Genomic DNA, 55,734 nt, shown 5'->3' with positions numbered 1-55,734 from the left:
AGGCCGAACGCGGCGCGGTAGTCCAGCCCCTCCTGCTCCAGCCGCTCCCGCGCCCCGCTCGCCCGGTCGACGATGACGGCGACGGCCACGACCTCGGCCCCGGCCTGGCGGCAGGCCTCGACCGCCGCGAGGGGGGACCCGCCGGTGGTGGACGTGTCCTCCACGACCAGCACCCGCCGGCCGCGCACCGAGGGACCCTCGATGCGCTGCTGCAGGCCGTGGGCCTTCTCGCTCTTGCGCACGACGAAGGCGTCCAGCCGCCGCCCGCGGGCCGCGCCGGCGTGCAGCATCGCGGTGGCCACCGGGTCCGCACCCATGGTCAGCCCGCCGACGGCGTCCAGCTCCAGGTCCTCGACCAGGTCGAGCATGACCTCGCCGACCAGGGGTGCGGCCTCCCCGTGCAGGGTGACGCGGCGCAGGTCCACGTAGTAGTCGGCCTCCCGGCCCGAGGACAGGGTCACCCGGCCGTGCACCACGGCCAGGTCGGACACGAGCTGCAGCAGGCGGTCACGGGGCGTCATGCCCGCACCCTACCGACGCTCGACGGCCAGCAGGACCAGCGCCGCGGTCCACGCCAGGGGGGCGACGGCGGCCGGTGAGCCGTCGTGCAGCACCTTCTCCGGCAGGGCGCCCGTCGCCGTCCGGTGCCGGTCCAGCCAGTCCAGCCACCGGTCGGCCTCCTCGTGCCGACCCGCGCCCCGGGCGGCGAGCGCCTGCAAGGCGGTCTGAGGGGTCCAGGAGATCCCGTCCCGGCGCCACCCCGCCCCCGGCGCCATACCTCCCGCCGGACGGGCCTGCTGCCGCTGCGCCCGCTGCCGAGCCGTCTCGGCGCCGGCCACCGGCCCCTCGACGAACGGTGGGAGGAGGAAGGTCACGGCCGCGTCCGGACGACCACCGACGTGCCGCGGGTAGTGCGGGCCGAACGCCTCGACGATCCGGGCCCGCAGCTCCGCAGCCGCCGGCCCGAGCGCCTGCGGGTCGACCCGCGCCGCCGCCCAGGCCTCCGGCGGCACCCGCCCGTCCTCCGCGAGGGCCGCGGCCGCCTCCAGTCCCATGAGCGCGGTCGCGGCCACCCCGAGGGTGAGCCGCTCCTCGGGACGCTCCCAGTAGTCGGGCGAGGGACGGGGCAGCCCGGTCCGCGGGTCGACCCGGTCCAGCAGCCGGGCCGCGGACCGGGTGACCAGGTCGGCGAGCAGGACCGAGGGGTCGCCGCCCGGGTCCTCCCCGGCCTCCTCCGCGAGCACGCGGACGGCCCACAGCGCCCAGCCGGGCCCGTCCTCCTGGGGGAGCCTGCCGTCGGGGACCTCGCCCGAGCCGTCCGGCCGGTAGCGCGCCTGGAACGACCCGTCCGGCGCCTGGAGGTCCTGCAGGTGCAGGAGCACCTCCAGCGCGTCCTCCTCGTGGCCGGTGCGGGCCAGGGCTGCGGCGACGAAGGAGGCGTCGCGCGGCCAGACGAACCGCCAGGCCGGGGAGGCTCCGGCGAGGACGGCCCCGGGGGTGGTGCCCTCCGGGCCGGTGAGGGTATGCAGATCCCGCAGCGCCGCGCGCGCCATCGCCCCGTGCGGATGGTCGGGGGACGGCTGCCAGCCACCCGCGCTCCGGACCTGGTCCCGGGCCGCCCGCGCCGCCAGGAGCGACACCTCGAGCCAGCGGTCCTCGGGGGGACCGGTCAGCGCGAGGTGGGTCGGTCCGCCCGGGCCGGTCGCCCCGGTGGGGACGGCGACGAGGGCGCCACGGACGTCGCGGACCACGCCCTCCTGGTGCAGCGGCACCTGACGGTGGGCCTCCTGCCAGACGAGGGCGCCGCCGGCGGGCAGGACGAGCGCCAGCAGGCCGGCCAGCGCCCGGCCCCCGCGGGTCACCCCGCCGGGCCCTCCGTCGTGCCACCCGTCGCGCCACCGCTGGTGCGGCGCCGGGCCGCGAGCGCACCGGCCGCCCTCCGGGTCAGACCGCGCGGAGCCACCCGGAGCACCCCCACGATCGCCTGGTAGGTCAGGGACGGCACCGAGACGACCCGACCCCTCGCCACGTCCTCCAGCGCGGTGCGCACCACGTCCGGGGCCTGGAGCCACAGGGCGTCGGGCAACCGGGACATGTTCATCTCCGCGCGCTGGTGGAACTCGGTGTGCACGAACCCCGGGCACAGTGCGGTCACCGTGACCCCGTGGGGCGCCAGCTCGGTGGCGAGCGCCTCGGAGAGGACGGTCACGTAGGACTTGATGGCCGAGTAGTGACCCATCACCGCGAACGAGGCCACCGAGGAGACGTTGAGCACGGCTCCGTGGCCGCGGCTGCGCATCGCCCCGCCCGCGGCGTGCGACAGGACCATGACCGCGCGGACCATGACGTCCAGGGCCCGCTCCTCCTCGGCCAGGTCCCCACGGACGAAACCTCGGCGCGAGCCGAAGCCGGCGTTGTTGACCAGCAGGTCGACCGGCCGGTCCGGATCGGCCACCCGGGCGGCCACCCCGTGCAGCTGCTCCCGGTCCGCCAGGTCGGCGACGAGCACCTCGATCCCGACTCCGTGGGCGGAGGCCAGCTCCTCGGCGGCCGTCTCCAGGCGGCCCCTGTCCCGGGCCACGAGCACCAGGTCGTGGCCCCGCCCTGCCAGCTGCCGTGCGAACTCCAGCCCCAGCCCGGACGAGGCTCCCGTCACCAGTGCGGTTCCCATGGGCGACAGCGTAGGCGAGGGCACGCCGCGTCCCGTCCCTCTCCGCACGTCAGGCACCCCCCGGCCCGTCCCTCCCCGCACGTCAGGCACCCCCCGGCCCGTCCCTCCCCGCACGTCAGGCACCCCCCGGCCCGTCCCTCCCCGCTAGGCTCCACCCGTGGCCCGCCCCTTCTTTCGAGCTCGACCTGCTCGTCCCCGGCTCCCCGGAGGAGGTCTGGACGCGGTTGTGGGACCTGGACCGCCACACCCGGGCCGTCCCGCTCACCGCGGTGCAGGGGCCGCCACCGCGACCGGGCTCGACCTTCGTCGCCCGGACGGCCGTGGGTCCCGTGGGCTTCGACGACGTCATGGAGGTCCGGGAGTGGGACCCGCCGCACCGGGCCGTCGTCGTCAAGGTGGGCCGTGTCGTGCGCGGGCGGATCGAGGCCCGGCTCACCCCGGACGGGGCCGGCCGCACGCGCGTGCGGTGGCGCCAGGAGGTGGGCGCCGCCGGGGTGCCACGGCCCCTGGCCCGGCTGGCCGTCCCGGCCGTGGCCGCCGGCTACCGGCGGTCGCTGCGGCGGATCCTCGAGGTTCCGTAGGCCGTCGGTGGGCCGCCGGTGGGCCGCCGGTGGGCGCCGCCCCGCCGACTAGGGTGGCCCCGTGCGTATCGCAACCTGGAACTGCAACTCGATCCGCTCCCGCGTCGACCGGGCGGTGGCTTTCCTGGAGCGTCACGACGTCGACGTGCTCGCCCTGCAGGAGACCAAGTGCAAGGACGAGCAGTTCCCCCACCTGCCGTTCGAGGCCGCCGGCTACGAGGTCGCGCACGTCGGGTACCACCAGTGGAACGGCGTGGCCGTCGTCTCCCGGGTGGGCCTGGAGGACGTCCAGGTCGGGTTCGAGGGCATGCCGACCTGGGGCGAGGGCCAGGAGGCGACCACCGAGGCCCGGGCGATCTCCGCGGTGGCCGGCGGGGTCCGGGTGTGGTCCCTCTACGTGCCCAACGGTCGCAGCCTGGACGACCCCCACCTGCTCTACAAGCTGGACTGGCTGGCCGCCCTGCGCGAGGCGGGCGAGGCCTGGCTCGCCGAGGAGCCGGGGGCCCAGATCGCCCTCACGGGGGACTGGAACATCGCCCCGACGGACGAGGACGTGTGGTCCGTCGAGCACTACCTGGGCCGCACCCACACCGGCGGCGGAGCGGGCCGCCTTCTCCGCCGTCGTGGACGCCGGCTACACGGACGTCGTCCGGCCCCACGCCCCCGGACCGGGCACCTACACCTACTGGGACTACACCCAGCTGGCCTTCCCCAAGCGCCGCGGGATGCGGATCGACTTCTGCCTCGCGTCCCCGGCCCTGTCCGCCCGGGTGGACGGGGCGTTCATCGACCGCGAGGAGCGCAAGGGCAAGGGCGCCAGCGACCACGCCCCGGTGGTCGTCGACCTGACAGACGCGTGAGGACACGGAGCGCAGCGCAGCGAGCACCGGCCCGGACCGCGTCGCGGAAGGTCGACGGAGAGCACGACCTGACAGACGCGTGAGGACACGGAGCGCAGCGCAGCGAGCACCGGCCCGGACCGCGTCGCGGAAGGTCGACAGTGAGCACGACCTGACCGACGCGTGAGGGTCAGCGTCGGCGGGTGCCCAGCAGCGCCAGCGGCAGCGTCAGCAGACAGATGGCCGCGGTGAGCCCCATCCCGGTGCCGAAGCCGGCCCCGACGGCGACCCACCCCACCAGGAGTGCGCCGCTGGCCGTCCCGGTGTCGAAGCCGGCGTTCCACACGGCGCTGGCCGCACCCACCCGGCGCGGGCCGGCGGCGGCGAAGGCCTGCAGCATGGTGAGGTTCTGCAGCGCCCCGTAGCTGACCCCCACCAGGCCGGTGGCCACCACCCAGGGCAGCACCTGGGCGGCCTGGACCGGCTCGCGCACCAGCAGGGCGACGCCGGCCAGCGAGGCAGCCGCCAGGAGCACGAAGGGCCACACCAGCCGGTCGATCGGCACCCGGTCGCTGAGGCCGCCGATCCGCCACCGGGTGACCGAGGTCGCCAGCCCCATGGCGAACAGCCCCAGCGCGCCCAGCCACGGCACGGCGACCAGCTGCGGGGCGAAGGTGATGATGGCCCCGCCGGCCAGCGTCACCGCAAGCAGCACGAACGTCGGCGGCAGCAGGGCCAGGTAGGTCCTCGCCCCGGGGGAGCACCGGTCACCTCGGGGTGGCGCGGGTCGTGCGTCGAGCGGTCCGGCAGGTGCCGGGCCAGGACGACGGCGGCCGGCACCCCGGCCAGCGGCAGCGCCCCGATCCAGAAGGCCGGCGCGAAGCCCACCGCCTGGGACACCCAGCCGCCCAGGGGCATGAGCAGCACGTTGGGCACCGACAACGAGAGCGAGTAGGCCCCGACCGCCGCGCCCCGGCGGGCGCCGTCCACGAGGAGCACGGCCGCCGCGCTGCCCGCCACCGTCAGCACGCCGAAGCCGGCGCCGCGCACGGCGGAGAGCAGCAGCGTGACGAGCAGGTCGCCGCTGAGCAGGTGCAGCACCGAGGGCAGCCCCATCAGCAGCAGCCCGCCACCGAGGACCTTGCCCCACCCCCACCGGCCGATCGCCCCGGGCACGGCGAACTGGGTGGCCACGGTGGACCCCAGGAGCACGAAGTTGACCAGCCCCGCACCGGCGCTGTCCGAGCCGGCCTCGACCACCCACAGCGGCGCCACGGGGAGGAGCACCGCATACCCGGAGAACCCGGTGAAGGCGACGACGGCCAGGGCGAGCATGCCCGGCACCGCCCAGATGCCGCCGCGGGTGCCGGAGCGGTCGGGCAGGGGCTCGGCGGGGCCCGGGCGGGGGCCCGTCACCCGCGCCCGGCCCGGGCGGCCGCCTTCTTCTCCTTCTTCCAGGAGCGCACCTTCTGCAGGGACCCCTCGTCGGTGACGTCGGCGATCGACATGTGCACGCCCTCGCGCCCGTAGTCCCCCGCCGCCTCGCGCCAGCCCTCGGCGGTCAGGCCGCGCTGCTTGCCGAGCAGGGCCAGGAAGATCCGCGCCTTCTGGTCGCCGAAGCCGGGCAGCGCCTTCAGCCGCCGCAGGACCTCCCGGCCGTGAGGGTCGCCACGCGTCCAGATCGCCTCCGCGTCCCCGTCGTGGTCCCGCACCACCGCGGCGGCCAGGTCGTGCACCCGCTGCCCCATCGACCGGGGGAAGCGGTGGACGGCCGGCGGGGTCGAGCACAGGGCGACGAACTCCTCCGGGTCGGTGGACGCGATCGTGGCCGGGTCGACCGAGCCCAGCCGCTCGGCGATCTTGCGTGGTCCGTCGAAGGCCACCTCCATGGGGATCTGCTGGTCCAGCAGCATCCCGGTGAGCAGGGCGAACGGGTGCTCGGTGAGGATCCGGTCGGCCTCGGGGTCGCCGACGAGGTGGAGGGGCTGACTCATGGTCTCGATGGTATGCCGTGCTCCCGGCCCCCGCGGAGCGGCGGCGCGGACCCTGGGGATCCGTGCGACGCGGGGGGCGCGGACTCCGGAGCGGCCGGACCGTCCTCTCCGGCGTCCCCGACGGGCCGCATCCCCAGGGTGAGGGCGACCACGGCACCCAGCGCCGCGGCCAGCCCGGCACCGGTGAGGACGGTCTGGACCTGCACGACGGCGGCGTCGAGCAGCGCGTCGGCGTCGCTCGGGTCGCTCAGCCCGGCCACCTCCTGGTGGAAGCGGCGCAGCCCCCAGGTGGTGAGGAGCGCCAGGCCGAGCACCATCCCCACCATCCGGGCGACGACAACGAGGGAGCTGACGGTCCCGTGTCCGTCGGCCCGGGCGTCCGCCAGCGCGGCGTCGTTGACGGGGGCGATCGCCAGGCCCACGCCCAGGCCGGCCCCCACGAGCGGCAGCGTCGTGGCCACCACGTCCTCCAGGCTCCCCCGGTCCCACCGGGCCATCGCCAGCACCGAGACGGCAGCCAGGGCCAGCGCCGGGGCGGCCACGACCGCGGGGCCGACGCGCCGCAGCAGCCAGCCGCCCAGGACCGCCCCCACCGGTACCGCGACAAGGAAGCGCACGAGCACCAGCGCGGCGTCCGTCTCGTCGGTGCCCTGGGTCAGGCGGGACAGGAGCGGCACGTCGACGACGACCGCGACGATCGCGGCCCCGACGAGCAGGCTGGACAGCAGCGCGGGCCAGACCCGGCGCCGCACCACGCCGCGGGGGACCAGCGGGGACGCGGCGGTGCGCTGCCGCAGCACGGACCCGGCGACGGCCAGCGCCCCGACCGGGAGCAGCCACCGGCCCCACGGGCCGAGGACCTCGCTGCCGGGGTCGGCGGTGGAGAAGGTCAGCACGAGCGACCCGAGGGCGACCGCCACGAGCGCTGCCCCAGGCAGGTCGGCCCGCAGCAGCAGCGGGAGCCACCGGCGGGCGGTGAGGGCGCCCAGCACCACCCAGGCGGTGGCCGCCGACGCCCCGACGGGCGTGAGCACCCGCGAGCCCGAGGCGGGGTCGAAGGGCACGAACGGGCCGCCCAGGGCGACCGAGCTCGTCAGGGCCTCCGGAGCCCACAGCGCCAGCGCGGACAGCACGGCGGCGACCAGGGTCAGCAGGCCGACGACGGCGCGCCGGAGACGGCGTCCGTCGGCAGGACGGCTCCGGCCGGGCGGACCGAGCCGCCACACCCCGACGAGGCACACCGTGCCCAGGACGACGTTGAGCCAGAAGATCGCCCGCCAGTCGGCGACCACGAGCACGAGCGCACCCAGCAGCGGACCGAGCACCGCCCCCAGCTCCTGGACGCCGCCGACGACGCCGAGCGGCACCCCCCGGCGGCCGGGCGGCCACAGGTCGGCCACGAGGGCCAGGGTAGCCGGCACCAGACCACCTCCGCCCAGCCCCTGCAGGAACCGTCCACCCACCATCACGGGCAGCTCGACGGAGACGGCGGTCACGGCCGAGCCCACGACGAGCACGACGAGGCACCACAGCAGGATCCGCCGGCGGTCGACCAGGTCGGAGAGCCGGCCGATGAGGGGCAGCACGGCGACGTAGCCGAGGAGGAAACCCGAGATGATCGGCGTCCCCCGCTGCAACGACTCGATCCCCACCCCGACACCGGCCATCATGTCGGTCAGCGCCAGGACGACGACGTAGGTGTCGGCCGCCGCGAGCGCCACCGCGGCGGCCGCGACGCCCAGCAGCAGGCGGGGCCTGCCGGTCGGGCCCCCGGGAGGGGTGGTCGCCGGCCGCCCGTCGACCGAGCTCCACCTCAGGGCCTGGTGACGGTGACCGGCTCGCCGTAGCCGTCGAGCGTGAGGGCGTAGGTCGAGGTGGCCGGGGGGTAGAACGGTCCGCTGATCTCGACCGTGCGCAGCTCCCACGACTCCTCGACCAGCCCGTAGACGACGTCGAAGACGCCCTCCTCGTCACCGGCGCCCAGCAGGCCGACCACCTCCTCGCCCGGCAGCGTCCCCTCCACGAGCTGCAGGAGCTCCTCCCCGGCCCGGGTCCGCTCCCCCAGCGCCGGGTCCTCGGTCTGCTCGAGCAGCCCGGCCAGGCCCGTCCCCGGGTCCAGGAGCGTCGCCGGGTCCGGCACTCCGAGCTCCTCGGGGTCGCTGAGCACGTAGCTCGGGGCGAACGGCAGCTGGACCCACAGCTCACCGTCGGTGGCGATCGTGGGCACCTCGGCCTGCACGCCGGACATCCGCACGGTGATGGTGCCGTCGAAGGCGGGCGGCTCGGTCGTCCCGGCGCCCTGGGCCGAGACGACGTAGCTGGGCTCGTCCTCGGGCAGGTCGGTGCCGGTCAGCCCCAGCTGCACGCTCCCCGCCCCGGCGAGGGCGTCCCGCGCCTGGGCGAGCCGGTCCTGCGCCGTGGGGGGCGCCGCCGAGGTCGCTCCCGCCCCGTCCGAGGACCCGTCGCACCCCGTGAGCAGCACGAGGGCACCCAGGACCAGGGGGAGCACCACCGGGGTATGCCGTGTGCCGCCGTGCCTCATCCGTCGCCTCCCGCTCGCGCCGTCCGACCGTTCCGGCCGTTCGCGCCAGTATCCACCCTGCGGGAGGACCCGTCAGCCGAAGCGGCCCGAGATGTAGTCCTCGGTCGCCTTCTTGCTGGGGTTGTTGAAGATCGTCTGCGTGCTGTCGTACTCGACGAGCTCGCCGGGCTGCCCGGTGGCCTTGAGGTTGAAGAAACCGGTCTTGTCCGAGACCCGCGCCGCCTGCTGCATGTTGTGGGTCACGATGACGACCGTGTAGTCGGTCTTCAGGTCGCTGATGAGGTCCTCGATGGCCAGGGTCGAGATCGGGTCCAGGGCCGAGCAGGGCTCGTCCATGAGGATGACCTCGGGCTGGATGGCGATGGCCCGGGCGATGCACAGCCGCTGCTGCTGGCCGCCGGACAGACCGGCGCCGGGCTTGTCGAGGCGGTCCTTGACCTCGTTCCACAGGTTGGCGCCGCGCAGGGCCCCCTCGGCGAGCTCGTCCGCCGCCCGGCCCGACATCCGCCGGGAGTTCAACCGCAGCCCGGCCAGGACGTTCTCCTTGATGGACATCGTGGGGAAGGGGTTCGGCCGCTGGAACACCATGCCGACCTGCCGGCGCACGTCCACCGGGTCGACCCCCTTGGCGTACAGGTTCTGCCCGTCGATGAGGACCTCCCCGTCCACCCGGGCACCGGGGATGACCTCGTGCATCCGGTTGAGGGTGCGCAGGAAGGTCGACTTCCCGCAGCCGGACGGGCCGATGAAGGCGGTCACCGAGCGTGGCTCGATGGTCATCGTCACGTCCTTGACGGCGTGGAAGTCCCCGTAGTAGATGTCGAGGTCGTTGACGTCGATGCGCTTGGACACGAAGGTTCTCTCTTCCGACGTAGGTCAGCGGTGCTGACGGGTCAGCGGCCGTTCCGGGGCGCGAACAGGGTGGCGATGAGCCGGGCGAGCAGGTTGAGGGCCACCACCACGAGCACCAGCAGCAGCGCGGCGGCCCACGCCCGCTCCAGGCTGGGCTCGCGCACGGCCGGGCTCAGCGGCTTGGTGAACATGAAGAAGGCGTAGACCGCCAGGGTGTTCATCGGGCCCTCGAGCGGGTTCCAGTTGAGCGCTCGCGCGTAGCCGATCGCGACGAGGAGCGGTGCGGTCTCCCCGATGACGCGGGCGATGGCCAGGGTGATGCCCGACGCCAGGCCGGAGGCGGCGGTGGGCAGCACGACCTTGGTGATCGTGCGCCACTGGGGCACCCCCAGCGCCAGGCTGGCCTCGCGCAGCTCGCGGGGCACGATGCGCAGCATCTCCTCGCTGTTGCGCACGACGGTGGGGATCATCAGCACCGAGAGCGCCACGGCGCCCGCCAGGCCCATCTTCGCGTCCCGCAGCCCGAAGATCTGGGCGAACAACGCGAAGGCGAACAGGCCGGCCACGATCGAGGGGATCCCGGTCATCACGTCCACGAAGAAGCGGATCGCGCTCGACAGCCGGTTGCCGCCGCCGTACTCGACGAGGTAGATCGCGGTGAACAGGCCGATGGGCACGGAGATGAGGGTCGCCAGGCCGGTGACGACGAGCGTGCCGACGACCGCGTGGAAGGCTCCTCCGACGAAGTCGGCCCGACCCTCGGCGTAGGCCTGGTCGTGCACCCCGGTGACGCCGTTCATCGTCTGCCACAGGAACTGCAGGTCGAACCCGCGGCCGGCGCCCAGGGTGAGCACCGTCCACAGGATGGACAGCAGCGGCAGCAGCGCCAGGGCGAAGGCCAGGTGGACGAGGGCACCCATCACGTGGTCGACGGCGACCCGGTGCCCTCCCAGGACGCGGTATGCCGCATACACCCCCAGGAGGTGGGTCGCCGCCCCCAGGGCGACGGCCGCGCCCGGGTGGAGCCCGGTCAGCCAGGTGAGCGCGCCGACCAGGACCGCGACGACCCCGACGACGAGCGCCGGGACCCGGGTCGTGGGGCGCAGGGGCGACATCACCAGGCCCTCGACCTCGTCGAGGCGTCGGCCCGGTGGGGGGTCGGCGGGCTGCAGGAGGTCGTCGCGGACCACCCGCAGGCCGGGCACGTCCGGTCCGTGCTGCTCCGGACGGGGGGTGGGGCGGGTCGGCGTCGGCATGTCAGCTGGCTCCCGAGAAGGCCGCCCGGCGGGCCACGATCCAGCGGGCGACCAGGTTGACCGCGAGGGTGATCACGAAGAGGACGAGGCCGGCGGCGATGAGCTCGGACAGGCGCAGCCCGGCCGCCTCCGGGAAGTTGAGGGCGATCTCGGAGGGGATCGTCTTGTTGCCGCTGCCCAGCATGTTCAGGGAGAAGGCCCCCGGCGCCAGGATGATGGCCACCGCCATGGTCTCCCCCAGCGCGCGACCCAGGCCCAGCATCGTGCCTCCGACGATGCCCGGCATGCCGAAGGGCAGGACCGCGGTGCGGATCATCTCCCACTTGGTCGCGCCCAGGGCCAGCGCGGCCTCCTCGTGCAGCCTGGGCGTCTGCAGGAAGACCTCCCGCGACACCGAGGTGATGATCGGCAGGATCATCACCGCCAGGACGAGCGAGGCCGTGAGCAGGGTCCGTCCGGTCGCCGAGGCCTCGCCGAAGATCGGCAGGAACCCCAGGTTGCGCTCCAGCCAGCCGAAGAGCGGCCCCAGGCGTGGCGCGAAGACCGCCAGGCCCCACATCCCGAAGACCACCGAGGGCACCGCGGCCAGCAGGTCGACCACGAAGCCCACCGCCGCACCGATCCGGCGCGGGGCGTAGTGGGAGATGAACAGCGCGATCCCGACCGCGACCGGCGTGGCCACCAGCATCGCCACGACCGAGCTGACGACCGTGCCGAAGACGAGCGGGAGCACGTAGGCCCCGAACCCCGCGCCTCCCGTGACCTCCTCCGGGTCGGCCGTGAGGGCGGGCACGGCCTCCTTGGCGAGGAAGAAGGCGACCCCGGCCAGGGTGAGCAGGATGAGGACCGCGGAGCCGAGCGAGGCGCCGGAGAAGATCACGTCACCGGGACGGCGGGGAGCCCGGGGCGTGCTCGGCGGGGACGTGGTGCGTCCCGGAGCGGATGGGGTCATGGGTGTCCTTGCGGTGCTCGCACGGCCGGTCAGCCGCCCTCGATGGTCTCGATCAGCGCGTCCGCGCGCTCGCGGAGGGAGTCCGAGATCGGCGAGGACCCCGCGGCGCGCGCCGCCGCCTGCTGGCCCTCCTCGGACACGACGTAGTGCAGGAAGTCCCGGACCAGCTCGGCCCGTCTCTCCCGCTCGTAGTGCGTGCAGGCCACGTGGTAGGAGACCAGCACGATCGGGTAGGCGCCCGAGGCGGAGGTGTCCCGGGCGAGGTCGAGCGCGAGGTCGCCCTCCAGCCCGGTGTCGACCGGCTCGGAGGCGTCGACGACGCGGGCCGCAGCCTCGGGCGAGAACTCCACGAACTCCTCCCCCACCCCGATCGCGACCGAGCTGCCGGTGACCACGGACGCGTCGGCATACCCGATGGCGCCCTCGGTCGCCTCGACGACCTGGATGACCCCCGTGTTCTGGGGCGCCGCCTCGGCCGGCACGGGCCAGGCCTTGTCGACCTCGTGCGGCCAGGCGTCGGGGGCGGCGGCGGCGAGGTACTCGAGGAAGTTCTCGGTGGTGCCCGAGTCGTCCGACCGGTGCACGACGGTGATGTCGGTGGAGGGCAGGTCGACCCCGGGGTTGTCCTCGGCGATCGCCGGGTCGTCCCAGCCGGTGATCTCCTGGTCGAGGATCCGCGCGAGGGTCTCGGGGCGCAGCTGCAGGTCCTCGACGCCGGGGAGGTTGTAGGGCAGGGCGATCGGCGAGATGTAGACCGGCACGTGCAGGGCCCCGCGGGGCCCGCAGACCTCCTTCACCGCCTCGCGCTCCTCCTCGTCGAGAAAGGCGTCGGTGCCGCCGAAGTCGGTGGCCCCGGCGACGAGGTTCTCGCGGCCGCCGCCCGAGCCGATCGCGTCGTACTGGACGAGCACGCCGGGCTGCTCCCCCTGGTAACCGGCGATCCAGGCGGTCATGGCCGCCTCCTGGGCCGAGGAGCCGGACGCCTTCAGGTCACCGGTCAGGGTGCCGCCGTCGGCGGCGGCGATCATCCCGGTGGGGTCGTCGTTGCCGCAGGCGGCGAGCAGGGGGAGGGTGGTGGCCAGGACGACGGCCAGGACACGGCGCGGGACCAGCACGCAGAACCTCTCTGGGGTGGGGGAACGACGGGCGTGACCGTCGCGCGCCGGGTGCCCGGTCACGCGATCGGGCACCACGAGCCGACGCCACCGTAGGACACCCAGGTGAACAACAGGTGAAGAACCGCCCCCGCCGTTCACCCGGGCGTCATCAGCCGCCGGGCGGGGTCACCGCAGCGCGAGGGCGTCCCCGTCGGCCGCGACCTCCACGACGACCTCCTGGCCGTCCCGGACCTCGCCGGAGAGCAGGCCGCGGGCCAGCCGGTCGCCGATCTCGGTCTGCACCAGGCGCCGCAGCGGACGCGCCCCGTAGGCGGGGTCCCAACCCCGCTCCGCCAGCCACCGCGCCGCCTCGTCGGTGACGTCGAGGGTGATCCGACGGTCCGACAGCCGTCGGGCCAGCTGCTCGACCTGAAGCCCCACGATCGTGGCCAGCTCCTCGCGGCTGAGCGCGTCGAAGAGCACCACCTCGTCGAGCCGGTTGAGGAACTCCGGCTTGAACGCGGCCCGGACCATCGCCATGACCTGCTCCCGCCTGGTCTGCTCGTCCGTGGTCTGGTCCACGAGGAACTGGCTGCCGAGGTTGGAGGTCATCACGAGGATGACGTTGCGAAAGTCCACGGTGCGTCCCTGCCCGTCGGTCAGGCGTCCGTCGTCGAGGACCTGGAGCAGGATGTCGAAGGTCTCCGGGTGGGCCTTTTCCACCTCGTCCAGCAGCACGACCGAGTAGGGCCGGCGGCGCACAGCCTCGGTGAGCTGCCCGCCCTCCTCGTAGCCGACGTACCCGGGAGGCGAGCCCACGAGCCGGGCCACGGCGTGCCGCTCGGAGTACTCCGACATGTCGATGCGGACCATCGCCCGCTCGTCGTCGAAGAGGAAGTCGGCCAGGGCCTTGGCCAGCTCGGTCTTGCCGACGCCGGTGGGACCGAGGAAGAGGAAGGACCCGGTCGGGCGGTCGGGGTCGGAGATCCCGGCCCGGGCCCGCCGCACGGCGTCGGAGACGGCGCGCACCGCGGCCCGCTGGCCGATCAGCCGGCGGCCGATGACGTCCTCCATCCGGAGCAGCTTCTCGGTCTCACCCTCCAGGAGGCGGCCGGCGGGGATGCCGGTCCACATCGAGATGACGTCGGCGATGTCGTCGGCGCCCACCTCGTCCTTGACCATCGGTGCCTCGGTCGGGGTCGAACCACGGGCCTCCTCCTCCTGCGCCGCGACGAGCTCGGCCTCGGCGGCCGGGATGTCGCCGTACAGCAGCCGGGACGCGGCGGCGTAGTCACCCTCGCGCTGGAGCCGGTCGGCCTGGGTGCGCAGCTCGTCGAGCCGCGCCTTGAGCTCGCCGACCCGGTTGAGACCGGACTTCTCCGCCTCCCACCGCGCGGTGAGGGCCGCCAGCTGCTCCTTCTTGTCGGCCAGGTCGGCGCGGAGCCGCTGCAGCCGCTCGACCGAGCCCGCGTCGTCGGTCTCCTCGGCCGCCTTCTTGACGTGCATCTCCTCCATCGTCAGGCGGTCCACCTGGCGCTGGAGCTCGTCGATCTCCACCGGGGAGGAGTCGATCTCCATCCGCAGACGGCTGGCCGCCTCGTCGACGAGGTCGATCGCCTTGTCGGGCAGCTGACGACCGGAGATGTAGCGGTCGCTCAGCGACGCGGCCGCGACGAGGGCGGTGTCGGAGATGGCCACCTTGTGGTGCGCCTCGTAGCGCTCCTTGAGCCCGCGCAGGATCGCGATGGTGTCCTCCACGCTCGGCTCTCCCACGAAGACCTGCTGGAAGCGGCGCTCGAGGGCGGGGTCCTTCTCGATGTTCTCCCGGTACTCGTCGAGCGTGGTCGCGCCGACCATGCGCAGCTCACCCCGGGCCAGGAGCGGCTTGAGCATGTTGCCGGCGTCCATCGAGGAGTCTCCGGAGGCGCCGGCGCCGACGACGGTGTGCAGCTCGTCGATGAAGGTGACGACCCGCCCCTCGCTGGCCTTGATCTCTCCCAGGACGGCCTTGAGCCGCTCCTCGAACTCGCCGCGGTACTTCGCACCGGCGACCATCGCGCTCAGGTCCAGCGAGATGAGCGTCTTGCCGCGCAGCGACTCGGGCACGTCGCCGGCCACGATGCGCTGGGCCAGGCCCTCGACGACCGCGGTCTTGCCGACGCCCGGGTCGCCGATGAGGACGGGGTTGTTCTTGGTCCGTCGCGAGAGCACCTGGACCACCCGGCGGATCTCCGCGTCGCGCCCGATGACCGGGTCGAGCTTGCCCTCGCGGGCCATCGCGGTCAGGTCGGTGCCGTACTTGCCCAGGGCGTCGAAGGTCGCCTCGGGGTCGGCCGAGTCGACCTTCTTGCCGCCCCGCAGCGTCGGGATGCGCTCCTCGATGGCGGCCTCGTCCAGCACGGCGAACTGCCCGGAGCGCGCCAGGGCCAGCAGCAGGTGGTCGGTGGAGACGAAGTCGTCCCCCATCCGGCCCATGACCTCCTGGGCCTCCTTGACGACGCCGTGCATCGCCCGGGACAGCCCGGGGTTGCCCATCGTCGACCCCGACGCGGGGGGCAGCCCGCGCAGCACCCCCTCGGCCGCCTGGGCGGCCATGGCCGCCGAGGAGCCGGTGGCCTCCAGCAGCGGGGCGGTCGTGGTCTCGCCCTGCTGGGCCAGGGCGCGCAGCAGGTGGGCCGGCTCGACCTGGGCGTGACCGGCGGCGGCGGCGTCGCGGACGGCGGTGGACAGGGCCTCCTGGGCCTTGGTGGTCAGGGACAGATCCATGGGACTCCTACCTCACGGTGGATCGGGAAAAGGACTCTGGAGATGACAACCGGCCCGAAGTTGAGCCTATTCCGCTCAACTTCGGGCCGGTTCGCCACCCGTCCCGGCCGGCCCTACGCCCAGGGCTGGAACTCCTCGGTGACCTCGAACGTGAAGAAGCGCCTCATCGTCGACTCGGACTCGTCGGTCGGCTCCGACCAGTAGTTGAGCACGGCCCAGCGTCGGTCCTCCTCCGGGAGCTCGAAGGTCCGTTCCGTCCCCGCTCCCGTCCCGGTCGTCGCCGTCAGGGTGCTCACCGGGCGGGAGCTCGAGGCCGAACTCGATCCAGTTGTGCCCCTCCTCGAAGGCGAAGTCCTGGTCGATCAGCTGCTCGCCGTCGACCGCGACCGTGATCCCGACGACCTCCTCCGTGGGCACCTGGTTGCTGACGTGCAGGACCAGGTCGGCGTCCTCCGCCCCGACCAGGCGCGGCAGGTCAGCGGCGGCGTCCGGCTCCTCCGTCGGCACCGGCGCCTGCGTGGTCGGTCCGGCGACGTCGGCCGGTTCCGGCGCGGTCGTCGTCGGGGTGGCGACGTCGACCGCGGTCGGAGCCTCGCCCGACACGTCCGGGGACCCTGCGGGTCCGGGTGATGATGACACGCAGCCCGCCAGCAGCAGGCTGCCCAGCACGAGCACGGTCGGTGCGGTGGTTCTCATGGCTCCTCCTCGGAACGTCGTTGCTCCTGGGACGCCGCACGGGCCCGTCAGGTTGGGTCCCTCGTGCGCGGTTTCTCGGTCGGGCCCCTCGCACCTGCCACCACGGCAGGCTCCCTCCCCCAGCCACCAGCCACCAGCCACCAGCCACCGGCCACCGGCCACCAGCCACCGGCCACCGGCCACCAGCCACTGGGCCCCTCCGCCCGGTCAGCCCACGGGCGGGGCCAGCAGCTGGATGCTCAGGGCCATCACGACGGCTCCCAGGAAGAAGCCGACCAGCGACTGGCTGTAGTGCGTCTCGTAGCGCCGGGCCGCCGGCAGCAGCTCCAGGAAGCTGACCGCGAGCATCATCCCGGCCACGAGCGCCAGGGACAGGACGAGCCACTCCTCGGGGAGCACCGCCCGCAGCAGGACGTAGCCCACGACCGCCCCGACCGGTTCGGCGAGCCCGGAGAGGGTGGCCCAGAAGAGCGCCGTCGCCCGGCTGCGGGTCGCCGCGTAGATGGGTGCGGCCACCGCCAGCCCCTCCGGGACGTTGTGGATCGCGATCGCCGTGGCGAGCGCGATGCCACCGCTGGGCCGCTCGAGGGTGGAGATGAAGGTGGCCAGCCCCTCCGGCAGGTTGTGCAGAGCCACGACCGCGGCCAGCAGCATCCCGCTGCGCAGGAGCCGCCCGTCCAGCTCGCCGCTCGCGACCCGCAGGGCCTCGTCCCCGCCGGCCAGCTCGGCGGGGTTCACCTCGTGCGGGATGGCCTTGTCGATGAGCAGGACCGCGATGGTTCCCACCAGCATCGCTCCCCCGACCCAGGCGAGGTTCCAGCCGAACCCCACCACCTCCCGCAGCGCCACCGCCGCGGCAGGGGCGATCTCCACCACCGAGATCGTGATCATCAGTCCGGCGGCGAAGGCGAGCGCGGCGGCCAGCCACTGCCGGCGGAGCACCTGGTCGTGCGTGCCGAGCCATCCGCCCACGACGGTGGACAGGCCGGCGAGCACGGTGACGACGAAGGCGAGCGTCACGTCATACCTCCCCGCGTCGGTGGGTGCCGGTGCCGGGTGAGGGACGCCGCGGCGCCGGACCCGTGTGCCGATTGTGCCGCAGGGCGCCACCCGTCCCGAGCGGGGGCAGGATGGGGGTATGCGGATCACGTGCGTCCAGGGAGACCTCACCACCCAGCGTGTCGACGCGGTCGTCAACGCCGCCAACTCCGGCCTGCTCGGGGGCGGCGGGGTGGACGGGGCGATCCACCGTGCGGCCGGGCCCTCGCTGCTGGCGGAGTGCCGACAGGTCCGGGCCAGCGTGTGGCCCGACGGCCTGCCCGTGGGCGAGGCCGTGGCCACCGGGGCCGGGGACCTCGCGGCGCGCTGGGTCATCCACACCGTGGGGCCGGACCGGCACGCGGGTCAGACCGACCCCGCCCTGCTGACCTCCTGCTTCGTCCGCAGCCTGGAGGTCGCGGGCGAGGTGGGCGCCAGGACGGTGGCCTTCCCGGCGGTCAGCGCGGGGATCTACGGCTGGGACCCGGCCCAGGTCGCGGACGTCGCGGTGGCCGCGGTCAGGGACCGCGGCCCCTCGGTGCCTGGGCTGGAGGAGGTCCGCTTCGTCCTGCTCGGGGAGCCGGTGCTCGGCGAGTTCCGGCGGGCGGTGGCGAGCGCGGGTCAGCCGAAGCGGCCGGAGATGTAGTCCTCGGTCCGCTGGTCGGAGGGGTTCTCGAAAATCTTCGAGGTGCGGTCGTACTCCACGAGCAGACCGGTCCGGTTGCCGGTCGTCTCGTCGGGACGGGCGGTGAAGAAGGCGGTCCGGTCCGAGATGCGGGCCGCCTGCTGCATGTTGTGCGTGACGATGATGAGCGTGTAGTCCTGCCGCAGGTCGAGCATGAGGTCCTCGACGGCGCCCGTGGCGATGGGGTCCAGCGCAGAGCACGGCTCGTCCATGAGGATCACGTCGGGCTCGGTGGCGATGGCCCGGGCGATGCACAGGCGCTGCTGCTGACCGCCCGAGAGGGAGTAGCCGGACTCCTTGAGCTTGTCCTTGACCTCGTCCCACAGGGCAGCACCGCGCAGGCACTTCTCCACGTGGTCGTCCATGCTGTCGACCTTCATGCCGGTGACGCGCGGGCCGTAGGCGACGTTGTCGTAGATCGACTTGGGGAAGGGGTTGGCCTTCTGGAAGACCATCCCGATGTGCCTGCGGACCTCGATCGGGTCCACCTCCGGGGCGTAGACGTCCTGGTCGTGGTAGAGCACCTGGCCCTCGACCCGGGCCGAGGGCACCAGGTCGTTCATCCGGTTCAGACAGCGCAGCACGGTCGACTTGCCGCACCCCGACGGGCCGATGAGGGCGGTGATCTCGTTGCGTCCGAACGCCAGGTCGACGTCGTGGACCGCGTGGAATCCGCCGTAGAAGACGTTCAGGCCGCGGGCCTCCATCACCGGGACGGGGCGTTCGGGGATGTCGTGTCCCGGCATCGTGCGGGCGGGGGGGGTGTGGGCGACGGTGTCGGTCACGGTCGGGTCTCCTTGGGGCGGGGGTGCCGGAGGGGTGTGCGGTCGGGGGCGCGGGTGGCGGGCGGGCAGGCGGAGCATCACAGCTCGCGGGTGAAGCGGTTGCGGATCCAGATGGCCACCGAGTTCATCGCCAGCAGGACCCCGAGCAGGAGGATGATCCCGGCGGCGGCAAGGATGCGGAACTCCTCCTGCGGGCGGACGGCCCACTGGAAGATCTGCACGGGCAGGACCGTGTAGGCGCCGTCGAAGAAGCCGTCCGGGTTGTAGGTGACGAAGACGGTGGCCCCGACCAGGAGCAGGGGGGCGGTCTCACCGATGGCCCGGGAGAGCGCCAGGATCGTGCCGGTGACGATCCCCGGCACGGCGGCCGGGAGCACGTGGTGCCAGATGGTCTGCCACTGGGTGGCACCCAGGCCCATCGATCCCAGCCGCAGGCTGTTGGGGACGGCCCTGATCGCCTCGCGCGCCGCCAGGATCACGGTGGGCAGGACCAGGAGCGCCAGGGTGAGCGACCCGGCGTAGGCCACGGGTCCCAGGCTCAGCGGGCCGCGGACGATGAACGCCAGGCCCAGGATGCCGAAGACGATCGAGGGCACGGCCGCCAGGTTCTGGATGTTCAGCTCGATGAAGCGCACCCACGCCTTGGTGTGGTCGGCGAACTCCTCCAGGTAGATCGCGGCGGACACCCCGATCGGGACCACGGTGACGACCACGCCGACCATGACGTAGATCGTGCCGAAGATCGCCGACTGCATGCCGGAGGTCTCCCGGTCCAGCGTCGAGGGCATCTGCGTGATGAGGTTCAGGTCCAGCCGAGGCAGGCCGCGGGCGAAGGCCTGGACGATGACCGCCAGGAGGGTCACGAACGCGAGCACGAGGCAGAGGATCAGGAGCGCCTTGAACACGCCCCCCTTCCACTTGCCTCCGCGCTGACGCCCGTCGAGCCCCAGCTCGGTGACTCGGCGGGCCGCTGCCACGCCGGTGCGGTTGGGGCCGTTCAGACGGGCGGGGTCGAGGGTGGGCCGGCTCATTCGTAGGTCTCCCGGAACTTGCGGACCAGGGCGATGCTGATCATGTTCATGACGAAGGTCATGAGGAAGAGCAGCGCGCCGACGGCGAAGATCGTGTAGTAGGTCGTGGTGCCGTGCCCGATGTCTCCGGTCGAGGTCCGGGCGATGAACGTGGTCATCGTCAGCACCGAGTCGTTGGGCCAGAAGGTCAGGTTGGCCGAGGCTCCGGCGGCCAGCAGCACGATCATCGTCTCGCCGATGGCCCGGGAGATCCCCAGGACGAAGCTCGCGACGATGCCGGAGAGCGCGGCGGGGACGACCACCCGGGTGGCCACCTGCATCCGTGTCGACCCCAGGCCGTAGGCCGCCTGGCTCAGGCCCGAGGGGACGGCGCTCATGGCGTCCTGCGAGATGGAGGCCACCGTGGGGATGATCATGACACCCATGACGAGCCCGGCCGACGCGGCCGAGAAGATGCCCGGCGGCTCGCCGAGCTTCCCGGGCAGGAAGGTGGGCCAGAACTCCCGCAGGAGGGGCGTGACGAAGGTCATCGCGAAGAAGCCGTAGGCGACCGTGGGGACTCCCTCGAGGACCTCCAGGATGGGCTTGAGGACCTTGCGGGCGCGGGTGCCGGCGTACTCGCTGAGGTAGATCGCCGCCCCCAGACCGGCCGGGATCGCGATGAGCAGCGCCCAGAAGGTGACGTTGAGCGTGCCGACCACCAGCCGGAGCACGCCGAAGCTGGGGTTGCTGGAGTTGGTGGGGGCCCAGAAGTCGGTGGAGAAGAAGTCCGCGGGGGCTACCCGCTGGAAGAACTCGACGGTCGGGGGGATCAGGGAGAAGACGATCCCCGCCGTGACCAGGACCGAGAAGGCCGCGCAGAGGAACAGCCATCCGACGACGACCTTCTCCCCCCAGCGGGGGGAGCTCGCCCGGAGCGAGAGCGGTGCGTCCGCCCGGGCCCCGGAGGTGGTCCCCGGACGCGTGATGGTGCTCATGCTCCTCCTTCTGCGGTCCTGGTCACGGGTGGGTGGTGCCGACCGGGGTCAGCGATCCCCGCCGAGGGAGGCGATGGTGGTCGAGGGCGGTCTGCTTCTGCTCCTCGGTCAGCGCGATGAAGCCGGCCGCGTCGGCGATCTCGTCGGAGTTGTTCACGTAGAACTCCGCGAACGCCTTGACCTCGGGCTTGTCGGCGATCGACTCGCCCTTGGGGTAGATGAACAGCTGACGGCCCAGCGGGTTGTAGTCGCCCGCCTGCACGGTCTCCTCGGAGGGCGCGACGCACTCGCCGGCCTCGTTCTCCACCTCGATGGCCTTGACCTGGTCGCCGGCCTCCAGCACGAAGGACAGCGGGATGAAGGCCATGGCGCCCACGCCGCCGGAGACACCGGTGACCGCGGCGTTGTCGTCCTCGCCGATGTCGTTGTAGTCCTGCCGGATGTTCCCCTCCTCGCCGTTGATCGCCTCGGTGAAGTAGTCGAACGTGCCGGAGTCGGTGCCGGGGCCGTAGAGCGTCAGCTCCTCGTCCGGGAACTCGGGGTTGATGTCGCTCCAGGACGCGGCGGTGGAGCCGTCCATCCAGGCGGTGTTGAGCTCCTCGACGGTCAGGCAGGTCGCCCAGTCGTTCTCGGGGTTGACCACGACGGCGAGCCCGTCGTTCGCCACGCCGAGCTCCTCGTAGGTGATGCCGGCCTCCTCGCAGGCGGCGATCTCCTCGTCCTTGATCTGCCGGGAGGCCATCGAGATGTCCGTCTCGCCGTTGCAGAACTTCTCGAAACCGCCACCGGTGCCGGACGTGCCGACGGCGACGCGGACGTCGGGGTTCTCCTGCATGAAGAGCTCGGCGGCCGGCTCGGTGAGCGGGGTGACCGTGGAGGAACCGTCGATGGCGATGTCGCCGGAGAGGGCGCCGTCCTCGGACCCGCCCTCGGTGCTCTCCTCGGAGCCGGCGGCGGCCGGGGTGGTGTCGTCGGTGCTGTCCTCACCGTTGCCGCACGCGGCCAGGACCAGGACGGCGGCGGCCACGACGGAGGTGCGGGCCATGGTCTTGTGCCGAAGGGACACAGGATTTCTTTTCGTACCGGGACGCGGAGGCTCGCCTCCGCCGCTGGCGGTGCCAGCTCCTCCATGGAAGAGGCCGGACATGAACCGTCCGTGGCTCCCGTTGGCCGGGGGGTGACCGTTGGCCGTCGGTCTGTCCCCTGCGTGTCACCTGGTGTTCACCCGGTGCCGGCCGGGGCCCGCTGCGGGGCGGCCCGACCAGCAACGCAGTGCGGTCAGCACCGCGACGTGGGGCCGGTCAGCGCCGCAGGGCGCGGTCTACGGCATCGTCTCCCCGGGCCACCAGGTCCGGCACCCGCGCGCCGTCGTCACCGGCGACCACCCCCAGGCTGAAGCTCGGCACGCCGTCCGACCCGGCCACGGCCGCCAGCTCCAGGAGCCTCTCCCGGGTGACCACGACGTCCTGGAGCTCGCCGAGGGCCTCGGTCACCTCCTCCCACCGGCGGGCGGACTCCTCGGCCACCGGCCCGAGAGCCGGGACCAGGGCCTCCCACCCGTAGCGGGCAGCCTTGGCCCGCTTGCGCGTCTCGTGCCGGTCGTGGAGCGCACCGAGGGCTCCGGGGTCGCCCAGGCCGCCCGGATCCTCCGGGTCGTCGCGACCGGCCGGGTCGTCCCCACCGCTCCCGTCACCCGGGTCGTCGCGACTGGCCGGGTCGTCGCGACCGCCCGCGTCACCCGGGCCGTCGAACGGACGCGTCGCCCGCACCGAGCGGGCCACCCGCTCGACGGCCTGCTCGACGAGGGACGGCAGGACCTCGTCGGCCCGCTGCCGGGCACGAGCCCGCCACGGCGGGTCGGCGAGCAGGTCCAGGAGGGCGTCGGTCAGCTCCAGGTATCGGTCGGAGTCCATTCCGGCACGGAGCGCGTCGTGGGCACGGGCGTGCTCCTTGTCCAGACTGGCCCGGGCGGAGTCGACCACGTCGCCGACGAGCAGGTCTGCCGGCAGGGACTCCAGCCGGCCGAGGACGCGGTCGCGCACCACCTCCGCGTCGCGCGGTGCCCCCAGGAGCCCGGCCAGCCAGGCCACCTCGTCCCGCAGCGGGTCGGTGACCTCGCGGTCGAGCAGTCGGTCGAAGGTGCGCAGGGCGCTCCGCAGGCGCCGGGTGCCGACCCGGGCCTTGTGCACGGCGTCCGGGGCGTCGGCCTGCAGGTCCTCCTCCCGGCCGACGACCGCGGCGACCTGTGCTGCGAGGTAGGCGTGCAGGACCGCGGCGGCGGGGTCGCGAGGACGCAGACCCTGCCCGCGGGCTGCGCGGTCGGGGCGCTTGCCCAGGGCGCGGGCCAGCTTGGACGGGGAGTCCGCCGGGACCACCCCCTGTGCCGCGAACCGGTCGGTGACGGCGTCCAGCAGGGCGTCGTCGGTGGCGGTGGGGACCAGCTCGACCTCCAGCTCGCGCCAGCGACGCTCCTCCGGCAGGGCGGTCACCCGGTCGTCGCACAGGGTGGCCACGACGCTGCCCCGGTCGTCCATGAGCTCCGTCTGGGTCCGGTGGGTGATCAGGGTGGCCACCGGCAGGAGGGTGGCGTCCAGGCCGGTCGGCCAGTCGGTGCCGAGGGCGGCCACGACCGCGCGCAGATGACCGTCGGGCACCCGCGTCCGGCCCGGGCCCCGGGTCAGCGGCGAGTGCAGCTCCAGGCGCGAGCCGTCGGGCCGCGGAAGCTTCACGTGCCACCCCTCGTCGGGTCCCCCCTCGCGTCGGCGCAGGGTGATCCGGTGCCGGATCAGCAGCAGGTCGGTGGTGTCCAGGTACACCGCCCGCATCCGGTGCTCGACCGTCTCGCCGACCTCCAGCAGGCCCTCGAGCCGAGGAAGGGCCTCCTCCTCCGCCAGGGCGAACGTCCGCTCCCGTTCGACCTGCTCGTGGGTCACTGCTCGTCCGGTTCCGGCGGCACCGGCGGCCGGTGGTCCCCCGGCTGGTCGTACCACCCGTCGTTCTCCCGGGCGATCTGGGTGAAGCGCTCGCGCAGCCCCTCGTACGCCCCGCCCCCGGAGGCGTCCGGCAGACGGGTGTCGAGCACGTAGACGGCCCACTCGTGGTCCTCGTCGTCCTCCTCCGTCCGGGCGGCCTCCCTGATGACCCGGACCTGGGCGAAGCCCTCCTCGCGGAGCTCCTCGGCCAGCTCTTCGGCGCCCTCACGGTCGGGAAGGATGATGAGGTGCTCGCTGCCTGGGTGCGGTGTGCTCACGGCTCCCAGGGTATGGCGTGATCGGCACCCGGGGCGGACCGATGGATCCGTCGAGGTCCGCACCGGGAGCGTCCCCGCAGGCCGGGGTCTCCTGCGCCTGGCAGGCCGACGGCCAGGGTGTGTCGGACACCTCTCGTACGTTTGTCCTATGAGGGAGTCCTGGGGTGGGGAGGTGTTGCGGACCTCGGCGGGGGCGCTGGTCGGGGAGGGTTCGTGGCCGGCGGCGCGGTTGCCGGGGGAGCGGGTGGTGGGGTGTCTGCGGGAGGCGGGTCGGGAGGCCACCCTCGCCGACCTGGCGGCTCAGGACGTGGCGCTGGTGCAGGACGTCGAGCTGGACGCGGCCCTGGGTGCGGTGTCGGTGGTGGCGGGGGCGGTGGAGCGGGCTCGGGTGCGGCTGGCGGTGGAGGCCGCCGGCCGGGGGCTGCCCACCGCGGCCGGGATGACCCTGACCGACTGGTTGCGCGCCCGCTGCCCGGAGGTGCCCCGGGGTGTGCTGCACGACCTGGTGCGCCTGGCCCGGGCCGGGCAGGAGGGGGTGCACGCACCCCTGCTGGAGGGGGTGCTGTCCGGCGGCATGCCGCTGGCCCGGGCGGCCAGCCTGCACCGGGCGCTGGCCCGGATCCGGGGGGCGCTGTCCCCGCAGGACTACGAGCAGGCGGTGGGGCTGCTGGCCGACGCCGGGTGCAACCCCGTGTTCGAGGAGGCGGACGTCGCCCGGGTGAGCGGCCGGTTGCTGGCCGCGTGCCTGCCGGAGAAGGAGCACGAGGAGCGGCGCCGCGCCCAGCACCAGCTGCGCGACGTGCACGAGTCGTCCCTGGCCGACGACGGATCCGTGCAGCGGATCATCATGACCTTCGGCGAGGACGGCGACTACCAAGCCGTCCGCGCGATCCTGAGGTCACCCCTGGCCGCACCGGCCACCGCAGTGGAGGTCGAGGCCACCGGCCAGCAGGACACCCGCACCCCCGGGCAGCGCCGGTACGACGCGCTGATGACGGTGCTGCGCCGCGGTGTGGCCGGCACCAGAGGTGAGCCCACCACGCCCAAGGCCACCGTGGTGGTGACCATGGACCTGGACACCCTGCGCGCCGACCTGGCCGACACCGGTGGGCTCGTGCCCGGGTGCGGCGCCACCCTGGAGGGCGACCTGGTCGCCGCGGAGTCGGTGCGCCGGCTGGCGTGCGAGGCCGACCTGGTCCCGATGGTCCTGGGCAGCGAGGGTGAGGTGCTGGACCAGGGCCGCCGCCAGCGCCTGGTCACCCCCGGGCAGCGCCTGCGCCTGGCCGTGCGCGACCGCGGCTGCACCATCCCCGGGTGCACCGTCCCGGCGACCTGGTGCGAGGCCCACCACATCCTGCCCTGGGCCCGAGGTGGCCGCTCGGACCTGTCCAACTACGCCCTGCTCTGCCCGCGGCACCACACCTGGGTCCACGACAAAGGGCTCACCGCCACCATCACCACCCACGGCACCACCTGGCACCTGAGATGACCCCGCCCCGCACCCGGCCCACCACCGGCCGGGCCACACCCATGCCCCATCTCATCCCCGACTGCCAGGCCCGTGTGACCGGGACCCGCACAGCCGGGGCACAGACGCCTCCGGCCCTCACCCTGAACGTCCGGGGCACAGGCGCCTCCGGCCCTCACCCGGTCAGCCGGGCACAGGCGCCTCCGGCCCTCACCCGGTCAGCCGGGCACAGGCGCCTCCGGCCCTCACCCGGACGGCCGGGGCACGGGCGCGTACGACCCTGACCGGGGAACCGCGCCACAGACTCGGCGGGAGCTCACAGCGGACTGCCGCACCCGGTCACTCCACCGCCCCGACGTCGGAGCGGGCCGCGTGCTCGTGGAGGGTGAGCGGCTCGGGGGCGCGCAGCCAGGGCAGTGCCCCGAGCAGGCAGACCACCCCGGTGACCGCGAAGGCCACCGGGAAGCCCCAGGTGTCGGCGACCAGCCCGATGAGGATCGGCCCGACGATGGCGCCACCGTCCTGGGCCATCTGGAAGACGGAGAGGACCTTGCCCGCGTTGCGCTCCTGACCGACGACGTCGGCCACGGCGGCCTGCTGACCCGGGTTGACCATGCCCGCCCCCACCCCGGAGACGACGGCCAGGGCGAGGAGCACCGACAGCCCGACCGAGCTGGACCCGGGGACGGTGGCCAGCCCCATGAGCCCCATGCCTGCCCCCATGACGAGCAGCCCCACGAGGACCAGCGGCCGCCGGCCGACCCGGTCGGCGGCGCGACCGGAGAACTGCAGGGTGACGGCCGTGCCGACCGCGCTGACCGCGAGCACGACGCCGGCCGCCCACGGCTGGTCGAGCACGGCGATCGCCAGCAGGGGAAGCACCGCCATGCGGACGCCGAAGTTGGTCCACCCGTTGGCCACCCCGGAGACCAGGGCTGCCCGGTAGACCGGGGAGGCCCAGGCCTCGGCGAGTGACATCGTGGGGCGCTCGGCGGACCCCGCCGGCGGAGCGGGCAGCCGCTCCCCTCCGAGACCCACGGCCACCACGACGGCGGCGACGACCAGCACCACGGCATACACGACGAAGGGTGCCCGCAGGCCGAACCCGGCGAGCAGGCCGCCCAGGAGGGGCCCGGCCATGCCGCCGATGAGGAAGGCCGAGGCGTAGGCGGAGGAGACCCGGCCGCGCAGGTGCGGGGGTGCGAGGCGGACGAGGAGGGCCATCGCCGAGATGGTGAACATCGTCGAGCCGATGCCGCCGAGCCCCCGGAAGAGCAGGAGCTGGCCGTAGGACTGGGCGAACGCGGTCGCCAGCGAGGAGACCGCCACCACCAGGAGGCCGGCGAGGTAGACGGGCCGTTCGCCCAGCCGGGAGACCAGGGCGCCACCGGCGGGTGCGAAGACGAGCCGGAAGAAGGCGAACGCGGACACCACGACCGAGGCCGCGGCCACGCCGACGTCGAAGGAGCGGGCGTAGGCCGGCAGGACCGGGGAGACGATCCCGAAGCCGAGGGCGATGACGAACGCGGCGCCGACGAGGATCCAGATCGGGGGCGGGATGCGGGTGTCGACGGCGGCGCGGGCCGCGGTCGGGCGGCGGTCCGGGCCCCCCGGGCTCCCGGCACCGGCGGCTCCGGTGCGGGTCGGGCGGTCAGCGGGGCTGGGCACGCAGGTGCTCCCTCAGGTAGGGCAGGGTGACGTCGACGAATCCGTGGCTGGTGGGCCGGATGAGCTCGCGGTCGATGAGCCTGGCGCGGTAGACGTTCTGCTGCTGCATCGGCACCCCCATCCGCTCGGCGATCTCCCGGGTCGAGGAGGGCCCGTCGTCCACGGCCATGGCGCGCAGGTAGGAGCGCTGCCCTCGGGCAGGGGTGCCACCGCGGGTGCGTGCACGAGCCGGCCCATCCGCTCGACGACCAGGGGTCGGGTCGAGCGCACGTGCCGAACGGTGACCTCCTCCCGGGCGGGGTCCACCCGCCAGGCGTGGTAGCCGACGAGCTGGAGCAGGTAGGGGTAGCCGTGGACGATCTCCACGAGGGCGGCGACCGCGTCGTCGGCGAGCGTGCGACCGGCGTCGCTCACGGTGGCCCGGGCGGCCTCGGCGACCTCCTCGGCGGTGAGCAGGTCGAGGTGGACGCGCTCGGCCCGACGCAGGAAGGTGGTGCCGCCCTGACGCAGCAGCTGGTCCACCCCCACGGGCAGACCGGCGGCGGCGAAGGCGACCTCGCGCTCGTCGCGGACCAGGTGCTGGTAGACCGTCGCAAACCGCCCCACGACCTGCGGGTCGGCGTCCTGGACCTCGTCGAGGGTGAACATCATCCCGGTCTCGTGGACGGCCAGGACGTCGCTGAGACGCTCCAGCAGCCGGGTCAGCGAGCGGTGCACCGGATAGCGGTCCTCGACCTCGGTGGAGACGGAGCCGACGCCGCTCACGCCCGCCCCGGTGAACCGGCGCCTCACGGCCGTCGCATCGTGCTCGGCGAGGAGCGCGGGCACGGTCGAGGTCTCGAGCTCGGTGAGCATGTCCGGCCCCTCGGGCAGCCGCAGCACCAGCCACCCCCGGGTCCGGGCGATCTCCTCCAGCTCGTTGAGGACCACGGTCTTGCCCATCCCCCGTGCGCCGCTGACTAGCAGCGACCGCAGGGGCGAGCCGGGACCCTCGTCGAGGGCCACGTCGACGTCCTGCAGGAGGTCGGTGCGGCCGGCGAGCACCCGGGGGGACACGCCGAAGCTGGGTCGGAACGGGTTGGTCGTCCCCGGCACGCCTCTCACCTCCACCTCCGCTACCGCCGTCGGTCTCCGCCGGGTCCTACGCTCACCGCCGGTCTCCGCCGGGTCCTAAGCTCACCGTCGGCCTCCCCGGGTCCTACGCTCACCGTCGGCCTCCGCCGGGTCGGCGATCACCGTCGGCCTCCGTCGGAGCCGCGCTCACCGTCCAGCCTGGCCGCAGCGCTGTGTCATCTGTTACATCTCCTGGCGCCTGTTACATCTGTTGCATCCTCGCCCGGAGCGACCAGACTAACCGCGGGGTCCGACATCTCCCAGCCGGGCCACCAGCGCCGGGAGGGCCGCGGCCGCGGTGGCACGCCATACCTCGTCCGCAGCCTCGGTCACCGCGGTCGGTGCCGGGTTGACCTCGACCACCGGTACCCCGCCCACCCCCGCCAGGTGGGGGATCGTCGCGGCGGGGTGCACCAGCCCGGAGGTGCCGACGACGAGGAGCAGGTCGGCCTCCCGGGCGACGTCCACCGCCGCCAGGAAGCCGTCCTCGGGGAGCGCCTCGCCGAACCAGACGACCCCCGGTCGTACCGGGCCTCCGCAGGTGTCGCAGGGCGGCGGGTCCACCCGGGCGACCGGCTCGTCCAGCTCCGGGTACACCGCGCCACCGGGCCTGCCGCACACGCTGCAGCGCAGCGCGAACAGGCTGCCGTGCACGTGGGCCAGGACCTCCGAGCCGGCCCGCTCGTGCAGGTCGTCGACGTTCTGGGTGACGATGCCAAGGCGCACGCCCGGACGGGCCTGCCACCCGGCGAGCGCCAGGTGGCCCGGGTTCGGCTGGGCCCGGCGCACGAGGGTGGCCCGCCAGGCGTACCAGGCCCACACCTGCGCCGGGTCGGCCGCCCAGGCGCCCGGGGTGGCCAGCTCCAGGGGGTCGAAGCGCTCCCACAGCCCGACCTGGGCGTCGCGGAAGGTGGGGATCCCCGACTCCGCCGAGATCCCGGCCCCGGTGAGCACGCACACCCGTGCGGCATCCCGCGCCAGCTCCAGGATCCGCGGCGGGACCTCGACCGCGCCCGACGGGGTGCCCTCGGCCGTCCCCCCGGGTCCGACCAGGGACGTCACGGACGCCTCAGCGGGACGAACCTGTACCAGCCCGGGGCAGGCTCGATCTTCGCCTCCCCGGCCGCCCTGGTGACGGTCACGAGCCGACCCTCCAGGGGCAGCACCATCCGTCCGTCGTCGACGAGCTGGTCGACCAGCTCCTCGGGCAGCTCGCGGGCCATCGCCGAGACCAGGATGCGGTCGAACGGGGCGGCGTCGGGCGCCCCCAGCTCCCCCTCCGCGGCCACACGGACCTCGGCCCGTCCCAGGCCGTCGCGACGCAGCCGGGCGGCCGCGTCCTCGACGAGCTCGGGCACGATGTCGACCCCGACGACGCGGCCCTCGGCTCCGACGAGGCGGGCCAGGATCGCGGTGGTCCAGCCCGAGCCGCACCCGACGTCGAGGACCTGCTGGCCGGGCCGTACGTCGAGCAGGTCGAGCATGGTGCGCACCGTGGTCGGTTGGGAGCAGGTCGCCTCGTGGCCGATCGCCACCGGTGCGTCGATCCCCGCCCGCTCGCGGACGCCCTCGGGCAGGTAGCCGGCCCGGGGCGTGGCGTCCATGGCCCGGCGGACGGGGCTGTCGCGTCGTCGCCCGAACACCCCTCCACGGTATGCCGTCGCGCCCCCGCCCGCCTCCCTGACCCGTCCGCGCCACCTCCCTGGCCGGTCAGGGCCGCCTCCCTGACCCGTCCGGACGGGCCGGGCCCGCGCCTAGTCTGTCCCGGTGACGACCAGTGCTCCCGACCCCGCGCCGCCGACGACCGTGCCGGCCGGGCGCATCGAGGTCCGGGGCGCCCGGCTGCACAACCTGCGCGACGTGGACGTCGACCTGCCGCGGGACGCGTTGGTCGCGGTGACCGGGGTGAGCGGCTCGGGCAAGTCCAGCCTGGCCTTCGGCACGATCCACGGCGAGGCGCAGCGGCGCTACCTGGACTCGGTCGCCCCCTTCGCCCGGCGGCTGATCCACGCGGCGGTCGACCCGCAGGTCCGGGACGTGCACGGCCTGCCGCCCACCGTCGCGCTCGAGCAGGGGCGAGGCTCCGGCACGTCGTCCCGCTCGACCGTGGGGACGGTGACCACGGCGGGCAGCACGCTGCGGATGCTGTGGTCGCGGTGCGGCGACTACCCGGCGGACGTGGGGCCGATGGACTCCGACCACTTCTCGGCGAACACCGCCGCGGGTGCCTGCCCGGGGTGCGGCGGGCTGGGGGTCGAGCACGTGCCGACCGAGGCCTCGATGGTGCCCAACCCCTCGCTGTCCGTCGCCGAGGGCGCGGTCGCGGCCTGGCCGGGGGCGTGGCTGGGCAAGAACTACCGCGACATCGTCGCCACCCTGGGGCACGACGTGGACGTGCCGTGGCACGACCTGCCGCGAGCGACCCGGGAGTGGATCCTGTTCACCGACGAGCAGCCGGTCGTCACCGTCGTGCCCACGCGGGACCCGGAGCGCATCCAGCGGCCCTACCGGGGCACCTTCTCCTCGGCCCGTCGCTACGTGCTGCGGACGCTGGCCGAGACGCGGAGCACCACCCAGAGGCAGCGGGCGCTGCGGCACGTCGAGTCGCGGCCGTGCGAGGTCTGCTCCGGCCGGCGGCTGCGGCCCGAGGCCCTGCGCGTGCGCTGGCAGAAGATGGCGATCGACGAGGCGTCCGCACTTGCGGTCTCGACGCTGCTGCCGCTCCTGCAGCGGCGGCTGGCCGCGTCCGAGGACGGGGCCGGGGCCGGGACGCACCCGGGCTCGGCGCGGACCGAGGCCGAGCGGGTGCTGCTGGAGGACGTGTCCGGTCGGCTGGAGCTCATGGTGGAGCTCGGCCTGGGCCACCTGGCCCTCGGGCGGTCGGTGGCCACGGTGAGCTCCGGGGAGCTGCAGCGGCTGCGCCTCGCCACGGCGCTGCGGTCGGGGCTGTTCGGGGTGGTCTACGTGCTCGACGAACCGTCGGCCGGCCTGCACCCCAGGGACACCGACCGGTTGGTGCGGCTGCTGCGCGAGCTGGTGTGCGCGGGCAACACCGTCGTGGTCGTCGAGCACGACATGGCGGTGGTGCGGCGCTGCGACTGGGTCGTCGACGTGGGCCCGGGGGCGGGGACGGAGGGCGGGGAGGTGCTGTGGTCCGGACCGGTCTCCGGTCTCGCCGCGGTCACGACGTCGGTGACGGCCCGCTACCTCGACCGTCCGGTGCACCCGGAGGAGATCCACCCGACCTCAGCGCCGGGGACGACGGGCGGGCCCGCCCGACAGGACACCCGGGGCGTCCCGACGGGTCGCGCAGCACGCCGCGGAGCGGGTGGGGTGCTGGAGCTGCGCGGCCTGACCAGGCACACCGTGCGCGGGGTCGACCTCGACCTGCCGCTGGGCGCGCTCACGGTGGTCACCGGCATCTCCGGCTCGGGCAAGACCAGCCTGCTCGACGCCGTCCACGACGTGGTCGGCGAGCAGCTGGCCCGGGTCGAGGACGAGCGCGCGCCGGAGGACTCGGCGACCGACGCGGAGGACGACCTGCAGGACGGGCCGTCCGCGAACGACCTCGCGGGGCAGGCGGGACCGGAGGGTCCGGCCCGGGCCGTCGCCCGGGCGAGCGGGCACGGCATACCGACCCGGGTCGTGCGGATCACGCAGAAGCCGATCGGCCGCTCCCCCCGCTCGACGCTGGCGACCTACACCGGCCTGTGGGACCCCGTGCGCCGGCTCTTCGCGGCGACGCAGGAGGCGCGGGAACGGGGGTTCACCGCGAGCCGGTTCAGCTTCAACACCGCGGCCGGACGCTGCCCGACCTGCCAGGGCGAGGGGGCGGTGTCGGTCGAGCTGCTCTTCCTGCCCGGGACGTACTCGGCGTGCCCCGACTGCCGGGGCGACCGGTTCGGGGCGGAGACGCTGGAGGTCCGGTGGCAGGGGCGGACCGTGGCGGACCTGCTGCGGCTCACCGTGTCCCAGGCCCTGGACGCGCTCGGCGAGGTGGCGCCGGCGCGCCGGGCGCTGGCCGCGCTGCAGGCCCTGGGGCTGGGCTACCTCGCCCTGGGGCAGCCGGCCACCGAGCTGTCCGGCGGGGAGGCCCAGCGGATCAAGCTGGCGACGGAGCTGCAGAAGGAGCGGCGGGCGCCGACGCTGTACGTGATGGACGAACCCACCACCGGGCTGCACCCGGCCGACGCCCACCGCCTGCTGGCCCAGCTGCACACCCTGGCCGACAGCGGCCACACCGTGCTGCTGGCCGAGCACGACCCCGCCGCGGAGCAGACCGCGGACCACGTGGTCGAGCTCGGGCCGGGGGCCGGGGGCGACGGGGGTCGCGTGGTCCGCGCGGGGGGGCCACCCTGGTCGGCGGTCGGCCCGACAGGCTGACGTGGCGCCCACCGGGTGCCGCTCAGGACCGGCTGGTGTCCTCCCGGCAGGGACGCCGACCGCGGTGTCCGGCCGGGGTGGCTCCGAGCGACCGGGAGGAACCCGTCAGTCCTCGAACGGCCAGCCCTGCGGACGCCAGAGCGTCAGCGAGGTGCCCGGGGAGGTCGGCCGCGGGCGGGTGCCGGCGCGCAGGGCCACCACCTCGCCGTGACGGCCGGCGGCGAAGACCCGGGGCAGCTGGCCCACGGCCTCGCGCAGCGCGTGGTTCTCGGCGGTCAGCCGAGCCACCCGGGAGCGCAGGTCCTCGACCTCGTTCTCCAGGTCGAGGACCCGACGGATGCCCCCGAGGCCGACCCCCTCGGCCGAGAGCCGCTGGACCTCGCGCAGCCGGTCCACGTCCCGCGCCGAGTAGCGGCGGCCGCCGCCGCGGGTGCGGGACGGCACGACCAGGCCCAGCCGGTCGTACTGGCGCAGGGTCTGGGCGTGCATCCCGGCGAGCTCGGCCGCGACCGAGATCACGTAGACGGGAGTGTCCCGATCCATGCTCATCACCCCTGGGCGCGCCTCATCAGCTCGGCGCGCGGGTCCGTGCCGACCTCCTCGGCCTGCAGGGTCTCCACGGCCGCCCGGGCGTCGTCGGAGAGCCGCTGGGGCACGACGACCTGCACCCTGGCCCGGAGGTCACCGGCGCCCCCCTTGGCCTTGATGCCGCGTCCCTTGACCCGCAGCACCCGCCCCGAGGGCGTGCCGGGCGCGATCCGCACCTTCACCGGCGCGCCCTCCAGCGTGGGCACCTCGACGGTGGCCCCGAGGGCCGCCTCGGCGAAGGTCACCGGCAGGTCGACGGTGAGGTCGTCGCCCTCCCGGCCGAACACGGGGTGCGGCTCCACGGTGACGTGCAGGATGAGGTCGCCCGGCTCGCCGCCCGGGACCGGTGCCGGCATCCCCTTGCCTCGCAGCCGGATCCGCTGGCCGTCCTTGACGCCCGCGGGGATGCGGGTGGTGATGCGCCCGCCGTCGGGCTTGCTGAGGGAGACCGTGTCACCGGTCGTCGCGGCCCGGAAGTCGATCGTGGTGCGCGCCTCGACGTCCTGGCCACGGACCGTGCGACCACCGCCGGGGTAGCTCCCGCCGGGGAACCCTCCCCCGCCCGGGCGACCCTGCCCGCCACCGGGGAAGCCTGGCCGCCGCCCGGGAAGCCCTGCCCGCCGAACCCGCCGGCGCCGCCGAAGGCACCGAGCAGGTCCTCGAGGTCGATGCCTCCGGCACCGGGGCCGCCCGAGGTGCTGAAGCGCACGTTCTGGGCACCCCCACCGCCGCCGAACATCTGGGCGAAGACGTCCTCGAAGCCACCGGTCCCACCGGCGGCCCCGGGGCCGCCCGCGGTGAAGCGGGCCCCGCCGCCCATGGCGCGGACCGCGTCGTACTGCTTGCGCTGCTCGGCGTCGGAGAGAACCGCGTAGGCTTCACCGATGTCCTTGAACCGCTGCTCCGCCGCGGCGTCACCGGGCTTGGCGTCCGGGTGCCACTCGCGGGCGAGCTTGCGGTAGGTCTTCTTCAGCGTCTTCTCGTCGACGTCCTTGGGCACGCCGAGGATCGCGTAGAAGTCCTTGTCCATCCAGTCCTGGCTGACCACCGGTCCTCACCTCCTCCTTCGTCGTCCCGGTCGTTGCGCTGCGCTGTCGTCCTGCTGGCCCCCGCCCCGGCCGGTCCGGGGGGACCGGCCGGGAGGGGTATGACGTGGGTCGGCTCACCCGGCGTCCGCCACGGCCACCCGAGCCGCGCGGACGACGAGCTCGTTGACCTTGAACCCGGGCTGGACGACCTGGACGATCGTCATGCCGGTGGCCCCGTCGGGCAGGTCCGCCTGCTCGGCGGGCAGGTGCATGAGGGCCTCGTGGACGGTCGGGTCGAACTCCTCGCCGACCTCGCCGACCCGCTCCACGCCGAAGCGTCCCAGCGTCCCCTCCAGCTTCTCGGCGATCGCGGCGAACGGGCCCTCGACGAGGTCGCCGTGCTCGCGCGCCGAGTGGATGTCGTCCAGGACCGGGAGCATGGCCTCCACGACCGCCGCGACCGCGCGGGTACGGTCACCCTCGCGCTCCCGCTGGGTGCGGTTGCGGAAGTTGACGAACTCGGCCTGCATCCGGCGCATCTCCTCGAGCCGCTCGGCGGCCAGGGCGGTGTCCGGGTGCAGGTCGGCCGTCCCGGCGGTGTCGGCGGAGGCCTCCGTCGACGCCCCACCGGGGGCGCCGGGGCCGGCGCCGGCCGCGCCGGCGTCGGCGTCCCCCGCCCCGGCCGGGGAGGACTTGACGCCCTCCCCGACCGTGGCGCGCGGCATACCCGTCTCGGGGTCGATGCGACGCTTGTCCCGGATCACCGGACCGCGACCGTCCTGGAGCTCCTCCTCGCGGGAGGTGTCCGGGGTGTCGTGGTGGTCGGTCACTTGGTCTCCTCGTCGTCCACGACCTCGGCGTCCACGACGTCGACGTCGCCGTCGTCACCGGAGCCGGTGCGGCTGCTGTCCACGTCCGCCGCGCCGGTAGCGTCGGCGAACCCGGCCCCCGCGCCGGCACCCTCGGCACCGGGCTGCTGGGCGTACATGGCCGAACCCATCTTCTGGGACTCGGTGGACAGCGTCTCCATCTTGGCCTTGATGTCCTCGATCGAGGCGCCGGACTCGGGCTTGAGGGCCTCCTTGAGGTCCGCCAGGGCGCTGTCGACCGGGCCGCGCGCGTCCGCCGGGACCTGCTCGCCGGAGTCCGTCAGGAACTTCTCGGTCGAGTAGACCAGCTGCTCGGCGGTGTTGCGGGTCTCGGTCTCCTCGCGCCGCTGCTTGTCCTCCTCGGCGTGCGCCTCGGCGTCCTTGACCATGCGCTCGATCTCCTCCTTGGGCAGCGCACTGCCGCCGGAGATGGTCATCGACTGCTCCTTGCCCGTGCCGCGGTCCTTGGCGGAGACGTGCACGATGCCGTTGGCGTCGATGTCGAAGGTGACCTCGATCTGCGGCACGCCGCGGGGCGCCGGGGCGATGCCGGTCAGCTCGAAGTTGCCCAGCAGCTTGTTGTGCTGGGCGATCTCGCGCTCGCCCTGGTAGACCTGGATCCCCACCGACGGCTGGTTGTCGCTGGCCGTGGTGAAGACCTCGCTGCGCTTGGTCGGGATCGCGGTGTTGCGCTCGATCAGGCGGGTCATGATGCCGCCCTGGGTCTCGATGCCCAGGCTCAGCGGGGTGACGTCGATGAGCAGCACGTCCTTGCGCTCACCCTTGAGGACGCCGGCCTGCAGAGCGGCGCCGACGGCGACGACCTCGTCCGGGTTGACGCCCTTGTTCGGCTCCTGGCCCCCGGTCATCTTGGTGACCAGCTCGGCGACGGACGGCATGCGGGTGGAACCGCCGACGAGGACGACGTGGTCGATCTGGTTGAGCGAGATTCCGGCGTCCTTGATCACCTGCTCGAAGGGAGCCTTGGTGCGCTCCAGCAGGTCGGAGGTCATCTGCTCGAACTGGGCGCGGGTGAGGGTCTCGTCCAGGTGGATCGGACCGTTCTCCCCCATCGAGAGGTACTGCAGGTTCAGGGTGGTGCTCGTCGAGGAGGAGAGCTCCTTCTTGGCCTGCTCGGCGGCGTCCTTGAGCCGCTGGAGGGCGATCTTGTCCTTGGACAGGTCCACGCCGGACTGGTTCTTCACCGTGGTGACCAGGTGGTCGATGATCCGCTGGTCCCAGTCGTCACCACCGAGCTTGTTGTCGCCGTGGGTGGCCTTGACCTGGATGGTCGCGAAACCGTCCTCGGCGTCCTTGCCCACCTCGAGCAGGGACACGTCGAAGGTGCCGCCACCGAGGTCGAAGACGAGGATGAGCTCGTCCTCCTTGCCCTTGTCCAGCCCGTAGGCCAGCGCGGCGGCGGTCGGCTCGTTGACGATCCGCAGGACGTTGAGGCCGGCGACCTCCCCGGCGTCCTTGGTGGCCTGGCGCTCCGCGTCGTCGAAGTAGGCCGGCACGGTGATGACCGCGTCGGTGACCGGCTCACCCAGGTAGGACTCGGCGTCCCGCTTGAGCTTCATGAGGATGCGGGCGCTGATCTCCTGGGGGGTGTACTTCTTGTCGTCCACCGTCGTGTTCCAGTCGGTGCCCATGTGGCGCTTGACGGAGCGGATGGTGCGGTCCACGTTGGTCACGGCCTGCCGCTTGGCGACCTCACCGACGAGGACCTCGCCGTTCTTGGCGAAGCTGACCACGGACGGGGTCGTGCGACCACCCTCCGCGTTGGCGATGATCTCCGGCTCGCCACCGGTGAGGACGGCGACCGCCGAGTTGGTGGTGCCGAGGTCGATGCCGACTGCACGTCCCATGCGTTGCTCTCCTTGGTATGTCGTGCCGCCGCGCCCGGGCGGGCGCCGCGACGTGGATTGACACGTCTGCACTCAACCCTGGAGAACCGGGCGACCTGTTGTCAAACCGGGACTCATCGAAGTTGAGTTCACCTGGCTCAACCCGGGCCGCTCGTGGTTCATTCCCCGGGCGTGCGCCAGCATGGAGGCATGACGACGCTGCAGCTGACTCCGAAGCTGGTCATCGGCCGACCGGATGAGCCCGGGGGCGCCGACCGGGCTATCGCGTACTACCGACAGGTGCTCGGCGCCGAGGTGGTCTCCCGCCACACCATGGGCAGGGCGGTCGTGTTGGCCGAGCTCGCCCTGCCGGGGGGCTCCAGCCTCCAGGTCAAGGACGCCGACGAGCACGACCCCGGCTCCCCCGAGCAGGGGAGGGGCGTGATCCTCAGCCTGGTCTGCGCCGACCCCGACGCCCTCGTCTCCCGTGCCCTCGACGGTGGAGGCGAGCTGGTCTTCCCGGTCCAGGATCAGCCCTACGGTTCCCGCCAGGGTCGCTTCCGGGACCCCTTCGGCCACCAGTGGATCGTGGGCACGCCGCTGACGATGAGCGAGGCGCAGATCCAGGACGCGCTGGACGCGTGGGACGCCGCCGAGGAGGGGCCGCAGGACTCCTGACCCGGCCCCGCGACGCCCGGTCTTCCAAGCAGGGACAAGCCCGGTCCGGCAGGGAAGAAATGCGTTGGTGCGCACGGTGCGGTGTGTCAGGCTCGCGTCATGGGGCACGTCGACCTGGCCGGGATCGGCTACGTCCTGCCCGACGGCAGGCCGTTGCTGACCGACGTCGGCTTCCGGGTCGGCGAGGGGGCCACGGTCGCGCTCGTCGGCCCCAACGGCGCCGGCAAGACCACCCTGCTGCGCATCGTCGCCGGGGACCTCGCCCCGCACGAGGGGTCGGTCGGCCGGTCCGGCGGGCTCGGGGTGATGCGGCAGTTCGTGGGGTCGGTGCGGGACGGCTCGACCGTGCGCGACCTGCTCGTCTCCGTCGCGCCGGCCCGCGTCGCCGAGGCCGCCCGGGCCCTCGACGCGGCCGAGCTGGCGATCATGGAGGTCGACGACGAGCCGGCGCAGATGGCCTACGCCCAGGCGCTGGCGGACTGGGGCGACGCGGGAGGGTACGAGCAGGAGACCCGGTGGGACGAGGTCACCACCGCGGCCCTGGGACCGGCGTTCGAGCAGGCCCAGTGGCGCCGCGTCGCCACCCTCTCCGGCGGGGAGCAGAAGCGGCTCGTGCTGGAGGCCCTGCTGCGCGGACCCGACGAGGTGCTGCTGCTCGACGAGCCGGACAACTACCTCGACGTCCCCGGCAAGCGGTGGCTGGAGGAGCAGCTGCTGGCCACGCCCAAGACCGTGCTGCTCGTCAGCCACGACCGTGAGCTGCTCAGCAGGACGGCCACCCGCGTGGTGACCCTCGAGCCCGGCGCGGCCGGGGCGTCCGCGTGGACCCACCCGGGATCGTTCGCGACCTGGCACCAGGCGCGGGCCGACCGCAACGCCCGGCTGGAGGAGATGCTGCGGCGCTGGGAGGAGGAGCACGCCAAGCTGCGCAGGTTGATGCTGATGTACAAGCAGAAGGCCGGCTACAACGACCTCATGGCCGGGCGCTACCAGGCCGCCCGGACCCGGTTGCGCAGGTTCGAGGAGGCCGGCCCGCCGGAGAAGGTCGCCCGCGAGCAGCACGTGACGATGCGCCTCACCGGTGGCCGCACCGCCAAGCGCGCCGTCGTCTGCGAGCGGCTGGAGCTGCTCGGCCCGGACGGGGTCGGGGAGGCCCTCATGCGCCCCTTCGACCTGGAGCTCTGGTACGGCGAGCGGGTCGCGGTGCTCGGCTCGAACGGGTCGGGCAAGTCGCACTTCCTGCGCCTGCTGGCCGGTGGGGGCTCGGACCCCGAGCCGGAGCAGCAGCCCGTGGGCGAGGTCCGGCCGCCGCAGGTGCGGCACACCGGGGTGGCACGCCTGGGCTCACGGGTGCGACCCGGCTGGTTCGCGCAGACCCACGAGGGCCAGGGGTTCGCCGGCCGGACCCTGCTGGAGATCCTGCACCGCGGGGACGACCACCGTCGTGGGCGGACGAGGGAGGAGGCGGCGCGCGTGCTGGACCGCTACGAGCTGGCGCGCCAGGCCGAGCAGACCTTCGACACCCTCTCCGGCGGGCAGCAGGCACGGTTCCAGATCCTCGTGCTGGAGCTGTCGGGCGCGACCCTCCTGCTGCTGGACGAGCCCACGGACAACCTCGACATCGACTCGGCCGAGGCGCTCGAGGAGGGGTTGGCCGGGTTCGAGGGCACCGTGCTGGCCGTCACCCACGACCGGTGGTTCGCCCGCCGGTTCGACCGCTTCGTGGTCTTCGGGGCGGACGGCACCGTCCGCGAGGCCGACGAACCCGTGTGGGAGGAGGGACGGGTGCGCCGACCGTGACGCCGCGCGGTCCGTGACGACGGAGGAGCACCCTCGGGTGGATGAGAGGGTGGGGTCCGACCACGTGATGGACGGGGAGTGCCGGAATGAGTGAGCAGGGACGACAGGGAGGCGCCGAGGGCGGCCCACCCGTGGGCTCCCCCGCCGCGGACGGGCTCGCGCCCGGTGAGCAGGAGCAGCTGGTCTACGTGCTGGAGACCCGTTTCGCCGCCTCCCGGGACGCGGCCGCCGCGGCGCTGCGGGAGGCCGAGCGCGAGCTGGCGCAGGCCCGGGAGAGACGCGAGCGCGCCGAGCACGCCGCCGCCGCCGGGGCGGAGTACACCTCCGACCCCCTGCCCTTCATGCGGCAGTCGGTCGACGAGGAGGTCGACGCCCTGGAGCGCAAGACGACCGGGAAGAAGGTCAGGGCCTCCTACCGGTTCCTGCTCGACCGGTCGGTGGAGCTGGCCGCGGCCGAGGTGGCCCGCTTCCACGAGGACCGCCGGGCGGTGCTGAGGGAGGCTCGGGAGGGTCTGGAGGCGTGCCGGGCGGCCGAGGCGCGGGCCGCCGAGGCGGTCGCCGCGGCCCGGCTCACGGACGAGCGGGTCCGCTCGGCCGAGGAGTCCGCCCGTCGCGGGCTGGGCACGATGCTGGAGAAGCTCGCGGGCCGACGCCCCTGAGACCCGCCCGCGGGCGGCCGCCCCGGAGACCGGGGGTGACAGACTCCCGCCCATGGTGGACGCGCTGGCCTCGACGCCGCTGCTGACGATGATGGTCGTCGTCGCCCTGGGCACGCTCGTCGGGGCCGTCCCGTTCGGCCCGCTGCGCTTCGGCCCGGCCGGCGCGCTGTTCGTGGGGCTGGGCGTCGGGGCCCTCGACCCCCGGCTCGGCGAGGGCCTCGCGCTCGTCCAGACGCTGGGGCTGGCCCTGTTCGTCTACACCGTCGGCCTGACGGCGGGCAGCACCTTCTTCCGCGACCTGCGTCGCCAGCTGCCCCTCATGGGCGGGGCGGCCCTGGTCCTCGTCGTCATGACGGGCGTCTCCATGGTCGTGGGCGCGGTCCTGGGCCTGTCCCCGGCGCTCACCGCCGGGACCTACGCCGGAGCCCTCACCTCGACGCCGGCGCTGGCCACCGCGGCCGAGCGCACGGGCAGCCAGGACCCGGCGGTCGGCTACTCGCTGTCCTACCCCGTGGGCGTGGTCGTCACGATCCTGCTCGTGGCCGTCCTGCTGAACCGGTCCTGGCCGGGCCGCCGCGACCCCGGATCGGCCGCCGGGGAGGGCCTGGTCGACATCTCGGTGGAGGTCGAGCGGCCCTCGGCCCTCTCGGACGTCCCCGGCCTGGCCGAGGGAGAGCTCCGGCTCTCCTACCTGGCCCGGGACGGCCGGACCCGGGTCGTGCACCCCGGGGAACGCCTCGAGGTCGGCGACCGCGTGGTCATGGTGGGCCCCGAGCAGGCGGTCGTCCGGGGCCGGGACCACCTCGGGCGTCGGGTCGACGAACACCTGGCCCACGACCGCCGCGAGGTGGACTACCGCCGGTTCGTCGTCTCCGACCCCAGGGTCGCGGGCCGGACCGTCGGCGAGCTGGACGTCCCCGGCCGGCTGGACGGCGTGGTCACCCGGGTGCGTCGGGGCGACCTGGACCTGCTGGCCTCCGAGGACTTCGTCCTCGAGCTCGGTGACCGGGTGCGCGTCATCGTCCCCCGGGGACGGCTCGGCGACGTGAAGGAGCTCTTCGGCGACTCCGAGCGCAAGGTCAGCGAGATCGACGCCCTGACCCTGGGGGTCGGCCTCGCCGCGGGGCTGGTCCTCGGCCTGTTCGCCCTGCCCCTTCCGGGCGGGCTCAGCTTCGCCCTGGGGTCGGCGGCCGGTCCGCTCGTGGTCGGCATCGTGCTCGGGCGGGTGGAGCGCACCGGACCGCTGGTCTGGGGCCTCCCGCTGGCCGCCAACCTCACCATCCGGCAGCTGGGGCTGCTGCTCTTCCTCGGGGCCACCGGCCTCATCTCGGGGCAGGCCTTCGCGGCGCAGGCGTTCACGTGGACCGGTCTGAGGGTGGTCACGGGAGCGGTGGTCATCACCCTGGCCGCGGGTCTGCTCTTCATCCTCGTCGCCCGGCTGGCCGGCGTCAGCACCGAGCGGGCGGCCGGAGGGCTGGCCGGCTTCGTGGGGCAGCCGGCCATCCTGGCCTACGCCAAGGGCCGGGTGACCGACGAGCGGGTGGAGGCCGGCTACGCGGCGCTGTTCGCGCTGGGCCTGATCCTCAAGATCCTGCTCGTGCAGGTCATCGTCGCCTGAGCAGGGGGATGCTCCTGTCCACCGCTCCTGTCCACCGCTCGAGGACCTACGGGGCGACCGCTCAGAGCTTGGCCAGCTTGGAGAAGGGGCTGAGGATGCGCATCGTGCGGGTGCCGAAGTCGACCGTGACCGCGTCCGCCTCGACCCCGACCACCCGCCCCATCCCGTAGGAGTCGTGGGAGACGCGGTCGTCGCGGACGAACTGGGTGATCACCGGCTCCGGCTCGGGCCGGAAAGGGCTGCTGGCGAGGTGGCGACGACGTGCGGGCAAGGTTGGCATCCCTGCCAGTATGCACCCCGTACCTGGGCACGGGTCCGGCGCGGCCGGCCGGACGAGGACCGCACCCGGTCCACGACGTCGAGTAGTAGAATGGGACCGTCCGACCGTTCCTGCTGGTCGGACGCCCACGGAGGCCGGCGCCCCCCGACGGACCCCCGCCGACCTCCCCTCCCCGCGGAGGGCCGATGGCGACGACGAGAACCACGAGGGCCACCACCGCCACGACGACGGCCGAGCGCAGGCTGCTGCTCGGCCTGGGTCTCGGCGCCCTCGCCTGGACCGGTTCCTACGCGCTCAACGGATGGTTCTGGGACGCCGCGGTGGGCTGGCTCGGCCTGGACCTGGGCGACCGCCTGGTCTCCTCGGTCCACTTCTTCCTCTACGACACCGTGAAGATCTTCCTCCTGCTGCTGGGCCTGATGTTCGTCGTCGGGATGGCCCGCGCCTCCCTCGACCTGGACCGTGCCCGGGCCTACCTGGAGGGTCGCGGACTGGGCCTCGGACTGTTCCTGGCCGTCGTCCTGGGCGTGGTCACCCCGTTCTGCTCCTGCAGCTCCATCCCCCTGTTCATCGGGTTCGTCGCCGCGGGGATCCCGCTGTCGATCACCCTCACCTTCCTCGTCGCCTCGCCGCTGGTCAGCGAGATCGCGGCGATCATGATCGGCGACCAGTTCGGCTGGGACGTCGCCGTCGCCTACGTCCTGGCCGGCGGCACGCTGGCGATGACGATCGGCTGGGTCTTCTCCCGCTTCCGGCTGGACCGGTGGGTCGAGGACGTGGTCCGCACCAGCCGGGTCGCGGCGCTGAGGGCCGGGGGCACCGGCCGAGCCTTCCCGAGCGGGTCGAGGCCGCCCTCGGGGAGAGCCGCGACATCCTCCGCGACGTGTGGATCTGGGTCCTCGTCGGCGTGGGCGTGGGCGCGGCCATCCACGGCTGGGTCCCCACCGACTTCTTCGCCCGCTGGGCCGGACCGGACAACCCCCTGGCCGTCGTGGTGGCGACGCTGGCGGGCGTTCCGCTCTACGTCAACGGCGCCGGCGTCGTGCCCGTGGGTGAGGCCCTGTGGGCCAAGGGGATGGGCCTGGGCACGGTCATGGCCTTCATGATGAGCTCGATCGCCCTGTCGGGCCCGATGGCCATCATGCTGCGCCGGGTGATGCGTCCCCCGCTCCTGGCGCTCTACTTCGGTTCCGTGACCCTGGGCATCGTCGCCCTGGGCCTGGTGTTCAACATCGTCGGCTGACGAGGTCGACGACCGACGCGCGAGGAGGCGCAGATGATCGTCAAGGTGCTGGGTCCCGGCTGCCGCAACTGCCAGCGCGGCTGGAGGAGCGGACGAGGGAGGCCCTGGGCAGGCTGGGCCTGGACGCCGACGTGGAGAAGGTGACGGACTACGGGGAGATCGCGGCCTACGGGGTGCTGCGCACCCCGGGCCTGGTGGTCGACGAGGAGCTGGTGCACAGCGGCAGCGTGCCGACGACCGGCCACCTCGTCACGCTGCTGGCAGCGCGCCCCGCCTGAGCGAGGGACCCCTCCGCCGGTACCCGTCCGCCGCCACCGCCACCGCCGCCACCGCCGCCACCGCCGTGACCACCCGGGCGCATCCCACCACCCGGGCGCACCGCACCCGCTCCCGGTGCAACCTTTCTCCTCCCGCCTGCGACGAGGGGGTATGACGCGTCCGCGCCATGCTCCGGGGCTCCGGCCCCCGACGGAAGGACCGACATCATGAGCACCCTCCGAGCACCCCGACGGGTCACCGTCGCCGCCGTCGCCGCGACCCTCGTCGCGGGCCTGTCGGCCACCGCCGCCACCGGTGCCCCGCCCCGGGCGGCCACCGCCGGGACGATGACGGCCGGGACGACGACCGGGACGACGACCGGGACGATGCCCGCCCACGTCACCGTGCCCACCGCCACCAGCTACTGCGGCATCGTGTGGGGGTCGCTGGCGAGGTCGGCCGGCGTGACCACCCGGACCGGCACCCTGTCCGACGTCCGGGCGGGGCGGCACACCTGCTTCGACCGGCTCGTCCTGGACGTCGACGCCGTCCCCGGCAGCTTGGGTTACGACGTGCGCTACGTCGACGCCGTCAGGGCCGACGGCAGCGGCTCGGTCGTCCCCCTCGCCGGCGGCGCCCGCCTGCAGGTCGTCCTGCACTCGCCCGCGTACGACGACCGGGGCCGGGCGACCTACACGTTCGCCGACCGCACCGAGCTCGTCGACGTGGACGGCTGGTCCACCTTCCGGCAGGTCGCGTGGGCGGGCAGCTTCGAGGGACGCAGCACGCTCGGCCTGGGCGTGCGCGCCCGGCTACCGTTCCGCGTGTTCGTCCTCGACGGCCCGGGCGACGGTGCCCGGCTCGTGGTCGACGTCGCCCACCGCTGGTGAGCCGACCTGCTCGGCGGAGGCGCCTGCGGCCCGCCGCGGGCGCCCCGCCCGCAGCTCGACCCGCACGGGCAGCAGCGCCGCGACGACGACGTGGGCGGCGTAGATGCAGGCCACCATCTCCAGGGCCTCCTCGAGCGTGCCGAAGCCCTCGGACACGTCGGGGCGCTGCTGCCGCCAGAAGTACCCGCTCATCGCCTCGAAGCCCAGGGCTCCGAGCAGGTAGAGGCCCAGCGCCAGCCCCAGCCGTCGACGCATCACCGCCGGCAGGGTGCTGGTCGCCAGCCCCAGCACGACGGCGAGCAGGACCGCCAGCGGGATCCCCACGACCACCCAGGGAAAGGTCGGGAAGGGGTTGGTCGTCACCAGCTGGGCGGTCCGCTCGTGCAGCTGGGTGGCCTCGTCGATGCTGAGGAAGAGCACGACGGCGGCGACCACCCACCAGCCCCACCGCGTCCGACGACGGGCCGCCCCGACGCCGCTGACCCAGGCCGCCACGGCCACGAGCACGAGGAGGGCGCTGTTCCAGTAGGCCGCGATGCCCTGCTCCCCGGCCACGTGCAGGTAGGAGAAGACGTCGTGCCAGGAGGTGTCGCGCAGCAGCAGGTGGCCGAGGAGCGAGGAGACCACGATCGCGGCGGTCACGCCGAGCAGGGTCAGGCTCCACCGGCGCAGCACCACCCCGTCGACCACCATCGGCCCACGATAGGACGCGGCGCCCTCGTGCTCCGTCAGGCGCTCCGGGGACGCGCCTGCCACCCTGGGGGTATGGAGCTCCTCGTCCTGGGCGGGACCCGCTTCCTCGGTCGTGCCGTCGCCGAGGAGGCCGCGCGTCGTGGCCACGCCGTGACCTGCCTGGCGAGGGGCTCGGCACCCCCGCCCGACGGCGTTCCCTTCGTCCGGGCCGACCGCGACGAGGACGACGGGCTGGCTCCCGTCACGGGCCGTCGCTGGGACGGCGTCGTCGACCTCACGGTGCACCCCGTGCACGTGCGGCGGGTCCTGCGCGACCTCACCGCCGCCCACCTGCTCCTCGTCTCCACCGCCAACGTCTACCGCGACGACGTCGGACCCGAGCCGGACGAGGACGCGCCGCTCGTGCCGGCCCTGGACGCCGACCGGATGGCCGGGACGGAGACCTACGGCGGGGCCAAGGTCGCCTGCGAGCAGGCCGTCCTCACCAGCGGAACCCCGGCGGCCGTGGTCCGCCCTGGGCTGATCGGCGGGTCGGGCGACGCGTCCGGGCGCAGCGGCTACTGGCCGTGGCGGTTCGCCCACCCGGTCGGTGCGGAGGTCGCGGTGCCCGACGACCCGGAGCTGCCCGTGGCGCTGGTCGACGTCCGCGACCTGGCGGCCTTCGTGGTCACGGCCTCCGAGCAGCAGCTCCGTGGCCCCTTCAACGTCACCGGCCCGACCACCACCCTCGCGCGGGCCCTGACGACGGCCGCCGAGGTCGCCGCCACCCGGGCCCTCGTGCACGCCATACCCCCGCCCGTCCTCGCCCGGCTCGGGGTCCGCCCCTGGATGGGACCGACCTCGATGCCGCTGTGGCTCGACGATCCCGACCAGCGCGGGTTCGGCACCCTGGACACCGGGCGGGCCCGGGCGGCAGGACTGCGCACCCGGCCGCTGGCGGACACCCTGCGCGCCGCCCTCTCCTACGAGGAGACCCGCACCGTCCCCCGGGCCGCGGGGCTGACCGACGAGGAGGAGCGTCGGGTCCTGGCGGCGGCACGCCATACCCTCGGGGGATGGAGCGACCGACCTCCACCGTGACCGGCACCGCCCTCGTCTTCGAGGGCGGTGGCATGCGGGCCTCCTACACCTCCGGGCTGCTCGTGGCCCTGCTCGAGGAGGGTCTGCACCTGGACTGGGTCGGCGGCATCTCGGCGGGGTCGAGCAACACGGCCAACTACTCTCTCGCGGGACCCCTGGCGCGCCCGGCACAGCTTCACCGACTTCGTCACGGACCCGCGGTTCGGGGACTGGCGGACCTTCGTGCGGGGGCAGGGGCTGTTCAACGCGCGGTACATCTACGAGGAGACCGGGCTGCCCGGGCAGGCGCTGCCCTTCGACTGGGACACCTTCACGGCCGACCCCGCGCAGGTCCGGATCGGCGCGTTCAACGCCACCCGGGGCGAGCCGGTCTACTGGGGACGGGAGGACCTGGCGAGACTCGAGGACCTCATGGTCCGCGTGCGGGCGTCCTCGACGATGCCGGTCGTCATGCCGCCCGTCACGATCGACGGCGAGGTCTTCGTCGACGGCGCGCTGGGTCCCTCGGGGGGCATCCCGCTGGACGCGGCGGTGGCCGACGGGTACGAGCGCTTCCTCGTCGTGCTCACCCAGCCGCGGAGCTACGTCAAGCCCCCGCCGGCGCGGTCCGGCCTGCGCTACCTTCGCCAGCACTTCCGTCGCTTCCCCGCCGTCGTCGAGGCGCTGGGACGGCGTCACAAGGCCTACGCCGCGACCCGGGAACGGCTCTGGGAGCTGGAGCGGGCCGGCGCGGCCCACCTCTTCGTGCCGGAGTCGATGCCGGTGGGCAACGGCACCCGGGACGTGGCCCGCCTGCGCGCCAGCCACGAGGCCGGGCTGGTCCAGGCGCGGCGCGAGCTGCCTGCCCTCCGGGAGTTCCTCGGGGTCGGGTGAGACCCGCGCGCGGTCAGCGGCCGGGCGGGTCCCGCGCCCGCGGACGGGCCCGCACGGGCAGTCCCGCCCGCGGACGGGCGCGCGCGGTGCCCTGGCATGCTCGGGGTATGCCGCCGCGCCCCACCACCGAGCACGTCACCTGCACCGTCCAGGACGGGGTGGCCTCGGTCCGCCTGCCTGACCCGCCCGGACAAGCTCAACGCGCTGACGCTGCCGATGCTCGACGACCTCGTGGCCACGGCCTCCCGCCTGCGCTCGGACCGGAGCGTCCGGGCGGTGCTCCTCTCCGGCGAGGGGGAGGCCTTCTGCGCGGGGCTCGACCTGGGCGGGGCCCTGCGCGACCCGGTCGGGATCGCGGGCCGGTTCCTCCCCCGTCCGTGGCGGGGCACCAACACCTTCCAGGAGGCCTGCTGGGCCTGGCGGCGCCTGCCCGTGCCGGTGGTCGCCGTCGTCCACGGGCACTGCCTGGGTGCGGGCCTGCAGCTGGCGCTGGGTGCCGACCTGCGCGTGAGCACCCCGGACGCCCGGTGGTCGGTGCGCGAGATCCGGTGGGGGCTGGTGCCCGACATGAGCGGCGTGCGCTCCCTGGTGGAGCTCGTCGGGCTCGACGTGGCCAAGGACCTGGCGCTGACCGGGCGGACCGTCACGGGAACCGAGGCGGCCGCGCTGGGCCTGGTCACCCGGCTGGCCGAGGACCCGCACGCTGCCGGCGCCGAGCTGGTCGCGCAGATGGTCGTGCACGACCGGCGGGCCCTCGCCCGCGCCAAGCACCTGCTCGACGCGGCGGTGGGCCGCAGCGCCCGCTCGGTCTTCGCCCGCGAGCGCCGCGCCCAGCTCGGGCTCCTCGCCCGGATGGACCGGTCCGGCGTGCCCGGGACGGCGGGGTCTAGTCGCGGTCGAGGAAGTCGCGCAGCAGGTGCTCCAGCTCCTCGGGCCGCTCCTCGTTGAGCGAGGGCCCGGCCCCCTGCACGACCCGCAGCCGGGCGCCGGCGATGCCGTCCGCCAGCGACCGGGCACCGAGCTGACCAGCGCGGTCGCGGTCGCCGACGAGCACGAGGGTGGCCGCCGTGATCCTGGGGAGTGCGTCGGTGAGGTCGGTCCGGCGCGCGACGTCCAGCATGGCGGTGAGCCGGTCCTTGGACACCCCCGCGTCGGCGAGGCGGGAGGCGGGCATCAGCCGCAGCAGCCCGGCCTGGACCCCGCTCACGAGCTTGGGGGTACGGACCTGACCGCCGATGAGCACCAGGCGGCGCACCCGGTCCGGGTGCTCGGCGGCGAGCCGGGTGGCGACCATGGACCCCCAGCTCTGCGCGCACAGGTCGACCCGGCCCAGCCCCTCCAGCTCGATCTCCTGCGCCAGCCGGTCGGCCGCCTCCTCGACCGGCACCGGGCGGGTCTCGGTGGGGCGCAGGCCCGGCACCCAGGGGGTCAGCAGCCGGCGCGAGCCGTAGAGCCGCACGACCAGGTCCTCCCAGGCCATCGGCGCCTGCCCCACCCCGTGCAGGAGGACGAGGGGGGTGGCGGGTGCGTCCGGCTCGGGCTGGATGTCGGGCCCGGACTCGGGCTGGAACTCGGGCCGGGGCTCGGGCTGGGACTCGGTCACCGCGCCAGGGTATGCCGTGCCTGCCTAGTCTGAGCACCATGTCGCGCACCACCTCCGCCCCGCCCAGCGTCCCGGTCGGGCTGCGCGTGCTGGCGATCGTGCAGGCCGGGGGCGCGGGCAGCCGGATGGAGGTGCTGACCCGCGAACGGGCCAAGCCGGCCCTGCCGTTCGCCGGCACCCACGCGCTGGTCGACTTCCCCCTTTCGGCCCTGCGCGCGAGCGGGATCGTCGACGTGTGGGTGAGCGTGCAGTACCTCTCCGGGTCCCTCGACACGCACCTGGCGGGCGGGCGGCCCTGGGACCTGGACCGCACCCACGGCGGCTTCCGAAGGTTGACCCCGGAGCAGGGCAGCGGGGCGGCCCACGACGACGGCTTCAGCCACGGCAACGCCGACGGCCTCTTCCGGATGCGCGACGACGTCCGGGTGCACGACCCCGACGTGCTCGTCGTCCTGTCGGCCGACCACGTCTTCTCCGCGGACCTGCGACCCGCGATCGCCCACCATCTGCGGGTGGGGGCCGAGTGCACGGTGCTCACCGCGCAGGTCGGGGTGCAGGAGGCGGCCGAGAAGATGGTCGTGCACGCCACCGGGGAGGGCCGGGTCACGGCCGTGGAGTACAAGCCGGACACCACCGACCAGACCACCGTGGCGACGGAGATCTTCCTCTACGACCCGCGCGTGCTCCTCGCCGAGCTGGAGCGGCTCCACCGGGAGCTGGCCGGCGGGGGTGCGGACGGGGGTGGCGCGTCGATCGTCGGCGGGGGAGGTGCCGGGGTCGGTGAGCAGGACGGGCCGGCGGCCGGTCCCGACGACACCGGCCTGGGGGACTTCGGCGAGCTGCTGCTGCCGGCCCTCGTCTCCCGCGGCCGGGTGCACGCCCTGCCGCTGGAGGGGTACTGGCGCGACGTCGGCCGACCGGCCGCCTACCTGCAGGCCCACCGGGACCTGCTGGCGGGACGGGTCGACGTCTTCGACCACCCCGACCGACCGGTCCTGTCCCCCACACCCGCCGGTGCCCCGGCCTGGGTCGGGGACGGAGGTGAGCTGGACGGGGCGATGGTCTCCCCGGGCGTGCGCGTCCGTGGCCGGGTGGCGCGCTCGGTCCTGGGTCCGGACGTGGTGGTCGAGGGTGGGGCGGTCGTGGAGGACAGCGTGCTGATGCGGGGCGTCGTGGTGGAGGCCGGTGCGAGCCTGCACGCCTGCCTCGTGGACGAGGGGGTGCGGATCGGGCGGGACGCGGTCGTCGGCCGGCCCCTGCCGGGGACCCGGACCACCGACGGGGCGATCACCCTCGTCGGGCGGCACAGCGTGGTGGGAGCGGGCGGCGACGTGCCCGCGGGGGCCCGGCTGGAGCCGGGGACGACGGCGTGACGGCGGGTCGAGCGACCTTCTGCGCGAGGATGGGTCCGTGAGCGACGAACACGAGGCGGCCGGACGTACCGGGGCACCCAGCACGAAGAACAGCGACGACGAGGATCTCGGCTCGCTGCCGCACACCCGGTCGATCAGCCGGTGGGACCGGATCTGGAGCCCGTTCTGGGTCCTGCCCACCGTCATCATCGTCCTCGCCACCCTGGGGGGGATCTTCATGCCCGAGCTGGACCAGACCCTGGACGAGCAGCTGCCCTACTTCTTCCCAGGGGGCCCCAGCGGTGCCCGCAGCATGCATGCTCGGCAGCATCGCCGGCGCGATGATCTCGGTGACCGGCCTGGTGTTCTCGATCACGATGGTCGTCATCCAGCTGGCCAGCAGCCAGTACAGCCCCCGCGTGATGGGTGACTTTCTCTCCAGCCGCATCACCCAGCTCACCCTGGGCATCTTCGCCGCCAGCTTCACCTACGCCCTCACCGTGCTGCGGTCCGTGCAGGGCGAGTCCGGCGAGACCGGCCAGTTCGTCCCCCAGGTGTCGGTGACGCTCGGGTTCCTCCTCGTGCTCGCGAGCGTGGGGATGTTCCTGGCCTTCATCCACCACATCACCAACTCCATCCAGGTCTCCTCGATCGTGTCCCACCTGGGTGACGACACGGTCGACGTCGTCGGCCGCTACCTGCCCGAGCCGGACGCCCCGGGGTCCCGCCTGGGGACCAACAGCTGGGAGCCGGGGGCGGGGACGATCGCCCAGACCCTGCTCGCGGTGGAGCACGGGTCGGTCGTGGAGGTGGACCACCGCGGGCTGGTGTCGTGGGCCGACGAGCACGACGTGGTGGTGGAGGTGCTGCCGCAGGTGGGCGACTTCATCCCCGAGGGGACCCCGGCGGTGCAGATCTGGCACCCCGTCTCGACCGGGCAGGTGGACGACGAGCACCTCAAGAAGCTCCGTCCGTTCGTGGTCGTGGAGAAGGACCGCCTGTCCAACCAGGATCCCGCGTTCGGGATCCGCAAGCTCGTCGACATCGGCGAGCGGGCGCTCTCCCCGGGCACCAACGACCCCACGACGGCCGTCCAGGTGCTCGACGAGCTGCACCGCATCCTGCGCCTCGTGGTGGTCCGCGCCGAGCTGCCGGCGCTGGTCACCCGTGAGGGCCGCGTCCGTCTCGTGCACCGTCCGCAACGGGTCGCCCAGCTGGTCGACCTGGCCGTCGCGGAGCCGTTGCACTACGGCAAGGACTCGCTGCAGGTGCCCCGCCGGATCGTGTCGATGCTGGAGGACCTGCTCACGGTCGCCCTCCCCGAGCACCGGGCCTGCCTGCAGGAGTGGCTGGTGACCGCCCGCGAGCACGTCGGCGCCGTCGGTGAGGGGGGCGGGCAGTGAGCGGGGCGCTGGAGGGGCTGGAGCTGCCGCCCGTCACCCTCGCGGGGGTCGTCCTGGGTCTGGCCGTGCTCCTCGTCGGGCTCCTGCTGGGCCAGGTGGTCCGTGTGCTCGTCACCCGCACGCTCTCCTGGCGGGGGCGCAGCGACAGCTCCGCACGCGTCTTCGGCCGGCTCGTCTCCTGGCTGCTCACCGCCCTCGCCGTCGGTGCGGCCGTGACCGTCACCTTCCCCAGCATCCGACCGGTCAACCTGCTCGGCGGCATCGGCGTGGTCTCGATCGCCGCCGGCATCGCCTTCCAGACGGTGCTGGGCAACATGTTCGCCGGGATCGTCATCCTCACCCGCGACCGGTTCCGGGTCGGCGACCAGATCTCCGTGGGCGAGCACCGCGGGACCGTGGTGCAGATGGGGCTGACCAGCACACCTCGGTGCGCACCTTCGACGGGCGCCTGCTGCTCGTGCCCAACGGCACCCTGCACTCCGAGGTGGTCACCGTGCAGACCGGCTTCGAGCACGTGCGCAGCTCGGTGCTGGTCGACGTCGCCGACACCACCGACCTCGACCGGGCCGCCCGCGTCGCCGTGGAGGCGATGCGGTCGCTGCCCCAGGTGCTCGACGAGCCCGGCCCCGAGGCCTTCCTCACCTCGATCGGCACCGCGACCGTCCAGCTCGAGCTGCGGTTCTGGTCCGGTGCCCGTCAGCTGGAGACCAAGGAGGCCACCCACGCGGTGGTCACGGCCGTGCTGGCGGCGTTCACCGAGCACGAGGTGGAGGCCGGCTCGGACGTCTACACCGTCGACGCCGGGCCCCGGTTGGCCCGGTTGCTGGGCGGTGGGGACGCGGGTGCGGGCACGGCGGGTGCGGCCGCCCCGTCCCTGCGGCAGACTGGGGACCCATGAGCACCCCGCACGACACGAGGACCGAGATCGAGGAGGCCCGCGACGACGGGCGTGCCGCGACCGACGAGCGTGCCGCGGAGCAACCCTCCCCCGACGAGGGTGCTGCCGAGGGCGCTGCCGAGGGTGTTGACGAGGGTGCTGACGAGGAGACCGAGGAGGGACCCCGGACCGAGGGCCACCGGCGGACCGCCCTGGCGATCACCATGGTCACCGTGGACTGCGAGGACCCCGGCGAGCTGGCGGCCTTCTGGCAGCGCGCGCTCGGCACGGAGGCGGCCCACGAGAGCGACGACTTCGTGATGCTGGCCGGATCACCGCGCCTGGCCTTCCAGCGGGTGGAGCAGCCCAGCGCGGGCAAGAACCGGCTCCACCTGGACCTGACCGGCACGGACCGCACCACCGAGGTGGCCCGGCTCGTGGAGCTGGGGGCCGAGGTCGTGCGCAACCACGACGTGGACGGGTTCAGCTGGACGGTGCTGCGGGACCCGGCCGGCAACGAGTTCTGCGTCGCCGACGCCGAGGACTGAGCCGCCTTCCGTGCGCATCGCCCTCCTGGCGGCGGGCAGCCGCGGCGACTACCAACCCGTCCTGGCGGTGGGCCCGGGGCCACCAGGTGGGCGTCACCGCCACCCGGGAGTTCGTCGGTCTGGTGGAGGCCGCCGGGCTCGCCCCGGAGCCGGTGGACGTGGACGCCATGGCCTACTACCGCGACCAGCTGGCCGTCCACGCGATGCCGACCGACCTCGGCGGGCAGCTGCGGATGCTGCGTGGCCTGGCCGAGCTGCTGGCCCCCTCCGTCCGGCGCCGGCTGGAGGACATGCGGCCCCGCTACGACGGCCTGGTCCTGACCGCCATGACCGCGGGTTGGCCGGCGCTGGCCGGGTGGCCGCGGGCCCCGCGGGTGCTCATGATGTTCGTGCCGGCCCTGCCGACCACGTGGGGGGACAGCAGCATGTTCTCCGTCGTGCCGGGGCGGTCGTGGCGCAACCTGGCGGCCGCCGTCCGGATCCTGCCCACCGCCGTGCGGCTGGTCGCCCCCGACCCCCGCGCCGCGCTGAGCATGGGGACCGCCCCGGCGTTCGTGGCGCACAGCCCCCGGCTCGTCACGCCGCGCCGGGTGGCGGGACGGCAGGTGCGGGCCGTCGGCTACCCGTTCCGCGAGCTGCCCGACGGCGCCTCCCTGGACCCCGGCCTCGCCGCCTGGCTCGACGCGGGTCCGGCACCGGTCTACGTCGGCCTGGGGTCGCACACGCTCCCCTCCGTGCGTGCCGTGCTCTCCGACGCGGTCGCGGCAGCGTCCGACCTGGGTCTGCGCGTGGTGCTCCAGGGCGGGTCGGGCCTGGAGGAGGGACTCGGTCCGGACGTCCGTGTCGTCGAGGACGTGCCGCACGAGCTGCTCTTCCCCCGCACCGCCACGGTGGTCCACCACGGAGGTGCCGGCACGACGGCCCAGGCGCTGCGCTCGGGGCGGCCGCAGGTCGTGGTGCCCTTCACCATGGACCAGCCCTTCTTCGCCGCCGGGTCCACGAGATCGGCGTCGGACCGCCACCCGTGCCCGCGTCGTCGGCCACGCGCACGGCGTTCCGCGAGGCCCTGGCGGGGGCGGGCCGGCGCCCGGTCCTCGAGCGTGCCGCCGCCGAGGCCGCGGCCGTGGCCGTGGAGGACGGGGTGAGCGGGGCGGTCGCCCGGATCGAGGCCGCCCTGGGAGCGGGCCGCTCCCGGTAGCGTGGTGGTCGTGACCCGCCCGTCCGTCACCGCCGCCCTGGTCCTGCTCGCCGCCCTGGGCGCTGCCGGCTGCTCACCGACGGAGACGCCCGGGCCGGGCTCCGGGGACGCTGCCACCGACGCCCCCGCGAGCGGGGAGGCTGGGGACCAGCCGGACGACACCGCGGCAGGCACGACCGGCTCCGGCGCGACGACCGAGGCCGCCGGCAGCTCGACCGACGACGGGGCCACCTCGGACGACGACAGCGCCGCGGGTGCCCCGTCCGCACCTCCCGAGCTCGACGTCGAGGTGGTCCTCGACGGGCTCGACATCCCGTGGGACGTGGCCCTGCGCCCGGACGGCACGGTGCTGGTCACCGAGCGCGGCGGCCGGCTCCTGGCCCACCGGGACGGGCGCACCCAGGAGATCGGCACCGACCTGGAGCACCTGTTCGTGTCGGGGGAGGCCGGGCTCATGGGGATGGCCCTCGACGGGGACACGCTCTACCTGTGCCACGCCTGGGCACCACCCGACGCCCCGCCGGACGTGCGGGTCACCGCGCACACGCTCGCCGACGACCTGACGACGGCGACCCTGGAGGAGGTGGTCGTGGACGGCATACCCCTGACCTCCGGGCGCCACAGCGGGTGCCGGCTGCTCCTGCAGGACGACGGCACCCTCCTCGTCGGGACCGGTGACGCCGCGGACGAGGCCAACCCGCAGGACCTGGACTCCCTGGGCGGCAAGGTGCTGCACGTGCGGTCCGACGGCGGTGCGGCCGACCCCGGGTCCGCGCCGCCCGGCGCCGACCCGCGGATCCTCACCTACGGCCACCGCAACGTCCAGGGCCTGGCGCAGCAGCCGGGCACCGGGGAGGTCTTCTCGGTCGAGCACGGGCCGGACGTCGACGACGAGGTCAACCTGCTGCAGGCGGGGGCCAACTACGGGTGGGCGCCGGGACCGGGGTACGACGAGGGGGTGCCGATGACCGACCTGGAGCGCTTCCCGGACGCGGTGGAGGCGGTCTGGTCCAGCGGGGACCCCACGCACGCCACCAGCGGCGCGGCCTTCCTCGAGGGCGACGCCTGGGGTGCCTGGGAGGGCGCGCTGGCCGTCGCCGAGCTCAAGGGCTCGGGGATGACGGTGCTGACCCTGGACGGGCAGGACGTCGTGGACGAGGCCCGGGTGCCCGGGCTCGAGGGCACCTACGGCCGGCTGCGGACGGCGGTCCTGGACGAGGAGGGCGCCCTGTGGGTGACCACGTCCAACGGCGGCGACGACGCGGTCCTGCGGGTCACGCCCCGCGGCTGAGCCCGTGCCCGGCCGTCATGCGGGTCACTCCCCGCGGCTGAGCCCGTGCCCGGCCGACCGGACGCACCTGGTCACCAGCTCCCGTCGCACCGGTCGAGCACCTGCTCGAGCCGCTCCACCTGCCGACGGACCTGACGCTCGTACACCTCGGCCCGGGGATGGCCGCGCAGCCGGGCCCGACGCTCCGGGTAGCGCCCGACGAGCTGGGCGTGGACCAGCGCCAGCTCCTCAGCACCGCTGAAGCACCCGTCGCGCCGTGGGGCGCCCAGGACGTCCGCCACCCGGTCGAGCACGGTGGCAGGGTCGCCGCAGAACAGGTGCAGCTTGGCGGCGTCGTGCATGACCGGCGCCTCCTGGGAGTGCTCCCAGTCCAGCAGCGTCAGACCGTCCGGGCGCGCGAGGACGTTGGAGGCG

General features: G+C 74.1%; 55 protein-coding genes and 4 pseudogenes (3 of these 59 running past the window's edge). 26 read left to right on the top strand and 33 right to left on the bottom strand.

The window, feature by feature from the left end; genetic code table 11:
- Positions 1-76, top strand: the 3' end of a protein-coding gene (locus ACQ95T_RS02025; protein WP_431473885.1) for an NlpC/P60 family protein. 1,142 nt of this gene lie to the left of the window's left edge; only the last 76 of its 1,218 coding nucleotides appear in the window; its start codon lies beyond the left edge, outside the window; the stop codon is at positions 74-76.
- Here ACQ95T_RS02025 and pyrE read toward each other — a convergent pair.
- The 3 genes in view from pyrE to ACQ95T_RS02010 are tightly spaced (at most 9 nt apart) and all read right to left on the bottom strand, a layout consistent with a single transcriptional unit that may run on beyond the window.
- Positions 1-521: the 5' portion of an orotate phosphoribosyltransferase gene (gene pyrE, locus ACQ95T_RS02020; protein WP_425938953.1), read on the bottom strand. 28 nt of this gene lie to the left of the window's left edge; the window shows 521 of its 549 coding nt (coding positions 1-521); its start codon is at positions 519-521; its stop codon lies beyond the left edge, outside the window. The two genes, ACQ95T_RS02025 and pyrE, sit on opposite strands and share 104 nt — an antisense overlap.
- Positions 522-530: 9 nt before the next feature.
- Positions 531-1,862, bottom strand: a complete 1,332-nt coding sequence (locus ACQ95T_RS02015; RefSeq protein WP_431473465.1) for a glycoside hydrolase family 15 — start codon at positions 1,860-1,862, stop codon at positions 531-533.
- The gene (locus ACQ95T_RS02010; RefSeq protein ID WP_425938950.1) at positions 1,859-2,671 is read right to left on the bottom strand and encodes an SDR family NAD(P)-dependent oxidoreductase; all 813 of its coding nucleotides are present in this window, start codon (positions 2,669-2,671) and stop codon (positions 1,859-1,861) included. The genes ACQ95T_RS02015 and ACQ95T_RS02010 overlap by 4 nt, the downstream gene beginning before the upstream one ends.
- A gap of 224 nt (positions 2,672-2,895) precedes the next feature.
- Here ACQ95T_RS02010 and ACQ95T_RS02005 point away from each other — a divergent pair, with 224 nt between their 5' ends.
- Both ACQ95T_RS02005 and ACQ95T_RS02000 read left to right on the top strand, forming a co-directional pair.
- Positions 2,896-3,252, top strand: coding sequence for an SRPBCC family protein (locus ACQ95T_RS02005; protein ID WP_431473464.1), 357 nt, complete (start codon positions 2,896-2,898; stop codon positions 3,250-3,252).
- A gap of 61 nt (positions 3,253-3,313) precedes the next feature.
- Complete coding sequence (locus ACQ95T_RS02000; protein WP_431473463.1) at positions 3,314-4,195, top strand: exodeoxyribonuclease III; 882 nt, start codon at positions 3,314-3,316, stop codon at positions 4,193-4,195.
- Positions 4,196-4,281: 86 nt separating this feature from the next.
- Here ACQ95T_RS02000 and ACQ95T_RS01995 read toward each other — a convergent pair whose 3' ends face one another.
- The 12 genes from ACQ95T_RS01995 to zupT form a co-directional block, all read right to left on the bottom strand.
- On the bottom strand, positions 4,282-4,794 hold the full coding sequence (locus ACQ95T_RS01995) for a hypothetical protein (protein WP_431473462.1): 513 nt from the start codon (positions 4,792-4,794) through the stop codon (positions 4,282-4,284).
- Positions 4,791-5,507, bottom strand: coding sequence for an MFS transporter (locus ACQ95T_RS01990; RefSeq protein ID WP_431473461.1), 717 nt, complete (start codon positions 5,505-5,507; stop codon positions 4,791-4,793). Before ACQ95T_RS01990 ends, ACQ95T_RS01995 begins: the two co-directional genes overlap by 4 nt.
- Entirely contained in the window at positions 5,504-6,085 is a 582-nt protein-coding gene (locus tag ACQ95T_RS01985) for an HhH-GPD-type base excision DNA repair protein (protein WP_425938942.1), read from the bottom strand. The genes ACQ95T_RS01990 and ACQ95T_RS01985 overlap by 4 nt, the downstream gene beginning before the upstream one ends.
- Positions 6,082-7,806 carry an MFS transporter gene (locus ACQ95T_RS01980; RefSeq protein WP_431473460.1) on the bottom strand — a complete coding sequence of 575 codons (1,725 nt, stop codon included), beginning with the start codon at positions 7,804-7,806 and terminating at the stop codon, positions 6,082-6,084. Before ACQ95T_RS01980 ends, ACQ95T_RS01985 begins: the two co-directional genes overlap by 4 nt.
- A 92-nt stretch (positions 7,807-7,898) precedes the next feature.
- Complete coding sequence (locus tag ACQ95T_RS01975) at positions 7,899-8,627, bottom strand: LppX_LprAFG lipoprotein (protein ID WP_425938939.1); 729 nt, start codon at positions 8,625-8,627, stop codon at positions 7,899-7,901.
- A 72-nt stretch (positions 8,628-8,699) separates the two neighbouring features.
- A complete protein-coding gene (gene pstB / locus ACQ95T_RS01970) occupies positions 8,700-9,479 on the bottom strand; it encodes a phosphate ABC transporter ATP-binding protein PstB (protein ID WP_425938937.1) in 780 nt (259 codons plus the stop codon).
- Between the two features lie 41 nt (positions 9,480-9,520).
- Positions 9,521-10,735, bottom strand: a complete 1,215-nt coding sequence (gene pstA, locus ACQ95T_RS01965) for a phosphate ABC transporter permease PstA (protein ID WP_425938936.1) — start codon at positions 10,733-10,735, stop codon at positions 9,521-9,523.
- 1 nt (position 10,736) lies between these two features.
- On the bottom strand, positions 10,737-11,687 hold the full coding sequence (gene pstC / locus ACQ95T_RS01960; protein ID WP_425938934.1) for a phosphate ABC transporter permease subunit PstC: 951 nt from the start codon (positions 11,685-11,687) through the stop codon (positions 10,737-10,739).
- A 29-nt stretch (positions 11,688-11,716) separates the two neighbouring features.
- Entirely contained in the window at positions 11,717-12,802 is a 1,086-nt protein-coding gene (gene pstS, locus ACQ95T_RS01955) for a phosphate ABC transporter substrate-binding protein PstS (protein ID WP_425938932.1), read from the bottom strand.
- Between the two features lie 168 nt (positions 12,803-12,970).
- Entirely contained in the window at positions 12,971-15,550 is a 2,580-nt protein-coding gene (locus ACQ95T_RS01950; RefSeq protein WP_431473459.1) for an ATP-dependent Clp protease ATP-binding subunit, read from the bottom strand.
- Positions 15,551-15,625: 75 nt separating this feature from the next.
- A complete protein-coding gene (locus ACQ95T_RS01945; protein ID WP_431473458.1) occupies positions 15,626-16,246 on the bottom strand; it encodes a hypothetical protein in 621 nt (206 codons plus the stop codon).
- Positions 16,247-16,453: 207 nt separating this feature from the next.
- Positions 16,454-17,266 carry a zinc transporter ZupT gene (gene zupT, locus ACQ95T_RS01940; RefSeq protein ID WP_425938926.1) on the bottom strand — a complete coding sequence of 271 codons (813 nt, stop codon included), beginning with the start codon at positions 17,264-17,266 and terminating at the stop codon, positions 16,454-16,456.
- Between the two features lie 118 nt (positions 17,267-17,384).
- Between zupT and ACQ95T_RS01935 the strand changes: the two genes are divergently transcribed.
- Positions 17,385-17,930 (top strand): O-acetyl-ADP-ribose deacetylase, encoded by a 546-nt coding sequence (locus tag ACQ95T_RS01935; RefSeq protein ID WP_425938924.1) that lies wholly within the window; start codon positions 17,385-17,387, stop codon positions 17,928-17,930.
- Here the strand turns inward: ACQ95T_RS01935 and pstB (ACQ95T_RS01930) are convergent.
- The 6 genes from pstB (ACQ95T_RS01930) to ACQ95T_RS01905 form a co-directional block, all read right to left on the bottom strand.
- Entirely contained in the window at positions 17,906-18,676 is a 771-nt protein-coding gene (gene pstB, locus ACQ95T_RS01930) for a phosphate ABC transporter ATP-binding protein PstB (protein WP_425939998.1), read from the bottom strand. The two genes, ACQ95T_RS01935 and pstB (ACQ95T_RS01930), sit on opposite strands and share 25 nt — an antisense overlap.
- A 155-nt stretch (positions 18,677-18,831) precedes the next feature.
- Positions 18,832-19,785: a phosphate ABC transporter permease PstA gene (gene pstA / locus ACQ95T_RS01925; protein ID WP_425938922.1), complete on the bottom strand. Its 954-nt coding sequence runs from the start codon at positions 19,783-19,785 to the stop codon at positions 18,832-18,834.
- Positions 19,782-20,762, bottom strand: coding sequence for a phosphate ABC transporter permease subunit PstC (pstC, locus tag ACQ95T_RS01920; RefSeq protein ID WP_425938920.1), 981 nt, complete (start codon positions 20,760-20,762; stop codon positions 19,782-19,784). The genes pstA (ACQ95T_RS01925) and pstC (ACQ95T_RS01920) overlap by 4 nt, the downstream gene beginning before the upstream one ends.
- 22 nt (positions 20,763-20,784) lie before the next feature.
- Positions 20,785-21,807, bottom strand: a complete 1,023-nt coding sequence (locus ACQ95T_RS01915) for a PstS family phosphate ABC transporter substrate-binding protein (RefSeq protein WP_431473457.1) — start codon at positions 21,805-21,807, stop codon at positions 20,785-20,787.
- Between the two features lie 256 nt (positions 21,808-22,063).
- Entirely contained in the window at positions 22,064-23,695 is a 1,632-nt protein-coding gene (locus tag ACQ95T_RS01910) for a CHAD domain-containing protein (protein ID WP_425938917.1), read from the bottom strand.
- Complete coding sequence (locus ACQ95T_RS01905) at positions 23,692-24,012, bottom strand: ribonuclease E inhibitor RraB (protein ID WP_425938915.1); 321 nt, start codon at positions 24,010-24,012, stop codon at positions 23,692-23,694. The genes ACQ95T_RS01910 and ACQ95T_RS01905 overlap by 4 nt, the downstream gene beginning before the upstream one ends.
- Before the next feature lie 148 nt (positions 24,013-24,160).
- Between ACQ95T_RS01905 and ACQ95T_RS01900 the strand changes: the two genes are divergently transcribed.
- Complete coding sequence (locus ACQ95T_RS01900) at positions 24,161-25,501, top strand: DUF222 domain-containing protein (protein WP_431473456.1); 1,341 nt, start codon at positions 24,161-24,163, stop codon at positions 25,499-25,501.
- 318 nt (positions 25,502-25,819) lie between these two features.
- Here ACQ95T_RS01900 and ACQ95T_RS01895 read toward each other — a convergent pair whose 3' ends face one another.
- The 4 genes from ACQ95T_RS01895 to ACQ95T_RS01880 form a co-directional block, all read right to left on the bottom strand.
- Positions 25,820-27,040: an MFS transporter gene (locus ACQ95T_RS01895; protein ID WP_425943117.1), complete on the bottom strand. Its 1,221-nt coding sequence runs from the start codon at positions 27,038-27,040 to the stop codon at positions 25,820-25,822.
- Positions 27,041-27,160: 120 nt separating this feature from the next.
- Entirely contained in the window at positions 27,161-28,243 is a 1,083-nt protein-coding gene (locus tag ACQ95T_RS01890) for an ATP-binding protein (RefSeq protein ID WP_431473455.1), read from the bottom strand.
- 255 nt (positions 28,244-28,498) lie between these two features.
- Positions 28,499-29,323, bottom strand: coding sequence for an SIR2 family NAD-dependent protein deacylase (locus ACQ95T_RS01885; RefSeq protein ID WP_425943107.1), 825 nt, complete (start codon positions 29,321-29,323; stop codon positions 28,499-28,501).
- A complete protein-coding gene (locus ACQ95T_RS01880; RefSeq protein ID WP_425943106.1) occupies positions 29,320-29,904 on the bottom strand; it encodes a protein-L-isoaspartate O-methyltransferase family protein in 585 nt (194 codons plus the stop codon). The genes ACQ95T_RS01885 and ACQ95T_RS01880 overlap by 4 nt, the downstream gene beginning before the upstream one ends.
- Positions 29,905-30,028: 124 nt before the next feature.
- Between ACQ95T_RS01880 and ACQ95T_RS01875 the strand changes: the two genes are divergently transcribed.
- Positions 30,029-32,644 (top strand): excinuclease ABC subunit A, encoded by a 2,616-nt coding sequence (locus tag ACQ95T_RS01875; protein ID WP_431473454.1) that lies wholly within the window; start codon positions 30,029-30,031, stop codon positions 32,642-32,644.
- A 105-nt stretch (positions 32,645-32,749) separates the two neighbouring features.
- Here the strand turns inward: ACQ95T_RS01875 and ACQ95T_RS01870 are convergent, their stop codons facing one another.
- From ACQ95T_RS01870 to dnaK, 4 genes and pseudogenes are all read right to left on the bottom strand, one after another.
- Positions 32,750-33,193 carry a heat shock protein transcriptional repressor HspR gene (locus ACQ95T_RS01870; protein WP_425943104.1) on the bottom strand — a complete coding sequence of 148 codons (444 nt, stop codon included), beginning with the start codon at positions 33,191-33,193 and terminating at the stop codon, positions 32,750-32,752.
- Positions 33,193-34,280 (bottom strand): annotated as a pseudogene (locus tag ACQ95T_RS01865) (DnaJ C-terminal domain-containing protein). The gene ACQ95T_RS01870 and the pseudogene ACQ95T_RS01865 overlap by 1 nt, the downstream one beginning before the upstream one ends.
- Positions 34,281-34,394: 114 nt before the next feature.
- Complete coding sequence (locus tag ACQ95T_RS01860) at positions 34,395-35,090, bottom strand: nucleotide exchange factor GrpE (RefSeq protein ID WP_425943102.1); 696 nt, start codon at positions 35,088-35,090, stop codon at positions 34,395-34,397.
- Positions 35,087-36,997, bottom strand: coding sequence for a molecular chaperone DnaK (gene dnaK / locus ACQ95T_RS01855; RefSeq protein ID WP_425943101.1), 1,911 nt, complete (start codon positions 36,995-36,997; stop codon positions 35,087-35,089). Before dnaK ends, ACQ95T_RS01860 begins: the two co-directional genes overlap by 4 nt.
- Before the next feature lie 189 nt (positions 36,998-37,186).
- Between dnaK and ACQ95T_RS01850 the strand changes: the two genes are divergently transcribed.
- The 4 genes from ACQ95T_RS01850 to ACQ95T_RS01835 all read left to right on the top strand — a co-directional run bounded on the left by ACQ95T_RS01850 (position 37,187) and on the right by ACQ95T_RS01835 (position 41,731).
- Positions 37,187-37,654, top strand: coding sequence for a VOC family protein (locus tag ACQ95T_RS01850; RefSeq protein WP_425943100.1), 468 nt, complete (start codon positions 37,187-37,189; stop codon positions 37,652-37,654).
- Positions 37,655-37,753: 99 nt separating this feature from the next.
- Positions 37,754-39,454, top strand: coding sequence for an ABC-F family ATP-binding cassette domain-containing protein (locus ACQ95T_RS01845; protein WP_425943099.1), 1,701 nt, complete (start codon positions 37,754-37,756; stop codon positions 39,452-39,454).
- 86 nt (positions 39,455-39,540) lie between these two features.
- On the top strand, positions 39,541-40,113 hold the full coding sequence (locus tag ACQ95T_RS01840) for a hypothetical protein (RefSeq protein ID WP_431473453.1): 573 nt from the start codon (positions 39,541-39,543) through the stop codon (positions 40,111-40,113).
- 52 nt (positions 40,114-40,165) lie between these two features.
- Complete coding sequence (locus ACQ95T_RS01835; protein WP_425943097.1) at positions 40,166-41,731, top strand: aspartate:alanine exchanger family transporter; 1,566 nt, start codon at positions 40,166-40,168, stop codon at positions 41,729-41,731.
- 61 nt (positions 41,732-41,792) lie between these two features.
- On the opposite strand, the gene ACQ95T_RS01830 is transcribed toward ACQ95T_RS01835, so the two are convergent.
- Complete coding sequence (locus ACQ95T_RS01830) at positions 41,793-42,011, bottom strand: hypothetical protein (RefSeq protein WP_425943096.1); 219 nt, start codon at positions 42,009-42,011, stop codon at positions 41,793-41,795.
- A gap of 185 nt (positions 42,012-42,196) precedes the next feature.
- Between ACQ95T_RS01830 and ACQ95T_RS01825 the strand changes: the two are divergent.
- From ACQ95T_RS01825 to ACQ95T_RS01810, 4 genes and pseudogenes are all read left to right on the top strand, one after another.
- A pseudogene (locus ACQ95T_RS01825) lies at positions 42,197-42,748 on the top strand (permease); the annotation flags it as partial.
- A 26-nt stretch (positions 42,749-42,774) separates the two neighbouring features.
- The gene (locus ACQ95T_RS01820) at positions 42,775-43,254 is read left to right on the top strand and encodes a permease (protein WP_431473452.1); all 480 of its coding nucleotides are present in this window, start codon (positions 42,775-42,777) and stop codon (positions 43,252-43,254) included.
- A 131-nt stretch (positions 43,255-43,385) separates the two neighbouring features.
- The gene (locus ACQ95T_RS01815; protein ID WP_431473451.1) at positions 43,386-43,532 is read left to right on the top strand and encodes a thioredoxin family protein; all 147 of its coding nucleotides are present in this window, start codon (positions 43,386-43,388) and stop codon (positions 43,530-43,532) included.
- A 366-nt stretch (positions 43,533-43,898) separates the two neighbouring features.
- Positions 43,899-44,402, top strand: coding sequence for an AMIN-like domain-containing (lipo)protein (locus ACQ95T_RS01810; RefSeq protein WP_425943116.1), 504 nt, complete (start codon positions 43,899-43,901; stop codon positions 44,400-44,402).
- Here the strand turns inward: ACQ95T_RS01810 and ACQ95T_RS01805 are convergent.
- Positions 44,325-45,095 carry a hypothetical protein gene (locus tag ACQ95T_RS01805; RefSeq protein ID WP_425943093.1) on the bottom strand — a complete coding sequence of 257 codons (771 nt, stop codon included), beginning with the start codon at positions 45,093-45,095 and terminating at the stop codon, positions 44,325-44,327. The genes ACQ95T_RS01810 and ACQ95T_RS01805 overlap by 78 nt on opposite strands.
- Before the next feature lie 72 nt (positions 45,096-45,167).
- On the opposite strand from ACQ95T_RS01805, the gene ACQ95T_RS01800 reads away from it, so the two are divergent.
- The 4 genes and pseudogenes from ACQ95T_RS01800 (at position 45,168) to ACQ95T_RS01785 (ending at position 47,996) form a co-directional block, all read left to right on the top strand.
- Entirely contained in the window at positions 45,168-46,175 is a 1,008-nt protein-coding gene (locus ACQ95T_RS01800) for an NAD-dependent epimerase/dehydratase family protein (protein WP_425943092.1), read from the top strand.
- Positions 46,151-46,616 (top strand): annotated as a pseudogene (locus ACQ95T_RS01795) (patatin-like phospholipase family protein); the annotation flags it as partial. The gene ACQ95T_RS01800 and the pseudogene ACQ95T_RS01795, both read left to right, overlap by 25 nt.
- Positions 46,614-47,048 carry a DUF6363 domain-containing protein gene (locus ACQ95T_RS01790; protein ID WP_431473884.1) on the top strand — a complete coding sequence of 145 codons (435 nt, stop codon included), beginning with the start codon at positions 46,614-46,616 and terminating at the stop codon, positions 47,046-47,048. The pseudogene ACQ95T_RS01795 and the gene ACQ95T_RS01790, both read left to right, overlap by 3 nt.
- 216 nt (positions 47,049-47,264) lie before the next feature.
- Positions 47,265-47,996 (top strand): crotonase/enoyl-CoA hydratase family protein, encoded by a 732-nt coding sequence (locus ACQ95T_RS01785; RefSeq protein WP_431473450.1) that lies wholly within the window; start codon positions 47,265-47,267, stop codon positions 47,994-47,996.
- On the opposite strand, the gene ACQ95T_RS01780 is transcribed toward ACQ95T_RS01785, so the two are convergent.
- Positions 47,935-48,651: an alpha/beta fold hydrolase gene (locus tag ACQ95T_RS01780; protein ID WP_425943089.1), complete on the bottom strand. Its 717-nt coding sequence runs from the start codon at positions 48,649-48,651 to the stop codon at positions 47,935-47,937. The two genes, ACQ95T_RS01785 and ACQ95T_RS01780, sit on opposite strands and share 62 nt — an antisense overlap.
- A 38-nt stretch (positions 48,652-48,689) precedes the next feature.
- On the opposite strand from ACQ95T_RS01780, the gene ACQ95T_RS01775 reads away from it, so the two are divergent.
- The 8 genes and pseudogenes from ACQ95T_RS01775 (at position 48,690) to ACQ95T_RS01740 (ending at position 55,320) form a co-directional block, all read left to right on the top strand.
- On the top strand, positions 48,690-50,024 hold the full coding sequence (locus ACQ95T_RS01775; protein ID WP_425943088.1) for a glucose-1-phosphate adenylyltransferase family protein: 1,335 nt from the start codon (positions 48,690-48,692) through the stop codon (positions 50,022-50,024).
- Between the two features lie 37 nt (positions 50,025-50,061).
- A complete protein-coding gene (locus ACQ95T_RS01770) occupies positions 50,062-50,433 on the top strand; it encodes a hypothetical protein (protein ID WP_431473449.1) in 372 nt (123 codons plus the stop codon).
- On the top strand, positions 50,321-51,406 hold the full coding sequence (locus ACQ95T_RS01765) for a DUF2254 domain-containing protein (RefSeq protein WP_431473448.1): 1,086 nt from the start codon (positions 50,321-50,323) through the stop codon (positions 51,404-51,406). Before ACQ95T_RS01770 ends, ACQ95T_RS01765 begins: the two co-directional genes overlap by 113 nt.
- 314 nt (positions 51,407-51,720) lie before the next feature.
- Positions 51,721-51,774, top strand: a pseudogene (locus ACQ95T_RS01760) (hypothetical protein); the annotation flags it as partial.
- A 59-nt stretch (positions 51,775-51,833) separates the two neighbouring features.
- Entirely contained in the window at positions 51,834-52,304 is a 471-nt protein-coding gene (locus ACQ95T_RS01755; protein ID WP_431473447.1) for a hypothetical protein, read from the top strand.
- Entirely contained in the window at positions 52,301-52,831 is a 531-nt protein-coding gene (locus tag ACQ95T_RS01750; protein WP_425943085.1) for a VOC family protein, read from the top strand. Before ACQ95T_RS01755 ends, ACQ95T_RS01750 begins: the two co-directional genes overlap by 4 nt.
- Positions 52,832-52,917: 86 nt before the next feature.
- Positions 52,918-53,976, top strand: a complete 1,059-nt coding sequence (locus ACQ95T_RS01745) for a glycosyltransferase (protein ID WP_431473446.1) — start codon at positions 52,918-52,920, stop codon at positions 53,974-53,976.
- A gap of 63 nt (positions 53,977-54,039) precedes the next feature.
- A complete protein-coding gene (locus tag ACQ95T_RS01740; RefSeq protein WP_425943083.1) occupies positions 54,040-55,320 on the top strand; it encodes a PQQ-dependent sugar dehydrogenase in 1,281 nt (426 codons plus the stop codon).
- 71 nt (positions 55,321-55,391) lie between these two features.
- Here the strand turns inward: ACQ95T_RS01740 and ACQ95T_RS01735 are convergent, their stop codons facing one another.
- Positions 55,392-55,734 carry the 3' portion of a glycosyltransferase gene (locus ACQ95T_RS01735; RefSeq protein WP_431473445.1) on the bottom strand. 2,795 nt of this gene lie beyond the right edge of the window, so the window shows 343 of its 3,138 coding nt (coding positions 2,796-3,138); its start codon lies beyond the right edge, outside the window; its stop codon occupies positions 55,392-55,394.

It is taken from the genome of Ornithinimicrobium carbonis (assembly GCF_050703245.1).
In the GTDB taxonomy this organism is placed as follows: Bacteria; Actinomycetota; Actinomycetes; order Actinomycetales; family Dermatophilaceae; genus Ornithinicoccus.
This window is presented reverse-complemented; position numbering and strand designations above follow the sequence as displayed.

What these genes read in the sequence shown, in the direction of transcription:
- ACQ95T_RS02010 (WP_425938950.1), bottom strand. Translation starts at nt 2,671, where the DNA reads ATGGGAACCGCACTGGTGACGGGAGCCTCGTCCGGGCTGGGGCTGGAG.
- ACQ95T_RS01985 (WP_425938942.1), bottom strand. Translation starts at nt 6,085, where the DNA reads ATGAGTCAGCCCCTCCACCTCGTCGGCGACCCCGAGGCCGACCGGATC.
- ACQ95T_RS01975 (WP_425938939.1), bottom strand. Translation starts at nt 8,627, where the DNA reads ATGAGGCACGGCGGCACACGGCATACCCCGGTGGTGCTCCCCCTGGTC.
- pstA (WP_425938936.1), bottom strand. Translation starts at nt 10,735, where the DNA reads ATGCCGACGCCGACCCGCCCCACCCCCCGTCCGGAGCAGCACGGACCG.
- pstC (WP_425938934.1), bottom strand. Translation starts at nt 11,687, where the DNA reads ATGACCCCATCCGCTCCGGGACGCACCACGTCCCCGCCGAGCACGCCC.
- ACQ95T_RS01950 (WP_431473459.1), bottom strand. Translation starts at nt 15,550, where the DNA reads ATGGATCTGTCCCTGACCACCAAGGCCCAGGAGGCCCTGTCCACCGCC.
- ACQ95T_RS01945 (WP_431473458.1), bottom strand. Translation starts at nt 16,246, where the DNA reads ATGAGAACCACCGCACCGACCGTGCTCGTGCTGGGCAGCCTGCTGCTG.
- ACQ95T_RS01935 (WP_425938924.1), top strand. Translation starts at nt 17,385, where the DNA reads ATGCGGATCACGTGCGTCCAGGGAGACCTCACCACCCAGCGTGTCGAC.
- pstB (WP_425939998.1), bottom strand. Translation starts at nt 18,676, where the DNA reads ATGGAGGCCCGCGGCCTGAACGTCTTCTACGGCGGATTCCACGCGGTC.
- pstA (WP_425938922.1), bottom strand. Translation starts at nt 19,785, where the DNA reads ATGAGCCGGCCCACCCTCGACCCCGCCCGTCTGAACGGCCCCAACCGC.
- pstC (WP_425938920.1), bottom strand. Translation starts at nt 20,762, where the DNA reads ATGAGCACCATCACGCGTCCGGGGACCACCTCCGGGGCCCGGGCGGAC.
- ACQ95T_RS01915 (WP_431473457.1), bottom strand. Translation starts at nt 21,807, where the DNA reads ATGGCCCGCACCTCCGTCGTGGCCGCCGCCGTCCTGGTCCTGGCCGCG.
- ACQ95T_RS01900 (WP_431473456.1), top strand. Translation starts at nt 24,161, where the DNA reads ATGAGGGAGTCCTGGGGTGGGGAGGTGTTGCGGACCTCGGCGGGGGCG.
- ACQ95T_RS01870 (WP_425943104.1), bottom strand. Translation starts at nt 33,193, where the DNA reads ATGAGCATGGATCGGGACACTCCCGTCTACGTGATCTCGGTCGCGGCC.
- dnaK (WP_425943101.1), bottom strand. Translation starts at nt 36,997, where the DNA reads ATGGGACGTGCAGTCGGCATCGACCTCGGCACCACCAACTCGGCGGTC.
- ACQ95T_RS01850 (WP_425943100.1), top strand. Translation starts at nt 37,187, where the DNA reads ATGACGACGCTGCAGCTGACTCCGAAGCTGGTCATCGGCCGACCGGAT.
- ACQ95T_RS01845 (WP_425943099.1), top strand. Translation starts at nt 37,754, where the DNA reads ATGGGGCACGTCGACCTGGCCGGGATCGGCTACGTCCTGCCCGACGGC.
- ACQ95T_RS01840 (WP_431473453.1), top strand. Translation starts at nt 39,541, where the DNA reads ATGAGTGAGCAGGGACGACAGGGAGGCGCCGAGGGCGGCCCACCCGTG.
- ACQ95T_RS01835 (WP_425943097.1), top strand. Translation starts at nt 40,166, where the DNA reads ATGGTGGACGCGCTGGCCTCGACGCCGCTGCTGACGATGATGGTCGTC.
- ACQ95T_RS01830 (WP_425943096.1), bottom strand. Translation starts at nt 42,011, where the DNA reads ATGCCAACCTTGCCCGCACGTCGTCGCCACCTCGCCAGCAGCCCTTTC.
- ACQ95T_RS01810 (WP_425943116.1), top strand. Translation starts at nt 43,899, where the DNA reads ATGCCCGCCCACGTCACCGTGCCCACCGCCACCAGCTACTGCGGCATC.
- ACQ95T_RS01805 (WP_425943093.1), bottom strand. Translation starts at nt 45,095, where the DNA reads ATGGTGGTCGACGGGGTGGTGCTGCGCCGGTGGAGCCTGACCCTGCTC.
- ACQ95T_RS01800 (WP_425943092.1), top strand. Translation starts at nt 45,168, where the DNA reads ATGGAGCTCCTCGTCCTGGGCGGGACCCGCTTCCTCGGTCGTGCCGTC.
- ACQ95T_RS01790 (WP_431473884.1), top strand. Translation starts at nt 46,614, where the DNA reads ATGCCGGTCGTCATGCCGCCCGTCACGATCGACGGCGAGGTCTTCGTC.
- ACQ95T_RS01785 (WP_431473450.1), top strand. Translation starts at nt 47,265, where the DNA reads ATGCTCGACGACCTCGTGGCCACGGCCTCCCGCCTGCGCTCGGACCGG.
- ACQ95T_RS01775 (WP_425943088.1), top strand. Translation starts at nt 48,690, where the DNA reads ATGTCGCGCACCACCTCCGCCCCGCCCAGCGTCCCGGTCGGGCTGCGC.
- ACQ95T_RS01765 (WP_431473448.1), top strand. Translation starts at nt 50,321, where the DNA reads ATGCTCGGCAGCATCGCCGGCGCGATGATCTCGGTGACCGGCCTGGTG.
- ACQ95T_RS01750 (WP_425943085.1), top strand. Translation starts at nt 52,301, where the DNA reads ATGAGCACCCCGCACGACACGAGGACCGAGATCGAGGAGGCCCGCGAC.